General features: G+C 57.7%; 40 protein-coding genes (1 of these 40 only partly in view). 20 read left to right on the top strand and 20 right to left on the bottom strand.

Annotated features, from left to right (window positions below; all coding sequences use genetic code 11):
- The first annotated feature begins 47 nt into the window (after nt 1–47).
- Nucleotides 48–2,468, top strand: a complete 2,421-nt coding sequence (locus GSQ82_RS03045) for a phosphoketolase (protein ID WP_158790548.1) — start codon at nt 48–50, stop codon at nt 2,466–2,468.
- A gap of 77 nt (nt 2,469–2,545) precedes the next feature.
- Here the strand turns inward: GSQ82_RS03045 and GSQ82_RS03040 are convergent, their stop codons facing one another.
- Nucleotides 2,546–5,956, bottom strand: coding sequence for a TonB-dependent receptor (locus GSQ82_RS03040; protein ID WP_158790547.1), 3,411 nt, complete (start codon nt 5,954–5,956; stop codon nt 2,546–2,548).
- A gap of 386 nt (nt 5,957–6,342) precedes the next feature.
- The gene (locus GSQ82_RS03035; protein WP_158790546.1) at nt 6,343–7,161 is read right to left on the bottom strand and encodes a glycosyltransferase family 2 protein; all 819 of its coding nucleotides are present in this window, start codon (nt 7,159–7,161) and stop codon (nt 6,343–6,345) included.
- A 74-nt stretch (nt 7,162–7,235) separates the two neighbouring features.
- On the opposite strand from GSQ82_RS03035, the gene GSQ82_RS03030 reads away from it, so the two are divergent.
- The gene (locus tag GSQ82_RS03030; RefSeq protein WP_158790545.1) at nt 7,236–8,783 is read left to right on the top strand and encodes an MFS transporter; all 1,548 of its coding nucleotides are present in this window, start codon (nt 7,236–7,238) and stop codon (nt 8,781–8,783) included.
- Between the two features lie 25 nt (nt 8,784–8,808).
- Here GSQ82_RS03030 and GSQ82_RS03025 read toward each other — a convergent pair whose 3' ends face one another.
- The 8 genes from GSQ82_RS03025 to GSQ82_RS02990 form a co-directional block, all read right to left on the bottom strand.
- Nucleotides 8,809–10,065, bottom strand: a complete 1,257-nt coding sequence (locus GSQ82_RS03025) for a beta-ketoacyl synthase (protein ID WP_158790544.1) — start codon at nt 10,063–10,065, stop codon at nt 8,809–8,811.
- Nucleotides 10,066–10,810: 745 nt separating this feature from the next.
- A complete protein-coding gene (locus GSQ82_RS03020; RefSeq protein WP_158790543.1) occupies nt 10,811–11,566 on the bottom strand; it encodes a hypothetical protein in 756 nt (251 codons plus the stop codon).
- Nucleotides 11,547–12,230 (bottom strand): hypothetical protein, encoded by a 684-nt coding sequence (locus GSQ82_RS03015; RefSeq protein ID WP_158790542.1) that lies wholly within the window; start codon nt 12,228–12,230, stop codon nt 11,547–11,549. The genes GSQ82_RS03020 and GSQ82_RS03015 overlap by 20 nt, the downstream gene beginning before the upstream one ends.
- Nucleotides 12,227–12,781 carry an RNA polymerase sigma factor gene (locus tag GSQ82_RS03010; RefSeq protein ID WP_158790541.1) on the bottom strand — a complete coding sequence of 185 codons (555 nt, stop codon included), beginning with the start codon at nt 12,779–12,781 and terminating at the stop codon, nt 12,227–12,229. Before GSQ82_RS03010 ends, GSQ82_RS03015 begins: the two co-directional genes overlap by 4 nt.
- Nucleotides 12,782–13,016: 235 nt before the next feature.
- On the bottom strand, nt 13,017–13,280 hold the full coding sequence (locus GSQ82_RS03005) for an acyl carrier protein (RefSeq protein ID WP_158790540.1): 264 nt from the start codon (nt 13,278–13,280) through the stop codon (nt 13,017–13,019).
- Nucleotides 13,281–13,392: 112 nt separating this feature from the next.
- Nucleotides 13,393–14,532: an NAD(P)/FAD-dependent oxidoreductase gene (locus GSQ82_RS03000; protein WP_158790539.1), complete on the bottom strand. Its 1,140-nt coding sequence runs from the start codon at nt 14,530–14,532 to the stop codon at nt 13,393–13,395.
- Nucleotides 14,533–15,030: 498 nt separating this feature from the next.
- Nucleotides 15,031–16,017, bottom strand: a complete 987-nt coding sequence (locus tag GSQ82_RS02995; protein ID WP_254061383.1) for a type III polyketide synthase — start codon at nt 16,015–16,017, stop codon at nt 15,031–15,033.
- A 249-nt stretch (nt 16,018–16,266) separates the two neighbouring features.
- Nucleotides 16,267–17,145 (bottom strand): hypothetical protein, encoded by an 879-nt coding sequence (locus GSQ82_RS02990; protein ID WP_158790537.1) that lies wholly within the window; start codon nt 17,143–17,145, stop codon nt 16,267–16,269.
- A gap of 434 nt (nt 17,146–17,579) precedes the next feature.
- Here GSQ82_RS02990 and GSQ82_RS24875 point away from each other — a divergent pair, with 434 nt between their 5' ends.
- Together GSQ82_RS24875 and GSQ82_RS02980 are read left to right on the top strand one after the other, a co-directional pair.
- A complete protein-coding gene (locus GSQ82_RS24875) occupies nt 17,580–18,281 on the top strand; it encodes a PEP-CTERM sorting domain-containing protein (RefSeq protein ID WP_254061382.1) in 702 nt (233 codons plus the stop codon).
- A gap of 372 nt (nt 18,282–18,653) precedes the next feature.
- On the top strand, nt 18,654–19,358 hold the full coding sequence (locus GSQ82_RS02980; protein WP_254061381.1) for a PEP-CTERM sorting domain-containing protein: 705 nt from the start codon (nt 18,654–18,656) through the stop codon (nt 19,356–19,358).
- Between the two features lie 145 nt (nt 19,359–19,503).
- Here the strand turns inward: GSQ82_RS02980 and GSQ82_RS02975 are convergent, their stop codons facing one another.
- Nucleotides 19,504–20,475 carry an SDR family oxidoreductase gene (locus tag GSQ82_RS02975; protein WP_158790536.1) on the bottom strand — a complete coding sequence of 324 codons (972 nt, stop codon included), beginning with the start codon at nt 20,473–20,475 and terminating at the stop codon, nt 19,504–19,506.
- A gap of 348 nt (nt 20,476–20,823) precedes the next feature.
- Here GSQ82_RS02975 and GSQ82_RS02970 point away from each other — a divergent pair, with 348 nt between their 5' ends.
- The gene (locus GSQ82_RS02970; RefSeq protein ID WP_158790535.1) at nt 20,824–22,191 is read left to right on the top strand and encodes a nucleotide sugar dehydrogenase; all 1,368 of its coding nucleotides are present in this window, start codon (nt 20,824–20,826) and stop codon (nt 22,189–22,191) included.
- 87 nt (nt 22,192–22,278) lie between these two features.
- Here GSQ82_RS02970 and GSQ82_RS02965 read toward each other — a convergent pair whose 3' ends face one another.
- The 3 genes from GSQ82_RS02965 to GSQ82_RS02955 form a co-directional block, all read right to left on the bottom strand.
- Nucleotides 22,279–28,125 carry an Ig-like domain-containing protein gene (locus GSQ82_RS02965; RefSeq protein WP_158790534.1) on the bottom strand — a complete coding sequence of 1,949 codons (5,847 nt, stop codon included), beginning with the start codon at nt 28,123–28,125 and terminating at the stop codon, nt 22,279–22,281.
- A gap of 830 nt (nt 28,126–28,955) precedes the next feature.
- Nucleotides 28,956–30,086 carry a glycosyltransferase family 4 protein gene (locus GSQ82_RS02960; RefSeq protein WP_158790533.1) on the bottom strand — a complete coding sequence of 377 codons (1,131 nt, stop codon included), beginning with the start codon at nt 30,084–30,086 and terminating at the stop codon, nt 28,956–28,958.
- Nucleotides 30,061–30,906 (bottom strand): polysaccharide deacetylase family protein, encoded by an 846-nt coding sequence (locus tag GSQ82_RS02955; RefSeq protein ID WP_158790532.1) that lies wholly within the window; start codon nt 30,904–30,906, stop codon nt 30,061–30,063. Before GSQ82_RS02955 ends, GSQ82_RS02960 begins: the two co-directional genes overlap by 26 nt.
- Before the next feature lie 32 nt (nt 30,907–30,938).
- Between GSQ82_RS02955 and GSQ82_RS02950 the strand changes: the two genes are divergently transcribed.
- Together GSQ82_RS02950 and GSQ82_RS02945 are read left to right on the top strand one after the other, a co-directional pair.
- Complete coding sequence (locus GSQ82_RS02950; protein WP_158790531.1) at nt 30,939–31,094, top strand: hypothetical protein; 156 nt, start codon at nt 30,939–30,941, stop codon at nt 31,092–31,094.
- A 167-nt stretch (nt 31,095–31,261) separates the two neighbouring features.
- Entirely contained in the window at nt 31,262–33,019 is a 1,758-nt protein-coding gene (locus GSQ82_RS02945) for a glycosyltransferase family 39 protein (RefSeq protein WP_158790530.1), read from the top strand.
- Here the strand turns inward: GSQ82_RS02945 and GSQ82_RS02940 are convergent, their stop codons facing one another.
- Entirely contained in the window at nt 33,020–34,195 is a 1,176-nt protein-coding gene (locus tag GSQ82_RS02940) for a glycosyltransferase family 4 protein (RefSeq protein WP_158790529.1), read from the bottom strand.
- A 295-nt stretch (nt 34,196–34,490) separates the two neighbouring features.
- Between GSQ82_RS02940 and GSQ82_RS02935 the strand changes: the two genes are divergently transcribed.
- Nucleotides 34,491–37,082: a hypothetical protein gene (locus GSQ82_RS02935; RefSeq protein ID WP_158790528.1), complete on the top strand. Its 2,592-nt coding sequence runs from the start codon at nt 34,491–34,493 to the stop codon at nt 37,080–37,082.
- Nucleotides 37,083–37,122: 40 nt separating this feature from the next.
- On the opposite strand, the gene GSQ82_RS02930 is transcribed toward GSQ82_RS02935, so the two are convergent.
- Nucleotides 37,123–38,616 carry a polysaccharide biosynthesis C-terminal domain-containing protein gene (locus GSQ82_RS02930; RefSeq protein WP_158790527.1) on the bottom strand — a complete coding sequence of 498 codons (1,494 nt, stop codon included), beginning with the start codon at nt 38,614–38,616 and terminating at the stop codon, nt 37,123–37,125.
- A gap of 137 nt (nt 38,617–38,753) precedes the next feature.
- Between GSQ82_RS02930 and GSQ82_RS02925 the strand changes: the two genes are divergently transcribed.
- From GSQ82_RS02925 to GSQ82_RS02900, 6 genes are all read left to right on the top strand, one after another.
- The gene (locus GSQ82_RS02925; RefSeq protein ID WP_158790526.1) at nt 38,754–39,680 is read left to right on the top strand and encodes a glycosyltransferase family A protein; all 927 of its coding nucleotides are present in this window, start codon (nt 38,754–38,756) and stop codon (nt 39,678–39,680) included.
- Nucleotides 39,681–40,096: 416 nt separating this feature from the next.
- Nucleotides 40,097–41,209, top strand: coding sequence for a glycosyltransferase family 2 protein (locus GSQ82_RS02920; RefSeq protein ID WP_158790525.1), 1,113 nt, complete (start codon nt 40,097–40,099; stop codon nt 41,207–41,209).
- 233 nt (nt 41,210–41,442) lie between these two features.
- A complete protein-coding gene (locus GSQ82_RS02915; protein WP_158790524.1) occupies nt 41,443–42,606 on the top strand; it encodes an O-antigen ligase in 1,164 nt (387 codons plus the stop codon).
- A 61-nt stretch (nt 42,607–42,667) separates the two neighbouring features.
- Complete coding sequence (locus GSQ82_RS02910) at nt 42,668–43,840, top strand: glycosyltransferase (RefSeq protein WP_158790523.1); 1,173 nt, start codon at nt 42,668–42,670, stop codon at nt 43,838–43,840.
- A gap of 243 nt (nt 43,841–44,083) precedes the next feature.
- Nucleotides 44,084–45,289 (top strand): glycosyltransferase family 2 protein, encoded by a 1,206-nt coding sequence (locus GSQ82_RS02905; protein WP_158790522.1) that lies wholly within the window; start codon nt 44,084–44,086, stop codon nt 45,287–45,289.
- 600 nt (nt 45,290–45,889) lie between these two features.
- Nucleotides 45,890–46,048, top strand: coding sequence for a hypothetical protein (locus tag GSQ82_RS02900; RefSeq protein WP_158790521.1), 159 nt, complete (start codon nt 45,890–45,892; stop codon nt 46,046–46,048).
- On the opposite strand, the gene GSQ82_RS02895 is transcribed toward GSQ82_RS02900, so the two are convergent.
- From GSQ82_RS02895 to GSQ82_RS02885, 3 genes are all read right to left on the bottom strand, one after another.
- Nucleotides 46,045–48,342: a tetratricopeptide repeat protein gene (locus GSQ82_RS02895; protein ID WP_158790520.1), complete on the bottom strand. Its 2,298-nt coding sequence runs from the start codon at nt 48,340–48,342 to the stop codon at nt 46,045–46,047. The genes GSQ82_RS02900 and GSQ82_RS02895 overlap by 4 nt on opposite strands.
- A gap of 122 nt (nt 48,343–48,464) precedes the next feature.
- Nucleotides 48,465–49,151: an exosortase C-terminal domain/associated protein EpsI gene (locus tag GSQ82_RS02890; RefSeq protein ID WP_158790519.1), complete on the bottom strand. Its 687-nt coding sequence runs from the start codon at nt 49,149–49,151 to the stop codon at nt 48,465–48,467.
- The gene (locus GSQ82_RS02885) at nt 49,148–50,071 is read right to left on the bottom strand and encodes an exosortase/archaeosortase family protein (protein ID WP_158790518.1); all 924 of its coding nucleotides are present in this window, start codon (nt 50,069–50,071) and stop codon (nt 49,148–49,150) included. The genes GSQ82_RS02890 and GSQ82_RS02885 overlap by 4 nt, the downstream gene beginning before the upstream one ends.
- A gap of 493 nt (nt 50,072–50,564) precedes the next feature.
- Here GSQ82_RS02885 and GSQ82_RS02880 point away from each other — a divergent pair, with 493 nt between their 5' ends.
- Genes GSQ82_RS02880 through GSQ82_RS02855 form a run of 6 tightly spaced genes read left to right on the top strand, consistent with a single transcriptional unit; the run spans nt 50,565 to nt 57,445 of the window.
- A complete protein-coding gene (locus tag GSQ82_RS02880) occupies nt 50,565–51,269 on the top strand; it encodes a polysaccharide biosynthesis/export family protein (protein WP_158790517.1) in 705 nt (234 codons plus the stop codon).
- Between the two features lie 26 nt (nt 51,270–51,295).
- Complete coding sequence (locus GSQ82_RS02875) at nt 51,296–52,603, top strand: hypothetical protein (RefSeq protein WP_158790516.1); 1,308 nt, start codon at nt 51,296–51,298, stop codon at nt 52,601–52,603.
- Nucleotides 52,604–52,612: 9 nt separating this feature from the next.
- Nucleotides 52,613–54,157 carry a Wzz/FepE/Etk N-terminal domain-containing protein gene (locus GSQ82_RS02870; RefSeq protein WP_158790515.1) on the top strand — a complete coding sequence of 515 codons (1,545 nt, stop codon included), beginning with the start codon at nt 52,613–52,615 and terminating at the stop codon, nt 54,155–54,157.
- A gap of 1 nt (nt 54,158) precedes the next feature.
- Nucleotides 54,159–55,082 carry an ExeA family protein gene (locus tag GSQ82_RS02865; protein ID WP_158790573.1) on the top strand — a complete coding sequence of 308 codons (924 nt, stop codon included), beginning with the start codon at nt 54,159–54,161 and terminating at the stop codon, nt 55,080–55,082.
- Complete coding sequence (locus GSQ82_RS02860; protein WP_158790514.1) at nt 55,079–56,047, top strand: CpsD/CapB family tyrosine-protein kinase; 969 nt, start codon at nt 55,079–55,081, stop codon at nt 56,045–56,047. Before GSQ82_RS02865 ends, GSQ82_RS02860 begins: the two co-directional genes overlap by 4 nt.
- A gap of 21 nt (nt 56,048–56,068) precedes the next feature.
- Nucleotides 56,069–57,445: a sugar transferase gene (locus tag GSQ82_RS02855; RefSeq protein WP_158790513.1), complete on the top strand. Its 1,377-nt coding sequence runs from the start codon at nt 56,069–56,071 to the stop codon at nt 57,443–57,445.
- Nucleotides 57,446–57,550: 105 nt separating this feature from the next.
- Here GSQ82_RS02855 and GSQ82_RS02850 read toward each other — a convergent pair whose 3' ends face one another.
- Nucleotides 57,551–57,671, bottom strand: the 3' portion of a protein-coding gene (locus tag GSQ82_RS02850) for a sigma-54-dependent Fis family transcriptional regulator (RefSeq protein WP_158790512.1). The gene runs 977 nt beyond the window's last position; 121 of the gene's 1,098 nt are visible here — the last part of the coding sequence; its start codon lies beyond the right edge, outside the window — the gene reads right to left on this strand; it ends in the stop codon at nt 57,551–57,553.

The raw sequence follows: 57,671 nt of genomic DNA, 5'->3' as shown, positions 1-57,671 counted from the left end.
AATCATTATCGTGAAAACGATCATCGCGAAATCAAGGAGCGTCGTCTATGAGCAGCGTGTCGAAGGAATCGCATAAGAGCAAGGGTCATGAGTTCAAGCCGCTTGAGGCTGAAGAGCTGCGCAAGATCGATGCGTACTGGCGGGCCTGCAATTATCTTTGCGTGGGGATGCTTTATCTGCTGGAGAATCCGCTGCTGCGGGAGCCGTTGAAGGCAGAGCATATCAAGAATCGGCTGCTTGGGCACTGGGGATCGGACCCGGGACAGACGTTTACGTGGGTGCATCTGAATCGGCTGATCAAGAAGTATGATCTGGACTTGATTTATATATCGGGGCCGGGACATGGCGCGCCGGCTACGTTGTCGAACAGCTATCTCGAGGGCGTCTATTCGGAGGTGTATCCGGACAAGAGCGAAGACGTCGTGGGGATGCAGAAGTTCTTCAAGCAGTTTTCGTTTCCTGGCGGGATTGGAAGCCATTGCACGCCAGAGACGCCGGGATCGATCCATGAGGGGGGCGAGCTGGGATACAGCCTGTCGCATGGATTTGGGGCGGCGTTCGATAATCCTGACCTGATCGTGACGGTGGTGGTGGGCGATGGCGAGGCGGAGACGGGGCCGCTGGCTACTTCGTGGCACTCCAATAAATTTCTGAACCCGGTAACGGATGGAGCTGTGCTTCCGGTGCTGCACCTTAACGGTTACAAGATCGCAAATCCTACGGTGCTTGCGCGCATTAGCCCGGAGGAGTTGGAGTGGATGTTCAAGGGATATGGGTGGGAGCCGCACGTTGTAGAAGGAGACGATCCGGCGTTGATGCATCTGCTGATGGCGGAGGTGATGGAAAAGTGCATTCTTGAAATTCGCGCGATCCAAGAGAAGGCTCGGAGTGCGCCTAAGGGTTCGGAGCCGGAGAGGCCGCGATGGCCGATGATTATTCTGCGTTCGCCGAAGGGATGGACCTGCCCGAAGGAGATCGACGGGCACAAGTTGGAGGGTTCGTGGAGGGCGCACCAGATGCCGATTCTGGATCCGGTGACGAATCCGGCACATTTGAAGATGGTTGAGAAGTGGATGCGGAGCTATAAGCCGGAGGAGCTGTTCGATGAGTCGGGCAAGCTGATTGCGGAGTTGAGGGAGATGGCTCCGGTGGGCAAGCGGAGGATTACGGCGAATCCACATGCGAATGGCGGGCTGCTAAGAAAGCCGATGGAGCTGCCGGACTTCCGCGACTATGCGGTGAAGGTGGAGAAGCCGGGACAGATTGAGGTGTCGCCTACGGATGTGCTGGCGCACTTTCTGCGTGACGCGATGCGGATGAACATGACGAGCTTCCGCGTGTTTGGGCCGGATGAGACGGCTTCGAACAAGCTGCAGGTGATCTACGAGGGCAGCCACGGCAAGACGTGGATGGCGAAGCTGCTGCCGGAGGATGCGGATGGCGGCGATCTTTCACGCGAGGGACGCGTGATGGAGATCCTGAGCGAGCATACGCTGGAGGGCTGGTTCGAAGGCTATGTGCTGACGGGCCGGCATGGATTCTTTTCGACGTATGAGTCATTCGTACACATCATCGATTCGATGTTCAATCAGCATGCGAAGTGGCTGGAGAAGAGCAAGCTGGAGTTGAGATGGAGAGCGCCAATCTCTTCGATCAATCTACTGATTACTTCGCTGGTGTGGCGACAGGACCATAACGGGTTCACGCATCAGGATCCCGGTTTTCTGGATGTGGTGACGAATAAGAGTCCGGAGATTACGAGGATCTATCTGCCGCCGGATGCGAATTGTCTGTTGAGCGTGGGAGACCACTGCCTGCGCAGTACGAACTATGTGAATGTGATCGTCGCGGATAAGGCTCCGCATCTGCAGTATCTGGATATGGATGCGGCGGTGAAGCATTGCACGAAGGGAATCGGGATATGGGATTGGGCCAGTAACGACGCGGGCGATGAGCCTGATGTTGTGATTGGATGCGCGGGAGATATTCCGACTTCGGAGGCGCTGGCTGCGGTGGCGATTCTGCGGGAGAAGTGTGCGGACCTGAAGATACGGTTTGTGAATGTGGTGGATCTGTTCCGGCTGATGCCGGAGACGGAGCATCCGCATGGATTGTCGGAGCGGGAGTTCGATAGCCTGTTCACGGTGAACAAGCCTGTGATCTTCAACTTCCATGCTTATGCTTCGCTGATCCACAAGTTCACGTACAAGAGAAAGAACCACGATAACTTTCATGTGCGTGGATATAAAGAGAAGGGAAACATCAATACTCCGCTGGAGCTTGCGATTTTGAATCAGATCGATCGGTTTGATCTGGCGATCGATGTGATCGACCGTGTGCCGCGATTGCAGATGACGGCGGCGCATACAAAGGAGTGGTTGAAGGATCAGATTATCGAGAGCATCAACTATGCGCATGCGAACGGCATCGATTGCAAGGAGATACGCGAGTGGAAGTGGCCCGCGTAAACGGCGATTGCTGACGTGAAAAAGCCCCATCTCTGCGGTTGCGGAGGATGGGGCTTTTTTCTGTTGTGGGTGGCTGGTTAGAAGAGGATCTTCAGTGCGAACTCTGTGTTGAAGGGCTCGCCGGGACCGATGGTTGGGTTGCCGAGATACGGCCCGATGGTCTCGCCGATGGTGCCCCCTTCACCTGTCGAAGGGAAGCCGACAGAAGCGAGGTTGGTGTGGTTGAAGAGGTTATACATGTTCGCCTTGAACTGAATCTTCACTCTCTCGGTGATGGCAGTTGTCTTTGTTGCCGAGAGGTCGAAGGCTTCGTAGCCAGGGTTATAGTTTTGTCCACGACGGGTTAGAGAGTAGGTTCCGGGTGCGGGATCGACGAATGCGTTGGGGTTGAACCACTGCACTGAGCCGTCGACGATGGCGTGGGAGACATTGTTGGGATTAGCGATGACCTGCACGGCGCGGTCCGCGTTATCTCCGTTGCCGCTGACGTTCGAGCTGGCGGTAACGGTGTAGGGGGTTCCACCGTGCAAGGAGAAGCCAGAGGTGACTTGCCAGCCGTGGGTGAGACGCTGCGGTCCGCGGAAGGCAGGGATGTCGTAGTTGAAGTATCCGGTGAAGGTGTTGCGAACGTCGTAGTCAGAGTTTCCGTACTCTGCTTTTTCGTTCGTTGGATCTTGCGGGAGATAGGGAAGAAGTCCGGTCTCGTAGTCGAGCGCGTGTGACCAAGTGTAGTTCAGTTGCGAGGTGAGGCCGTGCCAGCTCTGGATCCGCAGGGTGGTTTGCAGCGAGTGATAGATGGATCCCAGGTTGCTGCGGGTCTCGTCGATAACGCCGAAGTTGGGGAACTGCGCGTTGTAAGGACGGGTAAGCTGCTGCTGATTGATCGAGCAGCCGCCTGAAGGACTGGATTCGCCTGCTGGGCAAGGGATGTACGCACTGCCGAGAGCAGCGGCGTTGATGTCGAACATGCCAGTAAGGTGTGTGCCTTTTGACCCTACATACCCGATCTGAAGGATGACGGAGTTGGAAATGCTGTGCTGAATGTTCAGGTCCCAGATCTGCGTGTCGGATGGCCTATAGTGCGGATCGTAGGTGGAGATGCTTTGGCTGCCGGGTGAGGGATTCTGGCTGGCCGCGGCGAGGGTCGGATAGATGTCTACGCCGGGTTGGATCGTCTGGTTGAGGCCCTGGGCGTTGACAACGAGATTGCTGCCTGCGGGATTGAGACCTGGGCCGAAGACGGAGATGTTTTGTACTCCGTTGTTTTGCAGGATGCCCTTTACGTAGACGGTGTCGTAGTAGTAGCCATAGCCGCCACGAAGGACGGTGTTTCCGGTGTTATCCAGCTGATAGGCGAATCCGATGCGGGGGCTTACGGCGCCCCAGAAGTTCGGATAGATGTTTGAGACGCCTTGACCGGCGACTGCAAGTCCGGTTGGGCTGGTGGGGTCGAAGATGGAGAGGTTCGGATAGTCGGAGTGTACTGGGCCTGCATAGTCGTAGCGCACGCCGTAGTTGAAGTTCAGGTTTCTGGTAATCTGCCAGGCGTCCTGTGCATAGAGAGAGAAGGAGGTCTGGAATACCTGCCGCTTTGCATCTCCGAGGACAATGCTCGAAGCGGTCGGGTTGATGCATCCCGCGAGGAAGTCTGCCAGGAAGAGATCGTTGGAGGTAGCACTGGCGGGAGCCGCTACGCCTTGATTTTTCGTTGCCAGTGCGGCGCATGGAGTTTGTGCAGCTCCGGCAGAGAAGTTTTGCGTATTCCAAGGACCTTGGGAACCGTCGAAGTAGAGGGTGCCTCGCTCTCCGGTCTGATAGAAGTCGTCGACCTGAGCCATGCGGAACTCACCGCCGAAGTGCATCTGGTGCGCTCCCTTGGTCCAGGTGAGATCGTCGTCGAGGTGTCCAGTGATGTCGTTTCTTCCAGAGGGAGCGGTGACGCCGGTGGGATCGAATCCGGTGTTACCAGCGGTCAGTCCGGCGCCGCTTCCGGTGGGCCCGATGACTAGGTGCGGGGCACCGGGTAGAGCAGGATCGGTAACGCCGGTGTTTAGGCCAAGTCCGATGGGATCGAAGCTGTTGTCGGCGTCGCCGAAGACCTGGTTGAAGTAGCCGACCCCTGCAGCGAGCTGATTGGCCATGGATGAGGTGAGGATGCGGTTGTAGATGATGGAGTAGTTCTGAACGTGGATGGGAGCGTTCTCGAAGTAGGGCGTAAGGGCGGACGAGGTTGGCGCAGTTTGCGTGCCTTGTGCGACGAACCATCTGGCTGAGATGTGGTCTTTGTCGGAGAGCTTGTAGTCGAGTTTGATGAGACCGTTGAAGCTGTGGCCGGTCAGGTTGCCGGATGCCTGATAGTTATTGGGTGCATCGCCGCCGGTGAGCGCTTCGGCTGGCCATAGACCGGCAAGGGTGCCATTTCCATTGAGCAGATTGGAGGCCACGGTGCTATGAGGCACGCCATAGAAGTCGAGCACACTGTATGCATCAGATTGATATGCGGCGGTGGGCTCTGTTGCTTGGCTGAGAGCGCCGATGAGGAAGTTCTGATGCTCACCTGCGAGGAAGAAGAAGAACTTATCGTGTTTGAGCGGCGCTCCGACGGAGAAGCCATAGTCCTGAAGTCTGGATGCGGGCTTGGAGTCGCGGAAGGGATTCTGGCGCTCGAAGAACTCGTTGTGGTTGTAGTAGTAGGCAGAGCCGTGGAGCTGGTTTGTGCCGGTTTTGATAACGAGGTTAGCGGTACCGCCGGGATTACGTCCGAGGGCTGCTGAGCCAGTCGTCACGAAGTTGAAGCTCTCGATGGCATCGATGGGGAAGACGACGCCGGCGATGGCCGAGACGCCGCCTTGGTTGACTGCAGGAATGTTCCACCAGAAGTCGTTGTTGTCTGTGCCTTCGATCTGCCAGTTGATGGAGTTGGACCGAGTTCCGTTGACGCTGGAGTCACCGCCGCCACCGCCTGAGGAGAGGCCTGCGAAGCCTGTCGTTTGTGCGACCATCTGGGTGAAGTCGCGGCCGCTGTTGGGCAGATTTTGCACGACAGTCTCAGGCAGGACAGTGGCTTGAACGTCGCTGGCGGTATCAAGTGTGAGGGCTGCGGCTGTGACCTCTACGATCTGATCGGTGGAGGAGAGGGCGAGCTTCGTGGAGAGCACGTAGCTACTGCCAGCGGCTACTATGACGTTGTCATACTTGGCGGTTGAGAATCCGCTAAAGGCGACGGTTACGGTGTAGCTGCCTGGAGGAAGATTGGTGAAGTTGAACTCTCCGGCGCTGGTGGACAAAGCTTTGTAGGACAGGTTGGTCGAGGTTTCGACCGCAGAGACGGCCGCGTTCGCGATGGCTGCTCCGGTGACGTCGGTGACGGTTCCGTTGATGCCGCCACGATAGGTCTGAGCGTTGGATGTGACGGAAAACACGGTGAGGAGAATGACGGCGAGGCTGTAGAGGACAGCCATGAGAGACTTCCTGAATCGACGTTGCATATAACCTCCGAAAAAAAGACAAAGGATTTCTGTTCGTCTGGGAGACGATTTTTTGAAAGTGGAATTAAGACAAAAAGCCCTATTCGCAGCGAGATGCTGCGGGTGCGTCACTGTTTTCCAAGGCCTTGCGGCTACTAGAAGTGTGGCGAAAACGGCAAATTAATTGAAGAGTTGGTCCAAGCTAAATCTCTTTTTGTAAATTTGCAACTAATTTATTTGGCTGTATGGAAGAAAAACAGTGGTGGGTGTGGGCATAGGAAGAGAATTTTATTTGTAACTGATCATGTAACAAAAATACAGCCGACGCCGATCGCGATCCTGCAATCGGCGTCGGCTGCTGATGTTCGTGGGGTATGGCTTGTGGCGACGGCGTTGCAAGGATGGTCTCAGGTTTTGCCGCGGCGGAGCTCTTTGGTCTTGAGGACGATTAGATATTCGTAAAAGGACTGGAGGGTGGCGTAGGTGAGGCCGGCTGCTCCGTCGAGGATGGCTCGGCGGAGGAAGACCATGTAGAGCCATTTGAGGAGGGGGCGGCAGGGGAGACGATAGAAGAGTGCCTTCTGGTGGAGACGGCGGGTGTGGAAGTCGGGGTCTCGCAGAGCGCTGAGAAGTGATGGGTCTTGCAGACCCTGGTTGCGGACGATCAGCTCGGCTTCCATGGTGGAGTAGAGGTTATGCTTCTCCACCCAGCGGGCGATGCCCTTGGAGAAGGGATAGTGATCGAGGGGATAACTGAGATCGGCGATGGTTCCTTCGACCTCGATGACCTCGTTGATGGCGCGGGTATAGCGGGCGTGCTCCGGGCGGACGAGTCGGATGTAGAAGGGAGAGATCTGGGCGTGTTTGAGCCAGGTGTCGAAGAGGAAGTCTCGGCGGCGAAGACGGAAGCCTGAGATGGAGGCGGGAGCAGCGACGGTGATCTGTTGCATCTCGCGGGAGAGTTCGGGTGTGGGACGCTCGTCGGCGTCGAGGAGGAAGACCCAGGGGTGTTTGAATGGAATGGTGGCGAGGGCGGCGTTGCGGTGGGTGGCGTAGTCGTCGAACGTACGGAGGTGGACTTGTGCGCCGGCCGCGTGCGCGATCTCTACGGTGTTGTCGGTGGAGTGGGAGTCGAAGACGTGGATGTCGTCGCACCATGAGACGGAGGTGAGACAGTCGGGGAGATCTTCCTGCTCGTTGCGGGTGAGGATAAGGACGGAGATCATCTGGTGGTTATGGTATCGCGAGATGACGGGAGATTTCGGCGCGTATGATCGCGTTGCGGTGAGGGTGAGAGTCTATGGCGAATTTACCCCATGAAGAAGGAGTGATGCGCGGTGCGGCTACGGTGCCGGAGAAGACGCATGCGGGCGTGTGGGTGCTGGCGGCTACGATTCTTGGGTCGAGTATGGTCTTCATCGATGGGACTGTGGTGAATGTTGCGCTGCCGGCGTTGCAGACCTCGCTGAACGCTACGGTGACCGATGTGCAATGGGTGGTCGAGGCGTATGCGTTGTTTCTGGCGGCGTTACTGCTGGTGGGCGGATCGCTGGGTGATCTGTATGGGCGGCGGCGGATCTTTCTGGTTGGGGTGGTGCTGTTTGCAGGTGCGTCAGCTTGGTGCGGCTTTGCTTTTAATGTTCGTGAGCTGATTGTGGCGCGGGGTCTGCAGGGAGTGGGCGGGGCTTTGCTGGTGCCGGGGAGTTTGGCGTTGATCAGTTCGTCGTTCTGCGCGGAGGATCGTGGGCGGGCGATTGGGACGTGGTCGGGGTTTACTGCGATCACTACGGCGGTTGGGCCAGTGCTGGGCGGATGGCTGATCGAGCATCTTTCGTGGAGGTGGGCCTTCTTTGTCAATCTGCCGCTGGCGGTGTTGGTGGTGTTGATCTCTTTGGCGAAGGTGTCGGAGAGTCGCGATAAGGAGATGGTTCAGCGTCTGGATGGTTGGGGCGCGGTGATGGCTACGGTTGGGTTGTGCGGGATGACGTTTGCCTTGATTGAGGCGGGGCGTGGAGGAGAGCGGGCGTTGATCGCTGGTGGGGTTGGTGTGCTGGCGCTGGCAGGGTTCTTTGTGGTGGAGTCGCGGTCGGAGGCGCCGATGTTGCCGCTGGATCTGTTTCGGTCGCGGACGTTCGGTGGGGCGAATTTGATGACGCTGTTTTTGTATGGAGCGTTGAGCGGAGTTTTGTTCTTTCTTCCTCTCGATTTGATCCAGGTGCAGTACTACTCGGCTACGCAGGCGGGTGGGGCGCTGCTGCCTTTGATTTTGCTGATCTTTCTGTTGTCGCGTTGGTCGGGTGGGCTGGTGGTGAGGTATGGAGCGAGGCTGCCGCTGATCGTGGGGCCGTTGATTGCGGGCGTGGGATTTGGATTGTTTCTGCGGGGCGGTGTGGGTGGGAGTTATTGGGGGACGGTGTTTCCGGCGGTGGTGGTGCTGGGGTTGGGGTTGGCGGTGAGTGTGGCTCCGTTGACGACGACGGTGATGGGGTCGATCGACCAGAGCCGGGCGGGAGTGGCGTCGGGGATCAACAATGCGGTGTCTCGCGTGGCGGGTTTGTTAGCGGTTGCGGTGATGGGGCTGGTGTTCTCGGTGGCGTTCAATGCGCGGCTGGAGCGTGGGCTGGATGGATTGGCGCTGCCCGCGGCGCAGCGGCAGGCGGTGGAGGAGCAGCGAGGGAAGCTGGCGGCGGCGAGGAGTGATGATGTGCGGGTGCAGCGGTTGATTGGGGAGTCGTTCGTGGGGGCTTATGGTGTGGTGCTGTGGATCGCGGTGGGACTTTCGGCGGCGAGTGCTTTGAGTGCGGCGATGTTGATTGAGGCGCGGCCGGAGCCGCAGCGGGTCGGCTGAAACTTTGCGTGGCGGCTGGGTGAGGCTACTTGGTTGGGCGCAGGGCGAGGACGGCGTTAAGACCTCCGAAGGCTAGGGAGTTTGAGAGGGCGAGTTTTGGCGTGGCTTTACGGGGGGAGCCGAGGATGACGTCGAGTTGGATGGCGGGATCGATCTCGGTGACGCCGGTGTTGGCGGGGAGCAGGCCTTCGTGGATGGCGAGGACGGTGGCGAGGGCTTCGAGGGCTCCGCTGGCTCCGATGGAGTGGCCGTGGAGGGATTTGGTGGAGCTGATGGGGATGTGGGGTGCGAGGTCGCCGAAGAACTGGTGGATGGCGGCGGCTTCGGTGGTGTCGTTGGCCTGGGTGCCGGTGCCGTGGGCGCTGATGTAGCCGACGTCTTCCAACGCGCCGCAGGCGCCTTCGGTGGTGACGGTGGCGTCGGCGAGGGCCTGACGCATGGCAGAGGCTGCGCCTTCGGCGTGGGGCTGGGTGATGTGGCTGGCGTCGGCGGAGGCGCCGAAGCCTACGATCTCGGCGTAGATCTTGGCGTTGCGGGCCTGGGCGGATTCGAGAGTTTCGAGGGTTAGCATGGCTGCGCCTTCGCCGAGGGTCATGCCGTCGCGGTTGGCGGAGAAGGGGCGGCACTGGGTGGGGGAGACGACGCGCATGGAGTCCCAGGCGCGGAGGAAGCCGAAGGTGAGCGGGGCTTCGTGGCCTCCGGCGATGGCGGCGTGAACCATGCCGCTGCGCACCATCTGGAAGGCGAGGCCGATGGCGTGGGTGGCGGAGGAGCAGGCGGTGGAGATGTTGAGAGCGGGGCCGGTGATCTTCTGGTCGATGGAGATATTGCTGGCTCCGGCGGAGGCCATGGTGCGGACGACGGTGAGGGGATGGACGCGGGCGTCGCGTGTGTAGAGCTTGGCGGTCTCGGTCTCTTCGGCCTGGCGGCCACCGCAGGCGCAGCCGACGATGATGGCGATCTTGTCTGGTGCGTAGTGGTTGGTGAGCTGGGATTCGGCGGCGGCCTGACGGGCGGCGACGATGGCGAAGTGGGTGGTGCGGTCGGTGGCGACGACGATGCCGGAGTCGAGGTGCTGGCGGGGATCGAAGTCTTTGACGGCGGCGGACTGGGTGAAGCGGAGGCCCTGGGTCTTGTCGTGGGCTTCGCGGAGGGGGGCTTCGGGGTAGGGCGGGAAGGGCGCGATGCCGGTGGTTCCGCTGAAGAGGGAGTTGCGGAAGTCCGCTACGGTGTTGCCGATGGGGGTGATGCACCCAAGGCCGGTGACGACGACACGATTCACTGCTTCTCCCTCGATGGTGCTTTGCTGGTTGCTTTAGTGATTGTAGATTCTTGGCGGTGGTTGAGGGCTCTGCATGGGCGAATCGATTGTTACGCTTTGGGTGCATCCTGGCCGGGACAGGAGAGCATACCCAGGGGCTAAAGCACCACCTCTCTGGTTGGCTGAGAGGCCCAAGGCTAAAGCCTTGGGTTACCTAGATGCCAAAGCCTTGTGGACCTGGATGGTATCGACCTATAGCACGATGCGGAACTGTCCCGGATGTGGTGCGAGATAAGGAGAGCGTATTGGGACGTCGAGCGTATGGCAGGTCCTTCGACTGCGCCTCTCGCGATGAAACTGCGAGAGGCTCCGCTCAGGATGACACTTTCTATATCAATCCATCACTTATGCTCAGGCTAGATGTCGATACTGCCTAGATGCCAAAGCAGCCTTTGGTGTCTGGATGCCAAAGCGTAGAGGTTACGCACTACTTTTCGACCACCCCACCCCCTGGGGGTACCCCTTGCTAAGCTTATTGTATGCAACGACTTGCGAAAATGACTGCTTGTAAATATGTCTTTCTAAATGGGTTACAGCTAAAAATTTGCAAATAAAGGAGTTAGGCTGACGAGGAAAAGCCCCTGATAGTTTCAGGGGCTTTTCCTTCTTCTATTTCTATTATAGCTGGCGGGGAGAAACTTGTACGCCACGGGATTGTGCTGGATTGGCGCGGGTTTTGGTGGGTTGGGGGCTTGACAGGGTGGGATTAGGGGACGAGTTCGAGGGTGACGCCGAGTTCGAGGTGGCGGGTGCTGCCGGGGATGTCCAAGGAGCCGAGCATGACCTGTTTGTGGGGGGTGAGGATGGAGGTGCCTTCGAGGACCATTTGACGGACGATGGGTTCGTTTACCCCTGAGATCGATTTATCTTCGGTGACGCTGGAGCGTTCGACCTTGGTACGGAGCCTGATGCCGTTGACCGACTCGTCGAGCGATGCGTCGATGTTCAAACCGATGTCGAGATAGGTGAACTGGGTTTGCGTTCCAGAGGCGCCGGAGCTGTAGCTACCAGTAGCGACAGGAATTTTGCTTCCATTTTTGAAGGTCGTTCTGGAACCGGAGACGACGGCGATCGCGAAGTTCTGGCTGCCGACGCGCTTGTCCTCTTCTGTCTCGGTGATGTTGTAGACGAGGCGATAGGTTTTTCTCGGACGGTCGAGATCCTTGAGGAGCTTTTGCGCAACGAGAAGCTGCTCGGGAGGTGCGGAGACGACGATGGCGTTCTGAGACTGCGCGAGAAAGATTTTGTCGGACGGGTCGAGTACATCGCGGAGTGCGACGATGATTTCGTCGGTCTCCTTGGGCTCGTTGACGTTGGCGAGATAGAAGGTCTGGACGGAGTTGACGTTCGTCTTCGCGGCTTCGGGTGCGGCCTGTGCCGATGCGGAGGATGCACAGGTGATGAGAGTCAAGACGGCTCCGAGGACTGCGCGTGTGAGGTTGTTATTGAGGCTTCGATTCATTGGTCATCTCCGTGGTGGGTGGTTCGAAAAATCTTTTGACTTCTTCTTTTTCTTCGGCGTCGTGCGAGGCCATGGGTGGATGGTTGAGTGCGACGATCTCCACCGGGTCGTATCTGTGGGCGAGGCGAAGGAGAAGTTTTTCCTGATCGGTCAAGGGGAGCTCGGGCGCGGGATGATTTTGGGCGGCGAGTTGGTCGAGGGAGCTTTGGTGTTCGTTGGTTAAGTTTGGTGTGGTGGGCTTCTTGTTTTTTCGTGGTGCGGTGATGGAAGGCGGATCGCTGTCGCGATTGCCCACCTTAGGCGACGATGAGGCCGTCGCCGAAGATGGGGCACCCAGTTCTGAAGATGGGGCACCCAACTCTTTGGCGGTGATGGGGGCGGCGATGGGTTTCGACGTTGCGAGTTCGTGCGGTGCGGGGTGAGGACGGAGTGCGGTCCAGTAGATTGTCGATGCGAGGATGGCGGCGCATGAGAGAGCGATGGCCCATGGGTGGGCTTCGAGGCGAGGTGTGAGGAGGGTTCGCCAGGAAGCACGCTGCGGGGCGTGGTGACGGGTGTGTTGCAGGATGCGGTGCTGCATGCCGTCGAGTGGTTCGGTGTCTCTGAGGGCGTTCAGGAGGCGGTCGATGTCTTCGTCGGTTTGCTTCATGTCGGTTTGCTTCATGCTGTGGCTCCTCTCTCCAGGCGCTCGCGTAGACGGGTGCGTGCGCGAAAGAGCGATGCCCGGATGGCGGATTCGGTTTTGCCGAGGATCTGTGCGATCTCGGGGGTGCTGAGCTCCTCGATGGCGGAGAGGAGAAGGACGTGGCGTTCGGCGCTTGGAAGTCTTTCGAGTTCGCGCAGAACGGAGGAGATGCGTTGGGCTTCGTCGAGTGCCTGGTCGGCGGGCAGGTTGCGTGCGGTGAGAGACTCGGCGAAGTGTTCGTCGAACTGGTCGGGGCGGATGCGGCGGCGACGGTCGATGGCGAGGTTCCATGCGATGCGGATGAGCCAGACGCGCATGTCGCGCACGGTGGCGAGGGATCGGCGATGTTCGAGGACGCGGATGAAGACGTCCTGAACGACGTCTTCGGATTCGGAGCGGCTGCGAAGGACGGAGTGAGCGACGCGGAAGAGAAGCGTGGAGTAGGTCTCTACGAGAGTGGCGATGTCTGTCCCGGGTCGTGCGCTCTCTGCTGAAGACAACACCAGGCTGTAACCCTCGATCGACGTCATATGTCCCTTCTACTCGGACAGACGGATGGGGTCAGGTTTCGCTCGACAATATTTGTGAGGGGTATTGCGGGCGAATCGAATGTGGCTTGCTTTGGATTCGTTGGAGGTGGGGAAGAGGGCATACCCTAGGGGCTGAAGCCCCTTTTTTGCGAGGCTGAGAGACCCAAGGCTGAAGCCTTGGGGTACCTAGAAGCTAAGGCTTGGGTGCCAGAAGAGAAAGTTTGTCAGGCAGTGTCTAGTGGGTGGAGATGGTGGTGGAGTGATGGGCTGCGGTGAGGCGGGTGACGCCGTCGATCATGTCGCCAACGGTCTTGAGGGTGTTGAGGGCGTCGTCGGGGATCTCGATGTTGAAGGCTTCCTCGACCTCGAAGGAGATGTTGATCTTGTCGAGGGAGTCGATGTTGAGTTCGTCGAAGGTACTGGCGGGCGTGATGGTGTCCGGGGAGATGCTCTTCGATTTGGCGATGATGTCGATGCAGCGGGTTGAGATGTCGTCCATGCTAGTTCAACTTCCTTTGGGTAATCCCAACTTACAGGGACGGCTGTGTCGCTGTAAAGGTGCAGATGTGGGGATGGCGCATTTCGGGGGTAAGGTGTATGGCGGCGTGGGGTCAGGTGGCGAGGAGGTGGGTGGGGTCGAAGAGAGGGATGGGGGTGTGGCCGATGTGGATCTGAAGGAGGCGTTCGAAGAGGCGGGGATGGCGCTGGAAGGTGGTGAGGGCGACGGTGCGGAGGCGCGGGTGGCGGTCCATGAGGAGGAGGGTGCGGGACATGAGGGTGGGGAGGCGCTGGATGCGGCGATGGGCTTGCTGGTAGGCGGCGAGGTTGTCGGTTTTGAGGGCGAGGGAGAGAGCGGCGGCCTGGCGGAAGCAGAGGGAGAGGCCTTCGCCGGTGATGGCGTCGACGGAGCCGGAGGCGTCGCCGATGAGGGCGATGTTGCCGGAGGTGACGCGGTGGAGGGTGCGGCCGAGGGTGATGGCGCCGCGTGGGGTGTCGCTGGGGAGGGCGGGGGCGAGGCGGCGCTGGAGCTCGGGGAAGTGCTGGAGGGCGGCGGCGGGGGTGGGGTGCTTGTGGTTGGAGAGGAAGGCGACGCAGATCTCGGTGGGAGAGATGGGGGTGATGTAGGCCTGGCCGTGGTCGCTCCAGTAGACCTCGATGAAGTCGGACCAGGGGGCGAGGGTGTAGTGCTGGCGGAGGCCGATGCGGCGGGAGTGGAGACGCGATTGGGTGAGTCCGGCCCAGGCGGCGATGCGGGAGTGGTGGCCGTCGGCTCCGACGAGGTAGCGGGCAGTGAGGGATTGGCGGTTGGTTTGGATGAGGGTGCCGGTGGAGGTAGTGGAGATGCCCTGGACGGAGTTTTGCCAGTGGAAGCGGACGCCGAGGTGGATGGCGCGCTGGAGCAGGAGCTGGTGGAGGACGGTGCGGCGGATGCCGAGGCCCGGTGTTCCGGGGAAGACGGCTTGGACAATGGTTGGGACGGTTGCAGGGGCGCCGAAGAAGCGGATGCCGCGGAGCTGGTGGGTCTCGAAGGGGCAGAAGTCTTCGTTGCGGTCGAAGCCGAGGGCGGAGAGGGCTGCGATGGAGTCGGGGATGAGGCCTTCGCCGCAGGCTTTGTCGATGGAGGGCTGCATGGCGTCGATGACATCGACTTTGAGGCCGTGGCGGGCGGAGGCGATGGCACAGGCGAGGCCGGCGGGGCCTGCGCCTACGATGGCGACGTCTGACTGGATCGAGGGTGTGCGGTGGTGCATAGAAGACGACGTCCTATGGAGAGTATGACGCCGCAGATGGGGTGGGGTGGGGGTGCTTACAAGCAAATGACAAACGGATGACGAGAGTGTGACGGGAGGGTGCTGGCGAATCGATTTGCTGGTTGGCGGTCCGGCTTGAGGAAGAACAGGCAAAAGCAGAAGCAGATCCCTACGGGATGACAAACAAAGGGACAGGCAACCGCAAGAGCAAGAACAACCGCAGATCCCTACGGGATGACAAACAAAAGGACAGGCAAGGGCAAGGGCAACTGCAACGGCAAACGCAGATCCCCTGCGGGGATGACAAGCGAAGGGACTCAAAGCAAGATGGGATAGGTTGATACGCCCTAAAGGTCTGCTTCTAGAGGGCTACTTCTTGAGGACTGCTTTCTGAGTTAGAAGGTTGTTCTCTAAATCGAAGACCACCTTATCGAGTCGTCGATAAGGTGGTCTTCGGCAGCAGCGAAACGGGTGCTGGGTTTGAGGTTTACGGCTTGGTTACCACTGGAGGAGGACAAGCTCCGAGCAGAAGGCGGGTCCCATGGCGGCGAGGATGCTATAGGTGCCGGGCTTGCCGGGATCGTTGACGAGGACGTCTTCGAGGACGGCGAGCACGGAGGCTGCGGAGAGGTTGCCGACCTCGCGGAGGCTGCGCCAGGAGGGTTCGAGGGCGTTCTCGGGGAGGTTGAGGGTGGTCTCCATGGCTTCGAGGACCTTGGGGCCGCCGGAGTGGAAGATGTAGCTGGAGATGTCGCCGAGAGAGAGGCCGTTGTCGGAGAGAAAGGCCTCGACGTTGCCGCGGAGGTGTTCGTTGACGACCTTGGGGACGTCGGGGGAGAGGACGATCTTGAAGCCCATGTCGCCGATGTCCCAGCCCATGATGTGCTGGGTGTGACGGTAGAAGGTGGAGCGGGTGTCGAGGATGCGGGGGCCGGCGAGGCAGGTGGTGCAGCCTTCGCGCTTGGCGAGGGGGGTGTTGGCACCGGCGATGACGACGGCGGCGGCTCCGTCGCCGAAGAGGCCGCAGGAGATGAGGTTGGCGATGGACTGGTCGTTGTCCTGCCAGGTGAGGGAGCAGAGCTCGACGGAGAGGAGCAGGGCGTACTGGTCGGGGAAGGCGCGGACGTAGTCGGAGGCACGGGAGATGCCTGCGGCTCCGGCGACGCAGCCGAGGCCGAAGATGGGGGTGCGCTTGACGGAGGTGGGGAAGGGCATCAAGTTAATGAGGCGGGCGTCGATGGTGGGGCTGGCGATGCCGGTGACGGAGGCGAAGAAGATGGCGGAGATGTCTTTGGGGCCGAGGTTGACGCGGGCGAGGGCCTTGGTGACGGCCTCCTGGCCGAGTTCGACGGCGGCGATGATCCAGGCGTCGTTGGTGGGACCGAAGCCGGAGAGGTTTTCGTAGACGTCGAGGGGGAAGACGAGATTACGGAAGTCAACGCCGCAGTTGACGAAGAGGCGATTGATGAGACGAGGTTCTTCCATTCGGTCCTGCCAGCGCGCCGTAAGTGCTTCTGCGATTGCTGCCTGAGAGTAGCGATGAGGTGGATAGGCTGTGCCGACAGATGCAATACGCATGCTTATGAGAACCCTTTGTGGTGATCGAGATGAAGTTACATTAAAACTGAAATGGCGTTAGACAATAGTGCGCGCTGCGGGCACAGGGCTCTGAACAGGGCGATTGGTTAAAGGTACACGTTGAAGGTCCATCGGTGTTGAATATTGACCATGGTGCTAGTGGAGGCGGGCGATCTGGCGTTGGTAGAGGGTGTTCTGGGGGAACTCTTTGGACAGGCTGATGAGGATCTCTTTGCCCTGCTGGGTGTGGCCGTCGCGGAGCTCCCCGACGGCGAGCATGAGACGGGCGAAGGGGGCGAGATAGTGGCCCTGGTCGGCGGTGAGCTTGAGGAGGCGAACTCCCTCGGCCTTGTTGGTGCCTGCGCCGGCCATTCCGAGGAACCAGCGGATGGGGGCGGCCTTGAGGCTGAGCATATAGTTCTCGATGCCGACGGCGAGGTTGGCGTCGTAGAGGGTGGGGTTGAGGGCGAGAGCCTGCTTGGCGTACTTACTGGCTAACTCACTGTATTTGAAGGCTCCGTACTCGTGGCGGTCGATGAGGGAGGACCAGTCGGCGCGCATGCCGGAGACGACGGCTTTGACGTAGAGGGCGTTGGCGTCGTTGGGGTTGCGCTGGAGGGCGGCGTCGGCGAGGCGGTCGGACTGGTCGGCGCGGTCGTTGAAGCCCTGTTTCAGGACGGGGTCGATGTCGGGGCGTTTTCGGGACATGAACCGGTCGTCGTCGGAGAAGAGCTCGATGTCGAGGACGCCGAGGCGATCGAACTCGGTGAAGATGTAGGCGGCGGCGTCGGAGGCGGGTCCGAGGGGGTCTTCGGGGTGGGCGGCCATCCATTGCTGGAAGTGGACGTGGGCGCCAGCGAAGTTGAGATTGTAAAGGTCGTAGTAGCCGTCGTTGAGTGGGGTGCCCGTGAGCGGCCCGCTGGCGAAGAGCGGAGCCGAGAGCCAAAGCAGGATGAGGAGAGCGGGGAGGCGGCGCTGCCAAGTGGATCGGGCTGCGGGCCGCGGTGTGGACGAGAGCCGAAGGGTGTGGAACATTATTTCCTTTTTACCTTATAGAGCCTGGTTGTGGGTAAATTTGACGGTCCGCGAGCGTCCGTGAGGCGATTTGCTACTGCATGTTGAGATGCAGACGAGCAGTTCGATGTCAGGAGCATGACAGGGAGATGACACAGAAGTGATATTGATCCCGATCGGGATCTTTGCTTTGGCAAATTAGGAAAGTCCCTTCCTTTTCCGTCCGTTTCCTGAGCAAAAGATTGCACATTTTCTGCGATGGTTGCCGCTAACTCGTTGATGCTCAGTAGTTTCAGTTTGGCCGTCGGGATGCTATTAGGAGAGTGCACGATCAACTGCAGCAGTAGGAACTCCTCAATGTATCCAGGTCCCACTGAGGGGTGTCATGTACGCATCTGCAGCAGGCAGCCGTTAGGAACGACCCGCTTTACGCGGAATATTCAGGAGGAAATACAATGAAGCTTTACTCGAAGATTTCTGCTTTGGGAGCGGTTCTCGTACTCACGACCGCTTTCGCGTCTGCCGATACGGTAACCCTTGCCAGCGGCGTCTCCACCACAACCTATCAGGGCTTCAGCACCACGGCGACCGGTACCCCGACGATCATCAATGGTCAGAACAACCAGGGCAAGCTGGCTACGCTCAACTCCACGACCACTGTTACGCCTGGTACCGACTGGTCGGCTCCGCTGGGCAGCTCAAGCTGGATCTCCTACGATCCTAACTCGAGCCCGACGGGCGGAGAGCACGGCAATCTCTTCGACAAGAATGGCTTCTATACCTACCAGACGACGTTCACAGCACCCACCGGCTCTGTGAGCGAGCTCCTCTCCGTGATGGCAGACGATACCACCTCGGTCTTCCTGAACGGTACGGAGATCCTGACGGCTGATCCAGTCGGAGCAAACACCCACTGCTCTTCGGGTCTGCCTACCTGCACCGCTGTTGACACGATCGACTTCGGCAGTTCGACTGCTGGCTGGGATGCGGGCGGAACGAACGTTCTGACCTTCGTTGTGAACCAGAGCAACTCGAACTACCAGGGTCTGGATTACACGACTGCCACGACGCCTGAGCCGAACACCCTGCTCCTGCTTGGAACCGGCCTCATCGGTTCTGCTGGTGCACTGTTCCGCCGGATGCGTTCGGCTGCGTAACTCATTGTCTGATCCGACCTCGGTGTCGGGAGCTCTGAAGACGGATTAGGCAATAGTTGCAACTTCGAGTGGGTGTGAAGGAATTTCCTTCACACCCACTTTTATGCGCTTAACGCGACCCAATTGGCTATAAGTTTTCTACTTTGGTGGGCAATCATTTGCACAATTCTCTTTTTGTGCACAGCTAAGTGCATAAATCGCGTGATCTTTTGTTTGGTCTTTAACGTGCCTTTAGTAAGGCAAACGATGTTCTGCAGCAGGAAGCAATCTCGACGCAAATTCAACCAGATCTTCAGTTGAGAGGGCCATGTACGTTCTGCGGTAGATAGCGAATACAGTAACCCGCTTTATGCGGAAATTCAGGAGGAACAAATGAAACTTTATTCGAAGCTTTCTGCCTTGGGAGCGGTTGCTGTGATGACGACCGCTTTCGCGTCTGCCGATTCCATTCAAATTGGGAGCTATGGAACGGGTCAATCCAACCAGGGGAATTCAAACACGTCCGTTGTGTATGGGGCCTCGGGAGGCACCGTCAACATCTCGCCAGGTACGGTTTGGAATGGCGAACTGACCGGTGTTTCGAGCTGGGTCTCGTATGGCCAGACTGGTCCGACGACACCGGAGGGAAGCCAGCCGGGTGGTCACTACGCACCGAACGGCGTTTACACGTTCTCTACCAGCTTCGATCTGACCGGCGCTGCAACTGCATTCAGCCTGAGCGTTCTGGCTGACGATACGGTTGAAGTCCTGCTGGACGGCAATACTGCGGATCCTCTCTTTACCTATGCGGCGGGTGGCAACAGCACATGCCAGAACAACGAGCCTAACTGCACGGTTGTGGACACGATCACGAACCTCACCGATCCTTCGGTGCTTGCGCTTCTGGGCAGCGGCGAACATTCGTTGACGTTCCTGGTCAAACAGACGAACAGCATCGATATGGGTCTGGACTTCGCCGGTAACATCACGGAAGATCCGTCGGCACCGACGCCTGAGCCAAACACGCTGCTGCTGCTGGGAACCGGTCTGATGGGTTCTGCGGGCGCGCTGTTTCGCCGGATGCGTTCGGCGGCTTAGTTTTTTGAAAGATTCGCCATCGGAGGTAGGTAGAGCTTGATGGCGACCATGCAGTCGTACTTTGGTGAGTAGGAAGGTAAAAACTTCCTACTCACCTTTTTCTTTTAAGACGAGCTTTGGGTTTTGCGTGGGTGAACTGCTGCGGTCAGGACTGGAGAACGGCTGACTGCTTTTTATCTTTTTCTTCCACGTACCAGGCGACGGTCTTCTTCAGCCCTTCGTGGAAGTGAGCCCTGGGCTGGTAGCCGAGTTCGGTGGTGGCTCGGGTGATGTCGGCGAGGGAGTGCTGGATGTCGCCTTCGCGGGGAGGGCCGTAGATGGGCTTGGCGGTGAAGCCGAGGTGCTCGGCGATGGTGGCGTAGACCTCGTTGAGGGTGTGGCTTTTGCCGGTGCCGATGTTGAAGACGCGGCCGGTGGCTACTTCGCTGGGTGCGAGGCAGGCGAGGAGGTTGGCGCTGACAGCGTTGTCGACGTAGTTGAAGTCGCGGCTGGTGAGGCCGTCGCCGAAGATGGTGGGGGTTTCGCCGGCCATCATCTTGAACGTGAACTGGGCGATGACGCCGGAGTAGGGCGAGTCGGCGGCCTGGCGGGGGCCGAAGATGTTGAAGTAGCGGAGGCAGACGCCCTCGAGGCCATAGGCGCGGTAGAAGGACTGGATGTAGTACTCGCAGGTGAGCTTCTGGACGGCGTAAGGAGAGAGTGGGCGGGGGAGCATGTCCTCCTGCTTGGGCTGGGTGGGCTGGTCGCCGTAGGCCGAGGAGGATGCGGCGTAGACGATGCGGCGGACCTTGGCGTCGCGGGCGGCGATGAGGAGGTTGAGGGTGCCGTTGATGTTGGACTCGTGGGAGCTGAGGGGATCTTTGACGGAGCGCGGGACGGAGGCGAGGGCGCCCTGGTGGAGGACGTAGTCGATGCCTTGGCAGGCGGATTTGAGACCGGCGGCATCCTGGAGGTCCATCTGCTGGAAGGAGACGGAGTGCCGGATGTCGGCGAGATTTTCGAGGTTGCCGGTGGAGAGGTTGTCGATGCCGCTGACTTCGTGCCCTTGCTCTACGAGCGCGTGGGCGAGAGATGAGCCGATGAAGCCGGCGATTCCTGTGATGAGATAACGAGCCATCTTTCCTCCACCCGGCGGGTTGCTGGGGCAATCGATGTTGGGTCTCCTGGCGGGCGGCTGCGGGATGCTGCGCTGCTGGTCTGCCAGGGAATTGTTCGGTAACTGTCTACAACTATCGTTACAACGCTCTATTCGTGTCTACGTCTATGTGGGCTACGAGAAGTTTATTCTGCCTTCCGGGTTCGTGCCTGTCCATGCCACTTTTGTGCATGGGTACAGACTCGATTTTTGCTTATTTTGATTGGAGGCAGATGAATTTTTGTGAAGTGTGTAGGGTGGGGTTTGCAATTGGGAGACAGCCGATGAGAAAGGTGCAGGTGGTACAGAGTGAATGCGATAATCGTGTCCATGCCGACTAAAGACGAAGTAGTTATGCCGCAGATAGCCCAGGAGCGCTTCGAGCGCCTGAAGGCTCATACCGCCAATATTGGTGTCATCGGACTTGGATATGTTGGACTGCCGCTTACGCTGCTGTTGTCTGAAGCAGGGTTCAAGGTAACGGGCTTCGACATTGATGTGAAGAAGGTGAGCGACCTGGAGGCGGGACGCTCGTATATCTTCCGGATTCCGTCGGAGGATATTCAGTCTGCGCGGAAGAAGGGGCTGCAGGCGACGACGGAGTTTTCGAAGCTGGCCAAGATGGACGCGATTATTATGTGCGTTCCTACTCCACTGACGGGACACCGGGAGCCGGACCTGAGCTTTATTGAGAATACTGCGCGGTCAGCCGCTCCGTGGATTCAGGAGGGGCAACTGGTAGTGCTGGAGAGCACGACGTATCCGGGAACGACGGAGGATCTGCTGATTCCGATCCTTGAGGCACAGAATGCGCATGGGTTGAAGGTGGAGACCAAGGAAGGACGCGGCGGTAAGGGCGTGTTCTACGTTGCGTTTTCGCCGGAGCGCGAGGACCCGGGCAATACGACGGTCGCGCGGCACGATATTCCGAAGGTTGTGGGCGGCCATGAGCCGATTGCGACGGAGCTTGCGGCTGTGCTGTATGAGGGCATCTTTACGCGTTCGGTTCGTGTGTCGTCGACGCGTGTGGCTGAGATGACGAAGCTTCTGGAGAATATCTACCGCTGCGTGAATATTGCGCTGGTGAATGAGCTGAAGGTGCTGTCGCTTCGGATGGGCGTGGATATTTGGGAGGTGATCGATGCGGCGGCGACGAAGCCGTTCGGCTTTCATCCGTTCTATCCGGGGCCTGGGCTGGGTGGACACTGCATCCCGATCGATCCGTTTTATCTGAGCTGGAAGGCGAAGGAGTATGACTTCAACACGCGGTTCATCGAGCTTGCCGGAGAGGTGAATGAGGCGATGCCGGAGTTTGTGACGCAGGCGGTTGGAAAGGCGCTGAACCGGCACAAGAAGGCTCTGAACGGATCGAAGGTTCTGATGTTGGGAATGGCGTACAAGAAGGACATCGACGATCTGCGGGAGTCGCCTTCGCTGACGATCATCGAGCTGTTGCGGCAGGAGGGAGCGGAGGTGCTGTACAACGATCCGTACTTCCCGACGGTAGGCAAGGGACGCCACTACAACCTGAATATGACGTGTACGCCGCTGGAGAATCTGGACCAGTATGACTGCGTACTGATCGTGACGGACCACACGGACTATGACTATGAGGAGATCGTTCGGACGTCGAAGCTAGTGGTGGATTCCAGGAATGCGACGAAGGGAATCGTCTCGGACAAGATCGTTCGCTGCTAGAAGATCTTCTCTTGTGGAATCTTTTGTTGCGCAAGGATGGGGGTTTCGCCTTAGGGCGAGGCTCCCATTTTTGTTGCTGGTTATTCGTTACTGCGAGATGACGTTGAGGCTGATCGACTGGGTGACGTTGCCGGTGCCTGTGACGGTTACGTTGAGGGTCTTGGTGGAGAGGGTTTGGAAGGTCGAGTTGGCTCCGCAGCCGGTGAGTACGCCGAAGGCCCCGCCGAGCAGAAGAAGCAGGAAGAGGGATCCGGCTGTGCGGCTCAGAAGCTTGCGCTTTCTTCCGGCGATGGCTGCGGCGAGTACGCCGGGGATCCAGAAGATGGATGCAGAGAGTACGAGGGACCTGGCGGGCGCGGTGGGCTGCTGCTTATCGGCCGATGCGGTGACGGTCGTCAATGTGTTTTGAACGGTCATGGAGACGCTTACCGGGCCGCTGGTGGAGTCGACGGTGACGGTCTGGGGCTGGAAGGTGCAGGTGGTCCCGGTGGGGGGATTGGTGCAGGCCATCTGCAGGGTTCCGGAGTAGCCGCCCATGGGGGTCAGGGTGAGGGTTACGGCGCTGGAGGACTTGCTCCCACCCAGGAGGGTCAGGGTGGGCGAGCTTGAGGTGACGGTGATGCCGGAGACGGGGACGGTCCAGGAGTTGACGGAGGAGATAGAGGGGTCGAAGGCGCTGGTGCCCGCGTACTGTGCGGTGAGCAGATAGGTGCCGGGCGCTAAGGACGATGTCGTGTAGGTTGCGACGCCGGCGCTGTTCAGGGGAGCCGAGCCGAGGAGCGTGGTGCCGTTCATGAAGGAGACGGTGCCGGATGGTTTGCCGGAGGACGCGGTTACTGTGGCGGTGAAGGTGACGGGCTGGCCCTGGGGCACGGAGCTTGCGGGTAGCTGAAGGGCGGTGGTGGTGACGCCGGGAGGTAGGGCGCTGACGGTCTCGGTGACGGCAGGGGATGCGGAGGCGGTGAAGCTGCTGTTGCCGGCGTACTGAGCGGTGATCTGGTAGGAGCCCTGGGGGAGGGAAGACGTTGTCAGGGTCGCGACGTTGGAGTTGAGAGCAACGGTGCCGATGGCGGCCCCGTTGCTCATGAAGGTGACCGTACCGGTGGCTGTCCCGGAGGACGGCTTGACCGTGGCGGTGAAGGTGACGGACTGGCCTGTGGTTATGGTGGTCGGCGAGGCTGCCAGCGCTGTTGTGGTGTTGACTGAGGTGACGACGGGGGCGTTGATGGTCTCAGTGATCGCCGTGGAGGTGGAGGCGTTGAAGCTGGTGTTGCCTGTGAACTGTGCGGTGAGTTGCCAGGTTCCCTGAGGCAGCGATGACGTTGTCAGATTGGCGATGCCGTTCTTGAGCGTGGCCGTTCCGATGGAGGTTCCGTTGCTAAGGAAGGTGACGGTGCCGGTGGCAGTTCCCGAGGCTGCCCTGACCGATGCGGTGAAGGTAACGGGGCTGCCTGCGGTGACCGTAGTCAGGGATTGCGAGAGCATTGTGGTGGTGCTGACTGCGGTTGGGGCGGGAGCGTTGACGGTTTCTGTCACTGCGGTGGAGGTGGAGGTGTTGAAGCTGGTGGTACCTGCGTACTTGGCGGTGATGGTGTAGGTTCCCTGGGTGAGGGAGGAGGTGGTGAGGGTTGCGACACCGCTCTTGATGGTCCCGGTACCGATGGCGGTTCCGTTGTTCATGAAGGAGACGGTGCCGGTGGGTGAGCCTGATTTGGCGGTGACGGTTGCGGTGAAGGTGGTGGACTCGCCGGCGGTGATCGTAGCGGGGGATGCGGAGAGAGCAGTGGTGGTGCTGACTGCGGTTGGGGTGGGCGCCTTGACGGTCTCAGTGACCGCGGTGGAGGTGGAGGTTTTGAAGCTGGTGTTGCCAGTGAATTGGGCGGTGAGCTGCCAGGTTCCCTGAGTTAGCGAAGACGTGATGAGATTGGCGATGCCGTTCTTGAGCGTGCCGGTTCCGATGGAGGTTCCGTTGCTGAGGAAGGTGACGGTGCCGGTGGCAGTTCCCGAGGATGCCTTGACGGATGCGGTGAGGGCGACGGGGTCGCCTGCGGTGACCGTAGTCAGGGATTGCGAGAGTGCAGTGGTGGTGCTGACTGCAGTTGGGGCGGGTGCGTTGACGGTTTCTTTGACCGAGGTGGAGGTGGAGGTGCTGAAGGTGGTGGTGCCAGCGTACTTGGCGGTGATGGTGTAGGTTCCCTGGGTGAGGGTGGAGGTGGTGAGGGTGGCGACTCCGCTCTTGATGGTTCCGGAGCCGATGGCGGTTCCGTTGTTCGTGAAGGAGACAGTACCAGTGGGTGAGCCTGATTTGGCGGTGACGGTTGCAGTGAAGGTAGTGGACTCGCCTGCGGTTATGGTGGTCGGTGAGGCAGAGAGTGCTGTGGTGGTGATTACCGCGGTTGGGGCTGGGGCGTTGACGGTTTCAGTGACCGCGGTGGAGGTGGAGGTGTTGAAGCTGGTGGTTCCAGCGTACTTGGCGGTGATGGTGTAGGTGCCCTGAGTGAGGGTGGAGGTGGTGAGGGTGGCGATGCCGCTCTTGATGGTTCCGGAGCCGATGGCGGTTCCGTTGTTCGTGAAGGAGACAGTGCCGGTGGGTGAGCCTGATTTGGCGGTGACGGTTGCGGTGAAGGTAGTGGACTGTCCGGCAGTGATGGTGGTTGGGGCAGCGGTCAACGCTGTTGTGGTGCTGACTGCGGTGGGGGCAGGGGTGTTGACGGTTTCAGTTACTGAGGTGGAGGTGGAGGTGTTGAAGGTGGTGGTGCCTGCGTACTTGGCGGTGATGGTGTAGGTGCCCTGAGTGAGGGAGGAGGTAGTGAGGGTGGCAATGCCGCTCTTGATGGTTCCGGAGCCGATGGCGGTTCCGTTGTTCATGAAGGAGACGGTGCCGGTGGGTGAGCCTGATTTGGCGGTGACAGTTGCGGTGAAGGTAGTGGACTCGCCTGCGGTGATGGTAGTCGGGGCTGCGGAGAGTGCAGTGGTGGTGCTTACTGCGGTGGGGGCGGCGGCGTTGACGGTTTCTGTGACTGAGGTGGAGGTGGAGGTATTGAAGCTGGTGGTTCCAGCGTACTTGGCGGTGATGGTGTAGGAGCCCTGGGTGAGGGTGGAGGTGGTGAAGGTGGCGACGCCGGAGGTTATGGTTCCGGAGCCGATCGCGGTTCCGTTGCTGAGGAAGGAGACGGTGCCGGTGGGTGTGCCGGAGGTTGCGGCGACGGTCGCGGTGAAGGTGGTGGACTGTCCGGCGGTGATGGTGGCGGGAGATGCGGAGAGCAAGGTGGTGGTGTTGACTGCAGTTGGTGCGGCTGCACTGACAACGAGCGAGACAGCGTTCGACGAGACGGCTGCATACGTCGAGTCGCCGGAGTATGCGGCGGTCAACTTATCGGTGCCGGTAGCGAGCGTGGAGGTCGATAGGGTTGCTGTGCCTGTTTTATCGACTACCTCTGAATCGAGAGCGGCTCCATTGCTGTAAAAGATAACCGTGCCTGTGGGTACGACGCTGTTTGTGGAGGTAATGGATACCGAGAGAGAGACTGACTGTCCGGCGGTCGCGGCGGTGGGTGTGGCTGTGAGGGTGGCTTGAGGAGAGATAAGCGTGCTGGTGCCGGCAGCGTATTCGATCGCTCCTATCGAAGGCGGATTGGGGCGCACCAGACTGTCGATATCAGATAAGAGATTTTGGAGGAAGATGCCGGCGCCGATGAGTGGGCTAGAGGCGGACGGGGCGAAGTTGAAGTTGTCCATCGCGGTTTCATCTGTGATGGGGGAGGCAGGTTGCGAGACGAGGAGAGGATTTTCCGTGTTGCAGGTCTCGGCGGACGTGAGGGAGTTGGGGCAGCTGCGCGTGTTGTAGTAGAGGTTGTTGCTGCGCGTCGCCCATCCCTGGTTAGCGGGAAACTCAGAGAGATTCTGATTGCAGTTCGATCCTACGACCGCGCAGAATATCGCGGAAGATTCGCCGCCGTTGTAGTTCGGTTCGCTGTAGGCCAGGAAGAGGTTGTTTTGAAGCGTGGTGGCTGCTCCAGAGCAGTTGTCTCCGCCTGCTTCGCAGCTATATCCGAGGGCTACATCGCCGTAGCCGACGAGCGAATTGTTTTGCACCAGGTAAGTGCCGGATGGAGAGAACTGCATCACCGCCCAGCCGCCGTCTGCGCGGCACAGGGTTACGCCGGGCACGATGGCGCTTGCCGGTTCGTCTCCGATGACCTGGCCGAGGCGATTGCAGTTCTCGAGCGCGAGGTTGTTTTGAAAGATGACGTTTTCGGCCGATCCTATCTTGTACGATTGGCCGTCGTTTCCATAACTCTGCGAGTTGGTGATGGAGAGATTCTGCAGTCCGGAGTGAAGCAGATCGAGTCCGTCCTGAAAGTTGTAGCGCCAGATATCGTGATCGAACGACCATGAGCCGGTAGTGCTGGCCGTTCCAAAGCCGTCTCCGTAGCCGCCGGTCTCGGCGTCACGGCATTCGATGTAGGGATAGTTGTGAACGATAGGATATTCTTCGACGCATCCTGTGAACTCGGTGATGGAGTTATTCAGAGTAAAGCCGCCTGCCACGGAGATGTTGCTCATGCCGTTCGGGGCATCGTCCATGCTGATTCCAGCAGAAGGCACTGCTCTGATGTGGACATAGTCTCCGACGATACCTGCACCGGTTGCACCGAAGATGCCCGTAGCAGAGAGTCCATGAATGAAGAGGTCGGTGTAGGTGGTGCTGGCAGTAAGGGCCGATTGAAGGACACCATTCAATCCCTGGTTACTGGCATTCGTGCAGGCGTTGGTGTAGTTCCCGTTATAGGCGCAGGCGGACTGGTCGGTGATTTCGAAGCAGGCTACATCGACAAACTGGGAGTCACGGACGTTGATGCCGTTCTTCGAGGCCCATGAGACGTTCAGCTGTGTTTTGGCTGTGTCGGCGCGGCAGCTGCCGTAGTTGCCGCCGAGGATCTTGGTGTGCTGCGATGCTGTGCCTGAGGGGATGGTCGGCATATAGCAGTCGGGGTTGCCGCAGTTGACCGGAACGGTGGCACTTCCACCGTATGCGGGACTTTGCTGATCCAGCCCAATGTTGTAGCCGCCGGTCTTCTGGCGAACGATCACGGTATCTCCAGGGCCGATGATCCATTGCTCGTGGTTTGGCGACACACGATCCGCCCACAGGTCGCGAATGTTTCCTACCGCGCACGGCTGGTTGACGCCTGTGCCGGAATAGTCCGCATCGTGCAGACCGTCGCATTGGCCACTCGGAGTCTGGGAGGAGCTGACGTAAGGCGACCCGCCATTCGGGCGCACATACCACGTCCGCGAGGTGGGAGTGGGAGAGACTACATTGAAGGTGAAGGAGTTTCCGGACTGGGAGGTACTTCCGTATTTTCCATTTCCAGCTTCGCCGCATGTGATGGTCACGGTGCCGGTGGAGACTGCGGTAGCGAGGCCGTAGCGGCTGACAGTAGCGACCGCAGGGTTGGAGCTGGTCCAGTTGCAGATCATCTGAAGTGGGTTGCCATCGCCTGTGTTGTTGGCCGTGTACCCAATTCCGATGGTCACGGTGGAACCGACGACGACGTCGATGGGCAACTGAGCGGAACTCTGCACATCCTGATAGAAGCTGGCAGCGGGAGTGATGAAGGGATAAAACGTATCGGCTTCGCTCTGAGCGAGAAGGGTTCCGTGATCGGACAAGCCGCCTGCAGTGACGTACACCATTCCCTCGGCGGTCTGCGCGCCACTGGGGAAGAGATTTGCATTGTGAGGATCGTAGGTGGAACTCCAGGTTGCCAGCCCCGAGCTATTGACCGTCATAGCGTTCGTGGGGGTAGACCATTTTGCGCCACCGGCTGCGGCGCAGTTGTCGGTGGTCGAGTCGGAGTAGCTGCAGGTGGCGGTGTACTGCAGGGTTGTACCCACTACGAGAACCGCGCCCTGTGGGGCGATTGCCACAGAAGTTACTGTCTTAGCAAATGCAAATGAACTGCTTAACAGGAGAATAAAAAGAAGCAGTCGCTGTAACATCATCTCTCCACAATGAGTCGGCCTATATGGTCGCCGGCTACTGAAATACTCTTGGATTAATGGTTTATTACCAATGGTTCCGGTGGTATCCCACGTTGGAGCGGTGGAGCTTCCCCATTCGGGGGAGGAAGAAATTTTTGCATCAATCATGAAGAGCACGTCACCCCTGACCTTTTGATAGGCCTGCGAAAGTTGATGGATTGGTAACTTGCTACTGCACAAGCAATAGCTGTTGCGAGCGCAGACAGACGCTTGCGACGTTACCAAAGGATGATGGCAGGGGGCAGATCAGAAGGCGCAACAGGGCAACATCGTACGTTTGCTCTATCGCTAGAGACAATTTGACGTAGAGGGAAAGTTGTAAGGCAGGGGAGGGGAGAGTTCCGCAGTCGTGCCGAGAGCCAATAAGAGTGCGCTCCAGAATCGACCTGGAAGAGCAATAGTACTAAAAAGTGAATTTGAATCGATTTGCAGAACTATATTTCATAGCCCCACATGACTAGTAATAACGATTCATGCGGGGCGTGTCAAGAATGGGACGGCTCTGTTGGATGGGGGCGAAAACATGCGTTAACAAAGCGTTTTCCCGAGGTGAAATGGTTCTAAAGCACAGAGCCAAAAGTGGTTCGGGAGAGGGGTTCGAATAGGAGCTGGATGGTTATGTAAATAACTCGTCGAAGTAGTGAGAAGTACGGCTGGGGAGTTATGCGAGTGGATTCAAGAGCTTTCGGGCACGCGAGAGAATGTTGCAAAAAAAATCAGGTTGAGTGCATTTTTTTCGATATGCGCCGAAGGCTGCGATCGTAGACCTCGAGATAATCTGCAGTCATGCGCTCTGCGGAGAATCGCGTCTTAACGAGTTCGCGTGCGGCACTGCCGAGACGCTTTCGTCGATTTGCATCCTGCGATAGTTGGATAAGAGCTGTTGATAATAGACCTATATTCTCTGACGGAATGAGGATACCGGTATCGTCATTCCGAATGACGGTTGATACATCGCCAACATCTGTGGCGATCCAGGGCAGGCCGCTCGCCATGCCTTCGAGGATGGCCATGGGAAGGCCTTCCTGTCGGGATGAGGAGACGGCTATGTCGAGTGAGGCGTAGATGGAGGGCATGTCCTCGCGTCTGCCAAGGAAAGACAGTTGCTTATGGATACCCAGTTCATCGGCCAGTGACTCGAGTTTGTCGCGGTCAGGGCCTTCTCCTATGATGAACAGCTTCACGTTCTGAAGTTGGTCGAGGTATTGTGCCACGGCGCGGAGAAAGATGTCGGCGCCTTTTTCGTGAGCCAGCCTGCCGATCCATCCAATGATCAGGTCATGTTTGGGCTCGTCTTGTGCTCGAAGGGAGGGAGATATGCCTTCAAACTGCCTGAGATTTACTCCGTTCCCGATCTTGACGATTTGGTCTTCAGAGACGCCGGAGTCCATGAGCCGTTTTGTAACATCGTCGGAGACCGAGACTACCGCGGTGTAGTTGCGCAGGGCAAAGCGGTCCAGGACTCCATAGAGACGAACAAGAGAGTTGGTGTCTAACCAGTTATGACAGGTGGATATGAGTGGTGTAGGAGAGTTGCTCAAGGCTAACCAGGTGTAGATATCGGCCTTGTAGCCGTGTGCGTGGACGACGTCGGCTTTTGTGAGGCGCGCTAGGTCACGTATGCGGCTGGGTACCTTATGATCGACCTGACCTTGGCATGGGATGAGGTGGGATTCTATTCCTGCTTGGGCGGCGGTTTCGTGTAGCTGATGGTTGGAGTTTGCAGAGTTTGAAAAGACTCCCAAAATGCTCGAGTGGCCGGTCTCGTTGAGGGTGCGGGATAGATTCAGGATGACGGCTTCGGCGCCGTACATGCCCCCGCTACTGATGATGTGTAGGATCTTCATTTTCGGCAGCCTCGGCGGGGATGGGGTCTGTTTCTTTTCGGTTCGATATCGCCCAGAGTTTTTCGTATAAGGCGTCTCCCATGAGGGACTGTGCGGCTGTTTTGATGCGCGATAGGAAGTGGAGTTTTGGCAGGGCCGTTCCGTTTGCGGCCAGTATGGCGGAGATCTGATCGAGCGTAATGCTCCGGAGGATGTTGAGTCGCCCGACGGTTGAGCCCAGGGGCAATGACTCCGACTTTGGCGTGGAGGTGTAGATATGGGTGTAACCAGCTTCGAGGCAGGCGTTGATGATCTGGGGGTTCGAGCGGCCGCCGGGTAGAGACATCGTTGTTATCGAGGTGCCCAGTTTGTCTTCCAGCGTAAGTCGCGCAGTGGCGAGTTCAGTCTGAAGATCCTTTTTGCTGCAGTGGGTAAGAAGGGTGTGTGACCAGCCATGGGCGCCGATGAACTGACCGGCCTTGTGAAGCGATCGCAAATCTTCCCATCCCATGTAGCCGGGCTTCTGTCCGGTCCACCCCACGGTAATGAAGAAGCGCGCCTGGAGACCGCGAGACTGCAGGATGGGTAGAGCGAACTCGAAGTTGGAGAGATGGCCGTCATCGAAGGTGATCTCGGGCCAGAGCGTGGAACTGGCTTCGCTGCGGGCGCGAACGAAGAGGTCGGAGTGCTTTTCAAACTCCCCAGTTTCGATGACGTAGGAGTACTCGCTCTTTGCTGGCCGAAGCTCGTGGTAGAGAAGATGAAGAACTTTGGTGTGGTGCGGCGGCGGTTCTTTTGAAGCAGATTGTGGTGATGATTCGCGAGTTTTCTCGGGTGACATAGGTTGGCCTGTAGCAGAGTTACATATTCAAGATGTGTTCCATTATCCCGAGTGCGCTGGCTCGGAAGAAGCTTATCAAGATGGAGATCGGCCCGTCGGAGAGCTTCTACAAGCACTCCGGCAATCAGTTTAGCAGCCGTGCTGCGACCTTCCTGCGTGCATTTCGCTGGGCTCGCATGCGGGTCTAGGTAAATATGGGGTGAAAAGCGAGACTTGTTCTAAAATTGCAAATGGGGAATGGAACTAGCCTGTATGCTCGTCTTCGGGTGTGACCGCCTGCATCATTTATTGGGGGCTGACTCTAGCGCCAGTTAGGTCCTCTTCGGTCAGAGGACGGCGACTTGTTCTAATTTGAGTGTCTTCGCCGCAAACGGCCTGCATGGAAACAGTCTTACAGAAAGGGCACGGCAAAACGCTGCGCATGGAAAACGTTGAGATAGATGAACAGTCGAGGCTGACAGTTTCTGCACGACCGTTTGCGCGCGGATATAAGATGCTGTGGCCGCTGCTTACGATCCTGCTGCTCCTTCCGATATTGATGCGGAATATCGGTAAGGGTGAGTTCAACTACAACGTTGACGAGACTCAGCATGCCTGCACCGGACAGTACGTAGCTGATCTTCTACGCGATCATCCCATTCTTCATCCGCTTGCTTATACCTATATCTACTATGTTCATTATCCGGCGCTGAGCGGCGTTGTTCACTGGCCTCCTGTGTTTTACGCGGTTGAGGGGATTGTCTTCCTGCTGATGGGTGCTTCGGTGGTGACGGCGAGACTGAGCGTACTTCTATTTGCTGTCGTCGGCCTGTGGTTCTGGTTTCGTCTGGTTGAAAAAGTACATTCTGCAAGGGTCGCATTCGTGGCGACGATTGTGCTCGCACTTTCTCCCTGTTTTCTACTCTTTGAAAAGACAGTGATGTTGGAGATTCCATCCGCAGCTATGTGTATTGTGGCGAGCTACTTTTGGATCTCCTTTCTAAAACAGAAAGATAATTTTAATCTTTACTGGTTTTCCTTCACCGTATCGTTGGCTATGCTGACGAAGCAGAATGCGGTCTATCTTGTACTCTTCTGTTTTTTTAGTCTGACGGGGCTTCAGCAGTGGAACCTTTTGAAGCGCAAGAGTACGATCTGGTCGCTCCTGATTATTATCTGCGTGACGGGACCCTACTATTTATTGCTGTCCAGTATGCATTGGTCTACGATCGCGGGTGATCTCACTGAGAAACATATTAGCGCCCTGCAACAACTAGCCTTCTATTGGGCAGCTGTGCCTGGCTTGGTTGGATGGCCGTTGCTGGCGATTGCCCTGGTAGGAGGAGTTACGTGCTTTGCGTGGAACTCCAGAGAGAACAATATCTTCTTCCTGTCCTGGATACTCTCGGTTTACGTCATGATGACTTTGATCGGGCATAAAGAGGACCGGTACGTTATCTATTTTGTACCTGCGATTCTATACTTCGCGATTTGGCCGCTGGTTATGCCTTCGAATCGCAACGGCTGGGTTCGAGTTGCAGGGTGCGTGCTTTTGTTTGGAGTCGTGTTGAGTACGGTGCGATCCGCGTGGGGCTTCAATCGGCCCTATGTGAGCGGATATGCGCCCGTCGCTCGTGACATCAGGCGCATGGGCGACTCCGGAGTTATTTTGTTGGATGCCGAGATACCGGCGAATTTGATCTTCTTCATGCGCAATGAAGACACTGAACATCGCTTTGTCCTGCTGCGAAAGGCGCTCTATTCTGTCCGGATCAAGGAAGAACTGGGAAGCGAGGAGTATCTTCATACGCCGGAAGATCTAAAGAAGCTTATGCGGGAAGATGGTATCCGGTTCATCGTTGTTTCCAATCGGCCACCGGATAACTTCCCAGTGGAGATGGTGCTGCGCGATCTGTTGAAGACGCCGCAGTTTCGCTTGGTGAAGCAATATCCCGTAGAAGGGAACTCGCGTGAATGGGCGAACTATTCTTTATCGCTGTATGAAAATCTCGATGCGGGCCCTCCGGCTGCGCAGGACCTAGTCGTTCCGATGATGACGCTGGATCACGACATTACGGTTCCGTTTGTGAAGCTGGGCATTACGCCGCTTGCAGATAAAGTGGTAGCTCAATAGTTATCTTTTCGTGGCTGCTACTACGGCATAGTTGATCTGTTTCACGGCGGCGGCGCGAAGGTCCCATGAGAACTCGGTTTGGGCTCGCTGCAAGCCGGCTTCGCCCATGCGGCGGCGTTGTTCGCTGTCGGTGAGAAGAGAATGCAGGGCATCGCGCAACTCGCTATCGTCGGTGGGGTCGACGAGATAGCCGGTCACTCGTTCAATGATGGCCTCGGCTGTACCTCCGGACCGGCCTCCAATCACGGGTTTGCCGGCCGCGTTTGCTTCGAGAAATACCATGCCAAAGCCTTCTACGTCGCCATCGTCTCCGGTGTTAGGCATCACGACGATGTCAGCCAGATTGTAATGGTCGTTCAACTGATCGTCGCTGACGAATCCGGCAAACTTCACTACGTCTTGCAAGTTGAGTTCTACAGTCAAGGCGCGCAGTTCGGGCTCTAGTGGACCGCGTCCGACGACGACATATTTGAATGGAGGAACGTTCGGGCGTAGATGGGCTAAGGCGCGGAGGACGCGGCTGTGACCTTTGCGTGAGACTAATCGGGCCACAGTCATTAGAACTAATTCGTCTTGTTCGATGCCGTAGTGCTGCCGCAGAGCTTTATCGGCTGGCTGGGGATGAAATGAGGTGACATCGAGGCCGGGTGTGATCTTGTGAATTTTGTTCTTTTCTATTCCGATGCGAAGGAGATTTTGTACGGCAAACTCTCCGTTTGCGATGATGGCGTCGGCGGAGCGATAGATGAGGTCTCGCAGCTTTGGCTGAAACCGGCGCTGATCTATAAGGGTGATATCTTCTCCGTGGCAGTATGCGACGAAGGGGATACCAAGAGTCTTCTTCAAAAGAACTCCGATAAGACCTTGAGGATAGAGGTCACCGCAATGGATGATATCCGGCCGGTTTCTGAGCGAAGATACGATGCAGGCAAGCATCGGGCCGACGGTCTTCGGTATCTGAAGGAAGCTGTGATCGGTGGGGGATTTGAAGCTTCGCTGGATTCGAAAAGAGCCGGTCTGTTCCTTGAGATCAAACTGCTGCCAGCCGTTTACTTTGCTGGTGATGACTGTAACTTCACCGCCGGTGGCCGAGATTCGTTTCAACAGGTTGTAGTAGTAGACACGAGAGCCTCCGGCGTGGGGCAAAAAACTATCTGACAATAGCGCGACGCGCATATAAGGACTCTTCACACTGGCAACAATGCTTTTGGAGACGTATATTTCGGAGGATTCATCTAATCGTGCTGAGGCAAGCTAGCAGCTTCAGCATAATGAGACGATAGGGCGGTCGATGTTCTGTCAATCTACGTTGCAAAGTCTATCATAGAGAATTTTGTTCGAAGTTTTATCCAGAACGATGAGCGTCTCATCGGATGGTCTGGTGTTTTGAGGTGTAGAGAAGGTGTCATGCTGGTCGCGGTATGATCTCCTGCATGCTGGTTTTTACCAAGGGTGGTCGATGAGCGGAGAGATGATGTTGAGTCGGTTGGCGCTGTTTATTCTTCTGTTGAGCAGCTCTTTCGCCTATACGAAGACAGTCTCCTCGGTGGCGATAGCGCCCCAGGGAGCGGTGATCTCAGTGGGCACGACGCTGCAGTACACCGTGACCTGCACATACTCTGACGCTACGACAGATAACTGCGCGGCTGCTGGTGGAGCGACGTGGTCGACGCCGACTGAGGCTATGAGCGTCAGCAGTTCGGGGCTGGCAAGCTGGAAGTCCAACTACGACACGCATAACAACTCGATTTTTCCAGACGGCAAGCAGACGGCGCAGGGGATTGTCATCGTTCGCGCAGGGGGTATGAGTGATCGCGGGACGCTGCTTGCCCAGTCTGCTGCCGATACGTTTTCTCTGTATATGACGCCGGACCCAGGATTTTATAAAGATATACAGACTGATGCACTGCTGCCCATGAGGGTCGTTGTGGGATCGACGGTGGCAATTGGAGTAGGGTTCACGGCTAACAACTCGGGTGGCGGAAATCCGTTTCAAGAGGCCTGTAACTGGAGCAGCTCGAATAAGCAAGTAGCGACGATCTCTCGTTATGGTTTGGCGACAGCGATCTCTCCGGGCAGTGTTGCGATGACCTGTGAGCTTGCTGGCAATGGGCGATATGGGCATGGCGGCGGTACAGGAAACTCCTTCTCCTTCGAGGTGGTTAACCAGGCGCCGACTTCGCAGACTTGGTATGTGCGACCTGGGGGCGGATCGCCTTATGTAAATGGCCGGCAGACTCCAAAGGGTCAGTGCGACGGAAAACATGACGCTGACTATCCCGGCACAGGCGTTAACCGGCCGTGCGCGGTAGGGGGCCTTCGGGATCTGTGGGCCGATCGCGTGTCGCCAAACCACGAGCAGTGGATGATTGGCCCTGGAGACACGGTTATCGTTCGCCAGAAGAGTGGCGGTTACAACCTAGGGCTGGATCAACAAAGTAAAGCGTATGGTGGGACCGCCATCGTTCCCGTCAACTGCGGCAATCCTGACTGCTATATGCCGACGATTCCTTCCGGCACAGCGTCGCAGCATACCAAAATTCTTGGCGAGAACTACGGTAGCTGCCACTCCGACTCAGCCAAGACACAGTTGAACGTCTCGTGGGCGGCAAAGAACGGCATCAATGTGAGGGACTCACAGTTTGTCGATGTGGCCTGCTTTGAGATTACGGATCAAGGTGCCTGCGCTTACAGCGGAAACTACAAGAACAAGTGTGGTCCGACAAGCAATCAGGGGTTGATCGGAGTTATACAGTCGGCATTGACGGCCAGCACAAAGTACACCGATCTACTTATCGATGGATTGTCTTCAACAGGGATCTACGGAGCTACAGGGGCCGGGGTGGTGGGTGACTATATCCACATCCGAGGTATGCCGCAAGCTGGAATTGATATGGACGATGGGCCGCATGGTCTAGGTAACATCTCTGTAGCAGGTGGTTTTACTCTGAATAATTCCATTACGGAGTTTACGGGGTGCGTCCAGGAGTTTCCTGTTGTTCACCACTATCCTTATATCGAGTGCAGGGATTCGGAGCTAGGCGGTTATGGCGACGGGTTTGGTACTGCAAGCGCGACGGGAGACTGGTCGTTCGATCATGATATCTGGCGCTATAACTATCAGGATGGACTGGATCTGCTTCATTCCGGCTTGCAGAGTTTGTCCGTTACTAACTCGCAGAGTTATGGGAATATAGGGCAGACTTACAAGCTAGGTTCGGCTGACAATGTTGTCTTTCAAAATAATATTGCTTTGGAGAACTGCCATCGGCTTGCATTTCCGGTTGGAGATGAGCCAGCCAGCGCTGTAGTTCCAGGCGCAAATTATTGCCGAGCTAATGGCGGATGGATGGCCTTGGAATTTACTCCGCTTGGGAATTACAAGATACAAAATAACACTATGGCTGGGTATGGCGATGTAGCGCTGGGATATAGCTGTGCTTCCGGGGGTAATGATTGCTCCAGCGCAAATACAGCATTGCAGAACAATATATTTATGGGATATTCCAACCCACTTTACAACGACGGCACCCGTCCTGCTGCTTTCTGCGCGGTCGTAGACTCGGACTGTAATCACCATCCTTCAGATTTCCCTGCCAATCAAGGGTGGGGCACACGTAGTCATAACATCTATTACAACTTTCGTAATGGATGCCCTTCCCCACAGAAGAAGGGAGAGTTGTGCGCTGATCCACGATTGCATGATGCGCCTTCGGCGCGGATCGCCGCCGAGACTGATCTGGACAATATGGACTTCCGTCTTACTTCTAAAAGCCCGGCGATCGGAGCCGGTGTCGCCATACCGGGATTAGGGGTCGATTCCAAGGGAGATCCTCGGCCTGATCCTCCCAGTATGGGTGCAATAGAGCGTGGAAGAGATGAGAAGGCTGAGCATTCGGTCACTCAGAATCGAATGATCGATGCGGGATGGTGGGTGCAATTATGGGCGTGGGGGCGGGAGTTCATGGTCAGCTGCCGCGAATGGATGAAGCGCATGGCCAAGCTGATATGGATCGCTGTAAGAGCTCGAACGAGCACGGCATATCGCTCTATTGGAGGCTAGTGATGGTCTTTATCAGGGCTCGTGTCTCCAGCAGAGTGAGCTAGAGTGCGGCCTCTGTTTTTACGGCTCTGGATACCTGCCATCTATGAAATACGTTCATAGCTTCGGTTCGAAAGATGGATGCCACGCAAATGAAATATATGGGGAGAGTCACAAAAATCTGGAGAAAAAAAGACAGCATGGAACTGGCATGCACGTATCTATCGACTGCTAAGGACGCGGCGGCAAATGGAAGAGAGCATAGCGTGACTTTGAGCCAGCCGTCCCAGATGTAGGTCCTTATCGACACTCCTATTGTCTTTTGTACATATGCGGGCCAAAAGATGATATGAATGAGTGCCATCGAGATCGAAGTTCCCCATGCAACACCGTAGATCCCTACCGTTTTCACCAGGAAGATGCTGAGGCCCAAATTCAGTGCTGCCTCGATCATTGCAACCTTTGCAACCGCCTTATGTTTTCCGGTAGCGAACGTTATGTTTCCGGCGGTGTTGTTGGCGATGGTGAAGAACAGGCTGATGAGCAGGATCTGAAGGACTGTTCCTGAGATCTCGCTATATTGCTTTCCCACCCAGAGGCCGATGAATGTTTTCCCGCGGAACAGCAGCGTTATGCCGATGGGAAGAACAAGTCCCAAGGTAGCTTGTGTTCCTCTCAGCAGAAGTTTTTTTAGATCTTCCGTCCTGCCCGAAGCTTCCATTCCGCTCGCGAGAGGGATGAATGTTGTCGATAGCGCTGTAACGACTTGAGACGAATATACGGTGAGGCTGCCGCCGAAAGAGTAGAACGAGACCAGGCCGACTGACAGAAACGATCCGATCACCAAGTTGTCCGTGCTGAAGATGATTTGACCAGCGATCATGATAAGAAACATCGCGGAGCTGTAGGACCACATCGACTTCAGCGTTGCGACGTTGGGTCGCCCTAATCGAATCCTGGAGTCGGGAAAGATCTTCAGAGCTGTTCCACAGGTGACCACGCCTGATAAGGAGACGACGGCGAGTTCCCAACATGCGAGTGATATAAGGCCGCCGCCGCTTCGAAGGATCAGGATGACGCCGGTCGCCCTTGCCAGTGTCTGCATGACGGTTATCGAACTTAGAACATCGAAGCGATTGATTGCGGCCAATACTGCCCCGAATACTCCGGAGACTAATGTGACAGCAACGCCGAGGGCGCACATGAGGACGGTGATCTGAGCTGAGCGCTGCAAGGTGGCTGGGATTTTGAAGAGATGTGGAAAGGCTAGAGCCAATGCGATGCTGGCGACGGCGGAGACACACGCGATCAGCAGGCGAAACCACAGGGCGGCTGCGATTGCGTCTCGAGCTTCGGCGCTATGACCCTGGGCGGCTGCTTTGGATACGAATCGAACGATCGCGCTGCGCAAGCCGAGGTCGAGCAGGTTGAGGTAGGCGACTGTGGAGACGGCGAGAATCCAGACTCCATACGCCGCGGGTCCGAGTGTCCGCACGACATATGGCATCAGGAAGAATGGGACGACCATGCCGACAGCCATGGCGATCCAATTCATTACAGCGTTGAATGCAAAACGTTTAGCACTGGGCACGGGTCAGAGGGTACTAACGATAGATGATAGCAGCGATTGAGCGCGGCCCGATGAAAGGAGTTCTGGCGCGGTGCTCGACCTCATCGTAAAATAATCAATCAATGCCCAAAGTATCAGTGATCATTCCAACCTATAATTGCGCACATTACGTGGCACAGGCAGTTGAGAGTGCTTTGGGTCAGACGTATAGCGACCTCGAGGTCATTGTCCTGGACGATGGTTCTACCGACGATACTCCGGCGGTGATGAGCCAGTATGAAGGAAAAGTTCGGTACATACGGCAGGAGAATGGTGGCCTGCCCGCTGCTCGCAACCGCGCAATCGAAGCTTCTTCGGGGGAGTATATCGCTCTGCTAGATGCAGATGATTGGTGGGAGCCTAACAAATTATCAGAGCAGGTTCCTGTACTTGATGGCGATCCTGACATGTGTCTGGTTTACAGCGATTTGGAAGTAGTTCATGACAGCGGTGAAGTTATCAAATCGTTTCTGTCGAGTCGGCCATTAGCCACGGAAGGTTATGTCTTCGATCAGCTTTTCCAGAGCGGTTTCATCCTTCCGTCTACAGTTCTTTTGCGCCGCACATATTTTGAGCAGGCTGGTATGTTCGATGAGTCTATGCGGTCGCATGAAGATATGGATCTTTGGGTTCGAATGTGCCAACGATGGAAGGTCGGGCTGGTTCGTAAGCCTCTAACCCACAGGCGTCAGGGCGCTGTAAATATGACGTCGAACGATAGCCTGCGTTCGGAATATAACGTTAAGTTCTTCCAAAAGGCACTTTCGTTACCGAATTTGACTGATGCGCAACGCCGTACGATTGTAAAAAGGCTAGGAGGTATGCATTTTGTGCGGGGATATTATTACTTTAGCAACGGGCGCATGCCGGAATGTCGTAATAGCCTGCTTCAGAGCGTACGTTGTGGTGTATGGAGTCCACGCGCGATAGCCTATTTCGCTGCCAGCTTTCTTCCTCAATCTCTGATTGGCACTCTACGGACGCCCAAAAGGTCTCGTCAGGAGAACTGAGGTTCTGTCTTGAATCGATACTGAGAACGTTCTGCTGCACACGCAGTCATTATGAGATTAGTTGGCTCCAGCGAATCATCCATGATTCGTCTGGATTTAGAGGGTTTGGGTGCCACTTCTGTGTTAGCGGAGTTGTATTGCCTGATCGCGGGCGGGTCACGTATGCTTTTCGGAGGTCAGCCTTGTATGCACATGGGCGGAGCGAGTCGATCGGGTTCTCATCTGGGGCCGTCTATCGTCTATATGGATGCGCTGCAACAGTAAAACAGGGACTGCGGAAGTAAGATGATTCGAATGTTGGAGCGGAATCGTCGAGACAACGGCTTGGATTTTTGGGGGCAGGTGGATCCTGAAGAGCGGAGTTGCGAGATTTTTTCGCTGTGCTGTTTAGGTGTGTCACAGTTTGGACATAAGAGATGAAGATTATTTTCTGGGTTTGTTTCGCCCTTATTTCTTATGCGTACTTCGGTTACGCTCTGTGGCTCTGGTTGGTGGCGAGTTTGAAAAGGCGCCCTGTTGCCAGAAAAGCTATTACTCCCGAGATATCCATCATTATTGCGGCGCGAAATGAAGAGAGGAATCTACCTGAAAAGCTAGAGAATCTTCGAAACCTCGATTATCCGCGAGAGAAGACTCAGGTTATTGTTGCGTCGGATGGTTCGACGGACAACACGGTAAAAATTCTACTGGAGGAGCGTGAGTGGATTACGCCGGTCATTCTCGACGAGTCGCGTGGGAAGGCCGGGGCGCTTAATGAATCGATTAAATCTTCATCCGGGGAGATTCTCGTCTTCCTCGACGCCAGGCAATCTGTTGATCGAGATGCGATATCGGAGTTGATCTCTTGTTTCGCGGACCAGACCGTAGGTGCGGTGAGTGGTGAACTATTGCTTCAGTCTGAAGATGGCACGTCTAAAGAAAACGCATTGGGGATTTATTGGAAGATTGAAAAGATGGTGCGGAAGCTTGAGTCTGAATCGGGCTCTGTGGTCGGAGTGACCGGAGCGATTTATGCGATACGACGCGACCTGTATACCGAAATTCCTTCGGGCACGATTCTCGACGATGTTTTCGTTCCAATGAACGTCGTTCGTAAGGGACGACGAGTAATCTTCCAGCCGTCCGCAATAGCGCGCGACAGAATCTTCAGTGAGAAAGGGAAAGAGTTCTCACGCAAAGTTCGTACCCTGACCGGAAATTATCAACTGCTGTCTATTGCGCCCTGGTTGTTTTCGCCGACGAATCCTATCTTGTTCCGTTTTTTGAGTCACAAGATCGTTCGGCTCATGGTTCCCCTATTTATGGTTGGAATGCTCGTGAATTCGGCGTTGGCCGATGGACTCTTTTATCGTCTGGTCTTCTATAGCCAAATCATCTTTTATATTTTGGCTGTATTTGGATTGCTCAATTCTTCGGTGCGCAAGCTAAAGCCGATCGCGATCGTGAGCACTTTTGTCAGTCTCAACGCAGCCGCCGCAATTGCCCTCTACAACTTTCTTGCCAGAAAGAAAGATGTATGGAGGCGCTAAATGAGTAACATAAGTAGAGTACGGATGGATTTAGGTCGAGTAATGATTTTGGAGATACCCTCGTGGGCTTAGGCATATATCATTACCTTCCGTTGGTCTTCTACTTAGCCTCCTGGGTATTTATATTAATCAGCTTGGGCGGACGGCCTCTGTGGGGGCTTTATTATCTAATGCCCCTGCTGCCGTATCGTAGTCTACGAGATCATTTCCTCGCCTACCCGCTGGGCGGAAATATGCTCACCATATTGATCATTTCGATTGTGGTTGGAGCATTGACTCATGGCAAGCGGCTGCCTAAGTCAAGCATGAACACGATCTGGCTGATTTCAATTCTGTATCTCTATCTATCGATGTGGATAGGAACAATATTGGGAAATGGCCCCGCTCCTCTGTGGTTTACGGATGCAAATTTCATCATGTGGAAGGACTACACGCTTATTCCGTTGATCTTTGTGGCCGCGAATCTGGTCATTGAAGACCGAAAGGCCGTGAAAATCGTGGTGATTATCACTGCTATAACACTCCTGGTAATCGACAGGAGCGCCTTGACGGAGAGCATGTCCAGAAACTTCTCTCATTTTGATGAGAGCAAGCGTGATGCGGGTCCGCTTGGCTGGGCCGGCGCGAATGGCCTGGCTGCGTTCTTAGCTCAATTTGCCCTATTCTTTTGGGGATTCGGCCAATTTGTGAAGAAGAAGGCGAAGCTGCTTTGCTATGGATTGGTAGCTTTGACAATCCTGGCAACGTTGTACACCTTCTCCAGAGGTTCCTATATTGCAGTGCTTGTCGGCGTCTTTCTGCTTGGGGTTTTGAAGGATCGCAAGCTCCTGCTGGCGGTATTAGCGTTCATGTTTACGTGGCAGGCGATTCTTCCGGTAGCTGTCACCGAACGTGTGACGATGACGGAGAGTTCGAACGGGAATCTTGAAGCTTCGGCGGCCAGTCGTATCCAACTATGGGAAGAGGCTAAGACGAGCATGCTGCATAACCCACTCTTTGGTACTGGCTATGGGACATATCAGTATGGAAACCACGTTGATGGCCTGAAAGACACTCATAACTGGTATGTGAAGGTCATGGTGGAGACTGGAATCATAGGCATGGCATTAGTGCTTGCCTTACTCCAACAGATGCTTGCTGCGGCCTATCGTGCTTTCAAGCATACGGAAGATCCGCTTTATCGAGGGTTGGGACTGGGACTCTTTCTTGCTGTGAGCGCCTGTGTTATTTCCAATATCTTTGGCGATCGGTGGAACTACCCTGAGATCATTGGGCTTCTTTGGGTGCTGACCGCGGCTGCGGTGCGGGTCGTTGGATTCGCTAAGCCTTTGGAAGAGGGGGCGGTTGTTATCAACGACCGGTCCGTCGTAACGAATCCGTATATGGCATATCGTTGAGTGGTTTGTGGGTGGTTCTTCCGGTTCGATGAGGCGCGATGGCAGGGTTTCCTGAGTGGATATGATTCGGTTGGTAGCGCCTGGTTTGCGGGGTGACGAGAACGCGACGAATATTAGGTTGCCGCATATTCTGCTCGTTCTTGATCAGATTGCGGTAACACTTGGCGGAGGAGAGCGGGTTGCTCTGAGGCTTGCGGCCTTGCTGCCGAAGTATGGCTATCGCGTCTCCATTCTGACCTTCTCGGTCAATATGGAGAGTTCTGCGCTCAAGATGTCTCCGTGTCCGGTCTATGTTCTTACTTTGTCTAAGACGTATGATCTTCGAGCGCTTCGAGCTGCGTTCCAAATGAGGGGCTTTCTCGAGCGGCAGCAGATCCGGATCGTACAGACGTTCTTTGAGAGCTCGGATCTTTGGGCTGGCGCTGTGACCAAGATGATGTCCAAGGCGAAGCTTATCTGGAGTCGCAGAGATATGGGAATCCTGCGGAGTGGCAAACATGCAGTGGCTTATCGTCTGCTTTCGGATGTTCCAGACGCGGTGTTTGCGGTCTCGGAACAGGTTCGGAGGCATTGCATTGAGGTAGATGGAATCGATCCGGAGCGAGTTTTGACGATTTATAACGGGCTCGATCTTGCGGCCTGGAAGGCTGTTCCCAAGGCTGGCAAGGCTCCGGGTGGTTTTGTGATTTCGACGGTGGGGAACGTTCGCCGGGTGAAGGGGCATGATGTTTTGATCCGGGCTGCGGCGGTGGTTGTGACGCACTCTCCGGAGGTGTCTTTCCGGATCGCCGGGGAGGTGTTGGAGCCTGATTACTTTGCCGAGTTACAGGCACTGGTTCGTGAGCTGAATCTGGTCGATCACGTCCACTTTATGGGAGGCGTTACCGACCTTCGAGAGTTTCTGTCTTCGGCTGACATCTTCGTTCTGCCTTCGCGGAGCGAGGGTTTTTCGAATGCGATCGTCGAGGCGATGGCGTTGTCTCTGCCGGTAGTGGCCACCAATGTTGGAGGGAACGCGGAGGCTGTGGAGGATGGGGTGAGTGGGTTTGTGGTGCCTTCGGAGGATCCAGCGGCGATGGCGGTTGTGATTGCTCGGCTGCTGGAAGATCCGGTGAGGGCGAAGGCGATGGGCGAGGCTGGGAAGGCGCTAGTGGCGGAGAAGTTCACCATCGAAGCGATGATGGATCAGGTCACCGGCGCGTATGCGAGGGTACTTGGCAGGGCAGCGGGGTGAGAGGCGTTCGATAGTGCTTGAGGATGCGTCGATGCGTGTTCTGTTTATCTTGTGTAAAGCGATCTCTGTCGCTATTCTTAGCGCAGACTCTCGGCAGTTGTTTGTCTCTCCATCTTCTTTTCGGCTTTTACTCCAACTTTGACCGTGATGCTCTTTGATCCCGGCCGGCGAGAGCTTCGGTAGTGGGTCGGTCAAACATCTCTCCGTTGGTTCGGAGTTTTGGTCTCTTCAGTTCAGGTATCTATGGCGGCTGTGCTTATCTTCTGTGTCATCCTTTGTATCTTCTGCGTTCTGCTGCTCTCTGCTTATGTTCTTCTCTTCGCGGTTCTTGGCTGGGCGGAGTCTGGTGAGATTGGTAAGCCTGCGGTTGCAGGTTTGGGCGCTGGGAAGACTCGGTTTATCGTCTTCGTCCCGGCACATGATGAGGGCGAGTACCTACGGCCGACGGCGCGCAGCCTGAAGGGGCTGGACTATCCGGCGGACCAGGTACATATGGTATTCATCGCGGACAACTGTTCGGACAACACTGCGCAGGTTGCGGCTGCGGAGGGTTGCGAGGTTTGGGAGAGAAGCGACCCGACGCTGCTGGGCAAGGGACATGCGCTTGCCTGGGCGTTTCGGCGGGCGGAGACGATGAGTTATGACGCGCTGGTGGTGATCGACGCGGATACGGTTGCGAGCCCGAATCTGCTGTCGGCTTTGGACCGGGAGATTGGTCGAGGCTACGATGCGTTGCAGGTGCGGTACAACTTTGAGTTTCCGGCGGACACTCCTCCGTGGCTTCGGCTGATCAGCAGGGCTGCGAAGCTGGCGGTGGACGCGTACGTGACCAGGCCACGGTCGCGGTTCCGGCTGTACCAGGGGCTGCAGGGGACTGGTTTTTGTTTGAGCACGAAGCTGTTGCGGCAGGTTCCGTGGCGTGCGGACTCGATCTGCGAGGACCTGGAGTATGGCCTCGACCTGGCTCGGCAGGGTGAGGCAGTTCATTTTATCGAGGACGCGAGTGTCTCTGCGGTGATGACCGGGCAGGTGAAACATGCGAGCGGACAGAGGCAGCGGTGGGCGGGTGGGACGTATGCGCTGATCGCCAATCGGCTGCCGGGGCTGTTTGTGCAGGGCTTCCGCAGGCGTGACTGGAGGAGCCTGGAGGCTTGTGTGTTTCTGCTTACGCTAAGTCGTATTCCTCTCTTTCTGCTTACGGTGGTGTCGGCTTTGCTCGTGTTGGTGGCTTGGCATCATGTGCCGTTTGTGTGGGTGGTTCTGTTTGGGGTTGCGGTGCTAATGCAGGGCCTTTATGTGCTTGCCATTCTCTCTACGAATCGGAGGGAGGCGGGGATGGGACGTATGATCGGTGGGGTGTTTCTTTATGTGGGGTGGATATCCTTTCAGCATCTTGGGGCGTTGTTGCATCTGAGACATGCTCGGTGGAACCGGACGGAGCGGGGTTAAGGGGTACCCCACCCCTGGGGGGTGGGTGTGGCTAAGTTGTTTCGATTGTTTGGGTTGCGTTTTTTGGCTCTTGTAAAATATTCATAGCAAATGGGTTGCGGGTAAATATTTCTTTCTAAATGGGTTAGGTGGTTAATGGGAAAGCCCCGGCGTTTGCCGGGGCTTTTTGTTCTCTATTTCTATTCTAGCGGGTGGAAGGTAACTCGTGCGCAAGGCGAATCTCCGCGATTGGCGCGGGCTTTGGTGGGTTTGGGGCTTGACAGGGTTTTGGCGGGTTGAGGAGAACAGGCAAAAGCAACGGCAATATTTAGTCGCTTCGGCTTCGCCTTTCGCTCCGGCCTTCGGCAGAGTGGAGGGAGCTTGTGGTGGGTTTTAGACGCGAGGCTGAAGCCTCGCTTTACCTCAACTGCAGCTGCAAGGGCAAAGACAAGAGCAACAGCAGCGACAAGTGCAACAGCAGATCCCTACGGGATGACAAATCAAAAGGGCAAACAACCGCAACGACAACGCACGATAATGCAACAGCAATTGCAACAGCAGATCCCTGCGGGATGACAAACCAATGGAACAGGCAACTGCAACCGCAGATCCCCTACGGCGATGACAACCAAAAGGGCAAACAACGGCAGCGACAATGGCGGCGACCGCGTATTCGTATGGGGGTGGCAAAAAGAACAGGCAACCGCTTGGGGCGGTTGCCTGTTCTTTTTGGTGGCGGGCTTTGGTGCGGTGGTCGGTGGTGGGGTGGGTGGTGGTTAGCTGAGGGTGCTTAGCTCTTTGGCGGCGTCTTTTGCGGTTTGGGAGTTGGGGGCTAGTTCGGTGGCCTTTTTGAGGTGGGTTACAGCGTCGGCGTTGTTGGCCATCTTGGAGTAGGTCATGCCGAGGTGATATTGGATGTTGGCGCTGTTGGGAGACTGCTTGGCGGCGTCCTGCAGGAGGTCGAGGGCGGAGGGGTAGCTGCCCTTCTGGTAGTAGACCCAGGCGAGGGTGTCGGCGGTGTCGGGGGAGTTGGGAAGGACGCGGCGGGCGATCTGCGCGTAGGAGAGGGCGACGTCGAGGTTCTGGTTGGTCTCGACCATGAGCATGGCGAGGTTGTTGGCGGCGATGGGCTGCTCGGGCTGGACGGCGAGGACCTTTTTGTAGCTTGCGATGGCGCCCTGGCGGTCACCCTGCGACTCCTGCATAGAGCCGAGCATGGTCAGTCCCTGGACGTCGGTGGGGTGATCGGTGGTCCACTGCTGCCACTTGGCGAGGGCCTTGGCGGGATCGCCTGCGGTGACTTCGGCGCGGGTGTAGGTGACGACGGCGGCGGTGTCGTTGGGGTTGAGCTGCATGGCCTTCTCGGAGGTGGCGAGTGCGCCTTTGGGGTCGCCGGTGCCTAGCTGTAGCTCGGCGAGCAGGGAGTACATGTCGGCGTTCTGGGGCGACTTGGCGATTTGCTCCTGAACGCGGGTGACTGCCTTCGGCGCCTGCTTCTGCGAGATGAGGATGGCGGCGAGCAGGCGGAGGGAGCGAGCGGAGTTGGGGTTGTACTGGAGAGACTGCTCGAGGAGGGAGCTGGCCTCGGGGAGCTTCTGCTGGCTCATGCGAAGCTGCGCGAGTTCGAGGTAGGGGGCGTAGTTGGTGGGCTCGAGCTTCATGGCCTGACGGAAGTCGGCGTCGGCCTTGTCGTAGTCCTTCTGGGTGGCCTCTGCCATACCGCGCCAGAGATAGGGCATGGCCATGGCAGGGTTGATGGCCATGGTGGCGTTGGCGACCTGGGTGAGGGTGGTGTAGTCGCGTCCGGCGATGGCCATGTCGGCGAGGCCGGTCTGCGCCTCGATGCTCTTGGGGTTGATGCGGACTGCTTCGCGGAAGTTCTCCGTGGCGGTCTGCATGTCTCCCTTGGCCTGGGCGGCGCGTCCGAGCCAGATGTGAACGAGGAGATTTTCGGGGCTGGACTTCGCGGCCTTCTGGAGGGTGTCGAAGGCGGGACCGACCTTGCCGTCGTTGAGCATGAGCATGGCGTTGAGGACGGCGACTTCGGGGATGGAGCTGTCGGACTTGGCTAGCTCGGCTCCGACGGTGCGGGCTTTGGGCAGGTCCTTATTAAGGATGAGAAGGCGGACGTAGGCGATCTTGAGCGGGGCGCTCTTGGGATGTTTGGCGACGAGGTCGGCATAGGCGGCTTCGCCGCGGTCGAGCTGCTTGGTGCGGATGTAGAAGCTGGCGAGCATGCCTGCGCCGTTTTCGCTGTCGGAGAGGTCTTCGCTGGCTTGGCGGAGGGTGGCTTCGGCGTTGGCGTTGTCGTTCTGGCTCATGTAGAGCTCGGCGAGGGCTGCGCGGGCGCCGATGTCTTTGGGGTCGGCGGCGATGGCGGCTTTGGCTTCGACGACGGCGCCGGGGAGATCGCCCTTGCGGCGCAGGATGGAGGCGAGCATGAGGTGGGCTGTCGCGTCCTTGCCGTCGAGGGAGACGGCTTTGCGGAGCTGATCGACGCCGGCGTCGGAGGTGGAGGGGTCGTTGGCCTGGAGGAGGCCGAGGGTGACGTGGTAGCTGGCGCGGTTGGGATCGATGGCGAGGGCCTGCTTGATCTGGGCGAGGGCCTCGGGCTGATCGTTCTTGGCGATGGCGATGCTGGCGAGCAGGGCGTGAGCGTCGGCGTTGTTGGGATCGGCGGCGAGTACGGCGTTGGCCTGTTCGGTGGCGCGGGGAATCTGCTTGCCGGCGATGAGGATATTGCCGAGGTCGATGCGCGCCTTCAGGTTGGTGGGCTGGAGGTCGACGGTGCGGAGGAGCTCGGCGTAGGCGGGCATGAAGGAGCCCTCCTTGAGATAGGCGCGGGAGAGCTCATAGTGGGCGTCGCCGAAGTTGTGGTCGACCTTGAGGGCGTTGGAGAACTGGATGGTCGCCTCTTTGTACTTGCCCTGGTCGAAGTAGCGCTTGCCGCTCTCGAGATAGCGCTGCTTGAGCTTGTTGGGATCGCGATGGCAGCCGGTGGTGAAGCCGAGGGAGAGCGAGATGGCGATGACTGCGGAGACTCGAAGTGCGGCTCGGGGCGTTGAGATTCTCATTGCGGATTTTCCTCTAAGGTTCGAACTCTGGGGCAGCGGTGTGGGTTCTGACTGCCGTAATGTTTCTAAACTTCAACGTGCTACTTTGCCCTGATCGATGGAGAAGATGCAAGGCCAGAGTGCTAGTTCGGAATGAAACGGGGTAGATTGGGGGCCATCTCCTGGGTGAAGTGGGTGGCTCGGGCCTCGGCGGTCTCGAGGGATTCGTTGGGCATGACCTCGGTGATGACGCGGACCAGGGCGCCGTCGGTGCGGTTCATGCGGATGGCGTCGGTGACCATGTAGGCCTTGGCGGCGTACTCGTTGGGGACGCTGCGGCCGTGGGCCTGGTACCAGTAGATGACGAACTGTTTTTTGTCTCCGTTGCTGATGAGGTACTCGCCGACGCGATAGTTTTTGTTGTTGACGTCCTGCAGGCTAACGTACTTCTTCCAGTCGAAGGTCCAGCCGGCGCCGGGAAGGCAGTTCTGCGGGGAGTGCATGGTCTGGCCAGTGCGCTGGGTGGCGAAGTAGCCGATGAAGAGGCTGACGGGCGGGGTTAGCGGAACCGCAGGTGCTTGGGTGAGGGAGGTTGGGGTGGAGAGGCTGGGGCGGCTGGTGTAGACGCGATTGAGGAAGTCGCCGTTGCCGAGGACGGAGAGGGTGTCGTCGGTGAGGGGAATGTCCACGGAGGTGAGGTTGGCGATGGTGGTGGGCATCAGACGGAGGGGCTCGCTGGGGGGAACGTGGTCGGCGTCGCCGCGGCTTTGGAGGACGAAGAGGGTGAAGGTGAGGATGACGATGATGGTCCAGAAACGGGGGGACTTCATAGGGCTGGCTCCTTTGCGGGGGAGATGAGCCGCATGGCGCGATGGACGAGATAGAGGAGGCCAAGGGAGATGACGAACATGACCCAGCCGGAGAACTCGTGGAAGAAGCCGACGGCCTTGTCGGGGTCCCAGTACTGAACGCAGAGGCCGGTGCCGACGATGCGGGCGACGTTGGCGGCGACGGCGATGGGGATGCTGGCGAGGGCGAGGAGGACGCGGCGGGTGGTGGTGCGTTCGAGGAAGTATCCGTAGAAGATGGCGAGGGTGAAGAGGCTCATGAGGGAGCGGATGCCGCTACAGGCCTCGGCTACTTCGAGCTTCATGATGGGGAGCTGAATGATGTTGCCCTCGTGGAGGGTGGGGACGCCGAGCATGGGCAGGATGCTGCTGGCGATGCTCGAGGCCATGAGCTGGAGGGGGAAGGTGATCTGATTAAAGATGATGGTAGGGAAGGGGATGGCGAGGACGAGGACCAGGAGGGGGAACCGCAGCTCGCGCAGCATGGCGGGGCCGAAGAGGGTCCAGATGAGGCCGGCGAGGAGGAAGACGAAGGAGAGGCGCGCGGTGAAGAGGTCGACGCCGTAGACGCCGAGGATGAGGACGGCGACTCCGAAGAGGACGAGCGGGAGTCCGGCCCACGTCTGTTTGATAGGGATACGGCTCAGAATCGTTCGCTTGTCCCAAAGCAGGAATATGGCGAAGAAGGGCACGAGGAAGCCGTGCGAGTAATCCGGAATCGTGTACCAGTCGTATACGAGTTTGACGGCGACCTTGGAGTAGAGGACCGCCAGCATGACGACAATCAACGCGAAGGGAGCCCAGAAGGACCAGTCGCGGGGGATGGCACCGTGTGGATTCGTCCCCGCATTCGCCGGGGAGGCGGTGGTACGGGGTTCGATTTCAGTGCTGTTTGTAATCATTTTATGACGTTATACTTCACGGTGGAACGACATGCAAAGAGACATGCAATTAGCGTACCGTATGGAGTTTGTCCCGCTATGCTCCGTTTGCAGGGCGGTAGTGTACGAAAGTGGTAGGCAAAATACCACACATAGGAAAAAGATTTCCCACATTGGCTGCTAGTCTGCATACAAATAAGCGTTTGGCGAGACGACGCTGACAGGTTTGGAGTTGAGGGTGAGGGTTCCGGGGTTTTCACAGACGAGATTCGTATGTGCGAGTTTGGCACACGAAGTGCAGTAAGTGAGATTGTTCCTTCATCAGTTTCTGTACTACAGTCTATTTCTGAAGTTGCGATGCCGAGATTAGATTTACTGTAATTCGAGCAGCAGCACGAGTTGCGCTGAGACCGCATAACAGAGACTACGAAGATTTTGGATAAGCCGGGTTTAATTTGAAACGGGATACGTTGCGATCGGACGGAACGATCCCAAGCAGCAGAAAGCAGGATGCATGAGACGGTTTTGGTTGATGTTGGGCGGGGTTCTGCTGGCGGTGCCGGTTGCGGGATCTGCACAGAGTCCGCAAGCGGCGCCTGCGACGGCCCCTGGTACAGGGGCTGTGAGCCCGGCGCCCGTAGCGGCAGCGCCTGCTCCGGTTGAGACGCAGGCGGCGCCCAGTGGGGTGGCAGTTGGCGGACAGACGCAGAAGAGTACCGGAGGTCCGGTCGATCCGGAGCGGTATGTGATCGGCGCAGAGGATTCACTGCAGGTGACGGTGTGGAAGGAGCCTACGCTCTCGGGTACGATTCCGGTGCGTCCGGACGGAATGATCTCGCTGGTGCTGGTGGGAGACATGCCGGCCGCGGGTTCGACGCCGATGACGCTGAGCGCGGATATCGCCAAGCGGCTGAAGAAGTACATCCAGGATCCGGTGGTGTCGGTCGTGGTGCTTGGGGTCAACAGCCAGCGGATCTTCCTGGTTGGAGAGATCGCGCACGTCGGGCCGGTGATGCTGACTCCGGGCATGACGCCGTTGCAGGCGATTGCGGCAGCGGGCGGTCCTACGCCGTATGCGAGTCAGAAGAAGATCTACATCCTTCGCGGGACACCAGGCAAGCAGCAGAAGATTCCGTTCAACTACAAGGCAGCGATGAAGGGTGACAGCAAACAGCTCGACCTCACACTCATTCCTGGCGATACGATTGTCATTCCATGATGAGAACGCTGAGAACAATGAGAGTCATGAAGCTAATGAAGAGACTGGGCGCGGTAGCGATGGCGGTCGGAGTGGCGAGCTCGATGTCGTACGGCCAGGCTTTGCCTGCGGGCGTGGCTGCGCCGCTGCCGTCGTGGAGCCCGAACCTGCCGTCGTTCGCTGGAACGCTGCACTACTCCCTCAGTGCGTTCGAGACGGTGCAGGAGGGTTTTTATGGCGGCAGCGGCTCGAGCTGGTACACCTCGACTGGTTTCTCGGGCAACGTCGGATACTCTTCGACCAGCGAGCGGTTTCCGTTCAGCATGCTGTATGCCGGGGGCGTGTACTTTCCGGACAGCTCGAGTCCGGGGCAGCAGGGTGCGACGACCTTTCAGGACATTGTGTTGTCGCAGACGATTTTGGCGGGACGCTGGATGTTGAACGTCTCGGACTCTCTGAGCTATCTGCCGGAGTCGCCGACGACGGGACTGTCGGGTGTGGCTGGAGTGGGTGATATCGGATCTTTCCCGGTCTCGGGTCCATCGATCGGTCCGGCGGGGGGGGTGTTGACGAACACTGGGTCGCGGATCGGCAACTCGCTGTCCGGAGGCGCTTCGCGTCAGCTTACGGGCGCAACGTCGCTCTCGGCCAATGGAAGCTGGGGCGTGCTTCACTTCCTCGATGACAATGGCGGAATCGACAGCACGCAGGTATCGGGCGAGGTGGGAGTTAATCATCGTCTCGACGCTCGGGACTCTGTGGGCGCGAACGGGGTGTACTCGTCTTATACATATGGTGGCGTCCTTGGCGACTTTCATTCGTATGGGGTGAACGCAACGTTCCAGCGCTCGCTGAGCAGATCGTTGAGCGCGTCGGTGTCGGCTGGGCCGGCGTGGATCGCGGGTTCGACGCTTCAAAGCAGCGTGATCTTTTCGGGGACCGCTAATTTGACCTATACGCGAAAGTACGGGAACTTTGCGCTGGGCTATAACCACGGAGTGAACGCCGGCTCCGGAGTGCAGCCTGGGGCGGTGTCGGACAATATTTATCTTTCGGCGAGCCACTCGTTTACGCAGGAGTGGCTGGGCTCGGCTTCGACGGGCTACAGCCATACGGATGGGTTGCAGCTGATCCAGGCGGTCAACTATCCGACGGGTTCGATCTCGACGTTCTTCGGGGGCTTGCAGGTGACGCGGATGTTGAGCCGCCGCTTCTCGGCATACGCCAGTTATACGGCACAACAGCAGTCCTTCAGCCAGTCGCTTGCGGGCCAGAATGCATTCAACGGTGTCGGACAGACGTTCGGCATTGGAATCTCCTATACGCCGCAGTCGACGCAGCTAGGTCAGTTTTAAGGAGTCAGTATGTTGGGTCATCGCGCTTTGACGGTTCAAGATTACGTCACCATTGTTAAGCGGAAGTGGTGGATTATCGCTATTCCCGCGATCATCTTTCCTCTGATCGGATACGGCATCACGTTCCTGGTGCAGCCGCAGTACGTGTCGCAGACTCTGGTGCTGGTGGAGCAACAGAAGGTGCCGGATACGTATGTGAAGCCCGTGGTGACGGAGGATCTGACGGGACGGCTGGCTTCGATGCGGGAACAGATTCTGAGCCGGTCGCGCCTGCAGCCGATCATTGAGCGCTTCAATCTCTTTGCGAACGGCAAGGCGTCGATGGACGACCGCATCGAACAGACGAGGAAGAATATCGGGATTACGCCGATCCAGTCCGACATTGCGCGTACCTCGGGGCTGCCGGGCTTCTTTATCTCGTTCAAGGCGAATGACGCGCGTACGGCGCAGCTAGTGTGCGGCGAGATTCAGTCGCTGTTTACGAACGAGGAGTTGCGTGATCGGCAGGCATCGGCGGCGGGAACGACGGACTTTCTGAAGGCGCAACTGGCGGATGCCAAGGCCAAGCTGGATGAGCAGGACGCGAGGCTGGCCAAGTTTCAACAGCAATATATGGGTAAGCTGCCGGGAGCGGAGACGTCGAATATCAACATGCTGACGACGTTGAATACGCAGCTGGATGCGGCGACGCAGGCGCTGGCACGGATGGAGCAGGAGAAGAGTTATGCGGAGTCGATCCTGACGCTGCAGCTGAGCCAGCCGGGGATGACGACGGAGAAGGGCGGCGGTGGAGTGGGACCGGCGGCGGAGCAGGTTGAGTTGCAGCAGCTACTGGCCGAAGAGGCCGATCTTACGGCGCGGTACACCGAGGACTATCCAGATGTGGTGACGGTACGGCGGAAGATCAAGGAGCTGCGGGCGGAGATGGCGAAGGCTCCTGCTACGGCGGCTTCGGTTACGGCGCCGGTCTCGACACCGAAGGCGACGGATTCGCCGGCGATACAGCAGCTTCGGGCACAGCTTCGGGCGATGGACCAGGGTATTGCGCAGAAGAAGCGCGACCAGGCTGGGGTTCAGGCGCAGTTGAGGATGTACCAGGATCGAGTGGCGTCGAGCCCCGCGGTGGAAGAGGAGTACAAGAGTATTACGCGGGATAACCAGACCGCGCAGGCGTTCTACGATGAGCTGCTGGGGAAGATGAACCAGTCCAAGATGGCGACCGATCTCGAGAAGCGTCAGCAGGGAGAGCAGTTCCGGGTGATGGATGAACCGAATCTGCCGGAGGCGCCGTCGTTCCCGAACCGCATGGCGTTTATTGGGGGAGGCCTTGGTTTGGGTCTGCTGCTGGGTCTGGCGATCGTGGCCGTGCTGGAGTATCTGGATACGGCGGTGCGGAATGAGCGCGATATATGGGCGTTTACCAAGTTGCCTACGCTTGGCGTGATTGGGCTGAGTGGAGAGGGTGAGTCGTCGGAGACCAGGCGGAGATGGTTTGGACGGCGCGATCGAGAGCTAACAGCGGGTACCAAGCCGCTGATGAACGCGGGTGGTTGAGATGTATAACAGCTTCTTCAAGTTGCAGAACAGTCCGTTTGGAACTAGTCCGGACCCACGGTTCCTCTACATGATGCCGCATACGCGCGAGGCGCTGGCGTGCCTGGAGTATGGCATCTCGGCGCGGAAGGGCTTTACCGTGCTGACGGGCGAGGTGGGGACGGGTAAGACGACGCTGCTGCGCCGTGCGTTGAGCTCCTTCAGCAATCGGAGGGTCTCGACGGCGTTTGTCTTCAATCCGCGGTTGGACGTGTTGGATTTTCTGGAGTTCGTGTTGACGGACTTTGGGCTGGTACCGGCGACGAGGACCAAGTCGGGGATGCTGCTGCAGTTGAACAGATGGTTGATTGAGCGCTTCCGCGTGGAAGAGACGTGCGTGGTGGTGGTGGACGAGGCGCAGAATCTCTCGTGGGAGCTGCTGGAGGAGATTCGGCTGCTGACTAACCTGGAGACGTCTTCGGAGAAGCTGTTGCAGATTGTGTTGTCGGGGCAGCCGGAGCTGGATGAGAAGCTACGTCATCCGAGTGTGCGGCAGTTGCGGCAGAGGGTTTCGCTGTGGTGCAGGACGCAGGCGCTGACCGAGACCCAGACGCATGCCTATGTTGCGGAGCGGTTGAGAATCGCGGGGGCGAGCTGGCAGATCTTTTCGCAAGAGGCTCTGGACCTGGTGCACCGGTATAGCCGGGGGATTCCGCGCATTATTAATTTGATCTGTGAGCACTCGCTGATTGTGGCCTACGTGGAGCAGGTGAAGCAGGTGACTGGGCAGATCGTGGAGGGTGTGGCGGCTGAGCTTGAGCTGGAGGAGCGGCCGTTTATGGTGTCTTCGGCTGCTCTGGGTGGCGGAGTGCAGCCGGTACGTGCGGGGGGAGATGGTTATATGACAGCGTTTGAGGGAGAGATACCAGGAAGGCGAGATCGATGAGCCGCATATACGAAGCACTTCAGAAGGCAGAGTCGGAGCGGAAGTTGGAGCGGCGCGATGCGGACCCGCAGGATTATGAGCAGCCGGGGAGTTCGGAGCCGGTAGCGACCGCGGTGGCAGAGGCGGAGTATGAGGTTGCCGCGCGCGCGCCGTTTGTCGGGACAGAGGCTGTTGCCGAGCCGTACGCTCCGCAGCCGGTTGTGCGTCCGGCGGCGGGCGGGAGACTCGACCTGAGCAAGATTGTGGCGCGGCCGTGGGCGTTGTCGGTTGCGAAGCTGCCTTCGTTGCAGGAGCGTGGTGGTGCGGTGGAACAGTTTCGCAGCCTGCGTTCGCGCATCTTCGAACTGCGGGATATCAGTCCGCTGAAGACGATCCTGGTGAGCAGCGGTCTGCCGCAGGAGGGCAAGAGTTTTGTTTCGACGAATCTTGCACTGAGTCTGGCGCGGCATAAGAACAGCAAGGTGCTGCTGATCGACGGGGATATGCGCCGCTATACGTTGCACCAGATTCTTGGCTGTGAGTCGCAGCCGGGGCTGGCGGATTATCTTTCGGGTAAGGCGAGTGCGGTTGAGGTGATGCAGCGGGCTGAGCCTTCGGAGGATGTCTCCGCGGTGGGTAAACATGCGCTGCCGAACCTGACGTTCATCGCCGGAGGAAACGGGGGAGACAAGGCGGCGGATCTCTCAGGGAGTCCGCGTTTTGGCGAGCTGCTTCGTCAGGCTGCGCCTTACTTCGACTGGATCATTGTGGACTCTTCGCCTGTGCTTCCGGTCTCGGATGCGGTCAATCTGGCCAGATCGTGCGATGGAGTTCTGCTGGTAGCGCGTGCCGGGATTACAAAGTTCCCTGTCGCGCAGCGTGCGCAGAGTGAGCTGAAGGCCGCGAATATCCTTGGTTTTGTATTGAACGCCGTGGAGGAGACGCCCCAGGTTGGAGGGTACTACGGCTATGACTCCAACAAGTAGTCGAAGGAAGCGATTGAAACGATGATCCGGCTTTTCAATGTGTACTATCCGACGCGAACCATCGTTCTTCTGCTGTGCGAAGCGCTGATCGTGAGTGGATGCTTCCTGCTGGCGACGGTTCTGCTGCTGGGGCCTGATACCTATCTCGTTTTGAACTACGAGTATGGCGGGGTGAAGATCGTCGGCCTGACGATTGTGACGCTGCTTTTTTCGTATTACTTCGATCTCTATGAGCCGCAGCGGATCTCGGAGCGGTGGGAGATCTACTTCCGGCTGCTGCTGGTTCTCGGATTCTTATCGTTTCTTCTCTCGGCGGTGATCTTTCTATTTCCCGACGCCGATATCGCGCACTATGTGCTGCTGCTTGGGCTGGTGTTCCTGACGGCAGCGCTGGTGGCTTGGCGGAGCGCGTACGAATGGATCATCGGGCGGGAGATGTTCCGAGAGCGGGTCTACGTTCTTGGCGCGGGGGAGCGGGCGCAGACGATTGTGGCGCTGCTGACAAACCGCAAGGACGCGGGGATGGAAGTAGTCGGTTGGGGAGGCATGCTGACCGACAAGACCGAGCGGAAAGAGGCGTTCAGTACGGCGCTGATAGGGTTCGGAGAGACGAAATCGAGCGTCGACCGCGTCATTGTTGCGCTGGAGGATCGTCGCGGCGAACTGCCGCTGCGGGAGCTGCTGAAGCTACGGTTCAACGGCGTGGTGATCGAGGAGGGTGGAAGCCTGCTGGAGCGGTTGACCGGCAAGCTGCATCTGGATGGACTGCATCCGAGCGCGTTTATCTATAGTGAAGGGTTTCGGGTGAAGCCCTCGCAGCAGATTGCGAGGCGTATCGTGTCCACGCTGACGGCAGCGGTTGGACTGTTGCTGTTCCTGCCATTTTTTCCGATCGTGGTGCTGCTTGTACGGCTCTCATCGGCGGGACCGATCTTCTTTCGGCAGACGCGGGTGGGTTTGGCTGGAAAAAACTTCACAGTCTACAAGTTTCGAACGATGCGGACCGATGCAGAGGCTGCAGGCGCGAAGTGGGCCACCAAAGACGATCCGAGGGTGACGCGCGTCGGGATGTTTATGCGGAAGACGCGGCTGGATGAGGTTCCGCAGCTGTGGAATGTGCTGCGCGGCGATATGGGATTTGTTGGTCCGAGGCCGGAGCGGCCGGAGTTTGTGCCTTGGCTGACGGAGCAGATTCCGTACTTCAACTTGAGGCATATGATTCGGCCGGGGCTTACGGGCTGGGCCCAGGTGCGTTATGGGTACGGGGCGACGCTGGCGCAGAGCCGCGAAAAGCTTGAGTTTGATCTGTATTACATCAAACACATGACGCTTGGGCTCGACCTGCTGATCATGTTTGAGACGGTGAAGACGATCCTGCGACGGCAGGGGGCGCAGTAGGGTAGGTTGCTTCAGGCTTTGTCCTGCCGGACGGGCCCACTGCTCGTGGGGAGGTCATTTCGTGACTTTTGTCTCCCTCTGGGTGGTCCTCCCGTCGGTCGGGATCTAATAGATGCGGGTGCGGGAGGAGAGGGCGGGTTTGAGCGTGCGCTCGTCGGTCTTCTTGGCGAGGTGAGGGATGCGAAGGGGACGCGGTGGGACCTCGGGCATGCCGGCTTCGCTCAGT

This window comes from Granulicella sp. L60, from assembly GCF_009765825.1.
Lineage (GTDB): Bacteria > Acidobacteriota > Terriglobia > Terriglobales > Acidobacteriaceae > Edaphobacter.
The sequence above is the reverse complement of the archived record's forward strand: the minus strand, read 5'-3'. Positions and strand labels throughout refer to the sequence as shown.

Coding starts and splice junctions, on each gene's coding strand:
- GSQ82_RS03030 (WP_158790545.1), top strand. CDS start 7,236: ATGGCGAATTTACCCCATGAAGAAGGAGTGATGCGCGGTGCGGCTACG.
- GSQ82_RS03020 (WP_158790543.1), bottom strand. CDS start 11,566: ATGAATCGAAGCCTCAATAACAACCTCACACGCGCAGTCCTCGGAGCC.
- GSQ82_RS02915 (WP_158790524.1), top strand. CDS start 41,443: ATGCTCACCATATTGATCATTTCGATTGTGGTTGGAGCATTGACTCAT.
- GSQ82_RS02930 (WP_158790527.1), bottom strand. CDS start 38,616: ATGAATTGGATCGCCATGGCTGTCGGCATGGTCGTCCCATTCTTCCTG.
- GSQ82_RS02970 (WP_158790535.1), top strand. CDS start 20,824: ATGCCGACTAAAGACGAAGTAGTTATGCCGCAGATAGCCCAGGAGCGC.
- GSQ82_RS02925 (WP_158790526.1), top strand. CDS start 38,754: ATGCCCAAAGTATCAGTGATCATTCCAACCTATAATTGCGCACATTAC.
- GSQ82_RS02920 (WP_158790525.1), top strand. CDS start 40,097: ATGAAGATTATTTTCTGGGTTTGTTTCGCCCTTATTTCTTATGCGTAC.
- GSQ82_RS03035 (WP_158790546.1), bottom strand. CDS start 7,161: ATGATCTCCGTCCTTATCCTCACCCGCAACGAGCAGGAAGATCTCCCC.
- GSQ82_RS02910 (WP_158790523.1), top strand. CDS start 42,668: ATGATTCGGTTGGTAGCGCCTGGTTTGCGGGGTGACGAGAACGCGACG.
- GSQ82_RS02895 (WP_158790520.1), bottom strand. CDS start 48,342: ATGAGAATCTCAACGCCCCGAGCCGCACTTCGAGTCTCCGCAGTCATC.
- GSQ82_RS02900 (WP_158790521.1), top strand. CDS start 45,890: ATGACAACCAAAAGGGCAAACAACGGCAGCGACAATGGCGGCGACCGC.
- GSQ82_RS02940 (WP_158790529.1), bottom strand. CDS start 34,195: ATGCGCGTCGCGCTATTGTCAGATAGTTTTTTGCCCCACGCCGGAGGC.
- GSQ82_RS03040 (WP_158790547.1), bottom strand. CDS start 5,956: ATGCAACGTCGATTCAGGAAGTCTCTCATGGCTGTCCTCTACAGCCTC.
- GSQ82_RS02990 (WP_158790537.1), bottom strand. CDS start 17,145: ATGTTCCACACCCTTCGGCTCTCGTCCACACCGCGGCCCGCAGCCCGA.
- GSQ82_RS02905 (WP_158790522.1), top strand. CDS start 44,084: ATGGCGGCTGTGCTTATCTTCTGTGTCATCCTTTGTATCTTCTGCGTT.
- GSQ82_RS02885 (WP_158790518.1), bottom strand. CDS start 50,071: ATGATTACAAACAGCACTGAAATCGAACCCCGTACCACCGCCTCCCCG.
- GSQ82_RS02880 (WP_158790517.1), top strand. CDS start 50,565: ATGAGACGGTTTTGGTTGATGTTGGGCGGGGTTCTGCTGGCGGTGCCG.
- GSQ82_RS02980 (WP_254061381.1), top strand. CDS start 18,654: ATGAAACTTTATTCGAAGCTTTCTGCCTTGGGAGCGGTTGCTGTGATG.
- GSQ82_RS02995 (WP_254061383.1), bottom strand. CDS start 16,017: ATGGAAGAACCTCGTCTCATCAATCGCCTCTTCGTCAACTGCGGCGTT.
- GSQ82_RS02950 (WP_158790531.1), top strand. CDS start 30,939: ATGTGTTCCATTATCCCGAGTGCGCTGGCTCGGAAGAAGCTTATCAAG.
- GSQ82_RS02860 (WP_158790514.1), top strand. CDS start 55,079: ATGAGCCGCATATACGAAGCACTTCAGAAGGCAGAGTCGGAGCGGAAG.
- GSQ82_RS03010 (WP_158790541.1), bottom strand. CDS start 12,781: ATGACGTCGATCGAGGGTTACAGCCTGGTGTTGTCTTCAGCAGAGAGC.
- GSQ82_RS02960 (WP_158790533.1), bottom strand. CDS start 30,086: ATGAAGATCCTACACATCATCAGTAGCGGGGGCATGTACGGCGCCGAA.
- GSQ82_RS24875 (WP_254061382.1), top strand. CDS start 17,580: ATGAAGCTTTACTCGAAGATTTCTGCTTTGGGAGCGGTTCTCGTACTC.
- GSQ82_RS03045 (WP_158790548.1), top strand. CDS start 48: ATGAGCAGCGTGTCGAAGGAATCGCATAAGAGCAAGGGTCATGAGTTC.
- GSQ82_RS03000 (WP_158790539.1), bottom strand. CDS start 14,532: ATGCACCACCGCACACCCTCGATCCAGTCAGACGTCGCCATCGTAGGC.
- GSQ82_RS02975 (WP_158790536.1), bottom strand. CDS start 20,475: ATGGCTCGTTATCTCATCACAGGAATCGCCGGCTTCATCGGCTCATCT.
- GSQ82_RS02935 (WP_158790528.1), top strand. CDS start 34,491: ATGATGTTGAGTCGGTTGGCGCTGTTTATTCTTCTGTTGAGCAGCTCT.
- GSQ82_RS02870 (WP_158790515.1), top strand. CDS start 52,613: ATGTTGGGTCATCGCGCTTTGACGGTTCAAGATTACGTCACCATTGTT.
- GSQ82_RS02875 (WP_158790516.1), top strand. CDS start 51,296: ATGAAGCTAATGAAGAGACTGGGCGCGGTAGCGATGGCGGTCGGAGTG.
- GSQ82_RS02890 (WP_158790519.1), bottom strand. CDS start 49,151: ATGAAGTCCCCCCGTTTCTGGACCATCATCGTCATCCTCACCTTCACC.
- GSQ82_RS02955 (WP_158790532.1), bottom strand. CDS start 30,906: ATGTCACCCGAGAAAACTCGCGAATCATCACCACAATCTGCTTCAAAA.
- GSQ82_RS02855 (WP_158790513.1), top strand. CDS start 56,069: ATGATCCGGCTTTTCAATGTGTACTATCCGACGCGAACCATCGTTCTT.
- GSQ82_RS02865 (WP_158790573.1), top strand. CDS start 54,159: ATGTATAACAGCTTCTTCAAGTTGCAGAACAGTCCGTTTGGAACTAGT.
- GSQ82_RS03005 (WP_158790540.1), bottom strand. CDS start 13,280: ATGGACGACATCTCAACCCGCTGCATCGACATCATCGCCAAATCGAAG.
- GSQ82_RS03015 (WP_158790542.1), bottom strand. CDS start 12,230: ATGAAGCAAACCGACATGAAGCAAACCGACGAAGACATCGACCGCCTC.